This is a genomic window from Ectothiorhodospira marina (assembly GCF_900109495.1).
Taxonomy (GTDB): Bacteria; Pseudomonadota; Gammaproteobacteria; order Ectothiorhodospirales; family Ectothiorhodospiraceae; genus Ectothiorhodospira; species Ectothiorhodospira marina.
Genome location: NZ_FOAA01000009.1, coordinates 1 through 55,145, shown reverse-complemented (window position 1 = coordinate 55,145; position 55,145 = coordinate 1). Strand labels below are relative to the sequence as shown.

Annotated in this window: 57 protein-coding genes, 1 tRNA gene and 1 pseudogene (1 of these 59 running past the window's edge); 32 read left to right on the top strand and 27 right to left on the bottom strand. The window is 62.7% G+C overall.

The features are described 5' to 3' along the window. The 8 genes from BMY52_RS09025 to BMY52_RS08990 form a co-directional block, all read left to right on the top strand. On the top strand, nt 1-804 hold the 3' portion of the coding sequence (locus tag BMY52_RS09025; protein ID WP_090253618.1) for a dihydrolipoyllysine-residue acetyltransferase. Its footprint begins 558 nt before the window's first position; 804 of the gene's 1,362 nt are visible here — the last part of the coding sequence; the start codon falls outside the window, past its left edge; the stop codon is at nt 802-804. 15 nt (nt 805-819) lie between these two features. Beyond that, nucleotides 820-2,613 carry a dihydrolipoyl dehydrogenase gene (gene lpdA, locus BMY52_RS09020; protein ID WP_090253616.1) on the top strand — a complete coding sequence of 598 codons (1,794 nt, stop codon included), beginning with the start codon at nt 820-822 and terminating at the stop codon, nt 2,611-2,613. Between the two features lie 62 nt (nt 2,614-2,675). Beyond that, nucleotides 2,676-3,524, top strand: coding sequence for an OmpA family protein (locus BMY52_RS09015; protein WP_090253614.1), 849 nt, complete (start codon nt 2,676-2,678; stop codon nt 3,522-3,524). A gap of 199 nt (nt 3,525-3,723) precedes the next feature. Then, a complete protein-coding gene (locus BMY52_RS09010) occupies nt 3,724-4,938 on the top strand; it encodes an argininosuccinate synthase (protein WP_090253612.1) in 1,215 nt (404 codons plus the stop codon). A gap of 82 nt (nt 4,939-5,020) precedes the next feature. Continuing rightward, nucleotides 5,021-5,800, top strand: coding sequence for an MlaA family lipoprotein (locus BMY52_RS09005; protein WP_090253611.1), 780 nt, complete (start codon nt 5,021-5,023; stop codon nt 5,798-5,800). A 12-nt stretch (nt 5,801-5,812) separates the two neighbouring features. Further along, entirely contained in the window at nt 5,813-6,334 is a 522-nt protein-coding gene (locus BMY52_RS09000) for a hypothetical protein (RefSeq protein ID WP_090253609.1), read from the top strand. Continuing rightward, entirely contained in the window at nt 6,331-7,695 is a 1,365-nt protein-coding gene (gene mpl, locus BMY52_RS08995) for a UDP-N-acetylmuramate:L-alanyl-gamma-D-glutamyl-meso-diaminopimelate ligase (RefSeq protein ID WP_090253606.1), read from the top strand. The genes BMY52_RS09000 and mpl overlap by 4 nt, the downstream gene beginning before the upstream one ends. 67 nt (nt 7,696-7,762) lie before the next feature. Next, nucleotides 7,763-8,137 carry a hypothetical protein gene (locus BMY52_RS08990; protein WP_090253604.1) on the top strand — a complete coding sequence of 125 codons (375 nt, stop codon included), beginning with the start codon at nt 7,763-7,765 and terminating at the stop codon, nt 8,135-8,137. Here BMY52_RS08990 and cyaY read toward each other — a convergent pair. Beyond that, entirely contained in the window at nt 8,127-8,450 is a 324-nt protein-coding gene (gene cyaY, locus BMY52_RS08985) for an iron donor protein CyaY (RefSeq protein ID WP_090253602.1), read from the bottom strand. The two genes, BMY52_RS08990 and cyaY, sit on opposite strands and share 11 nt — an antisense overlap. A 91-nt stretch (nt 8,451-8,541) precedes the next feature. Between cyaY and BMY52_RS08980 the strand changes: the two genes are divergently transcribed. Next, nucleotides 8,542-9,024, top strand: a complete 483-nt coding sequence (locus BMY52_RS08980) for a YajQ family cyclic di-GMP-binding protein (protein WP_090253599.1) — start codon at nt 8,542-8,544, stop codon at nt 9,022-9,024. A gap of 2 nt (nt 9,025-9,026) precedes the next feature. Here BMY52_RS08980 and BMY52_RS08975 read toward each other — a convergent pair whose 3' ends face one another. After that, nucleotides 9,027-9,347, bottom strand: a complete 321-nt coding sequence (locus tag BMY52_RS08975) for a hypothetical protein (RefSeq protein ID WP_090253598.1) — start codon at nt 9,345-9,347, stop codon at nt 9,027-9,029. Nucleotides 9,348-9,382: 35 nt separating this feature from the next. Here BMY52_RS08975 and petA point away from each other — a divergent pair, with 35 nt between their 5' ends. Then, on the top strand, nt 9,383-9,973 hold the full coding sequence (petA, locus tag BMY52_RS08970; protein ID WP_245740740.1) for a ubiquinol-cytochrome c reductase iron-sulfur subunit: 591 nt from the start codon (nt 9,383-9,385) through the stop codon (nt 9,971-9,973). Nucleotides 9,974-10,397: 424 nt separating this feature from the next. Here the strand turns inward: petA and BMY52_RS08965 are convergent, their stop codons facing one another. From BMY52_RS08965 to BMY52_RS08950, 4 genes are all read right to left on the bottom strand, one after another. Further along, nucleotides 10,398-11,168, bottom strand: coding sequence for a class I SAM-dependent methyltransferase (locus BMY52_RS08965; protein ID WP_425429231.1), 771 nt, complete (start codon nt 11,166-11,168; stop codon nt 10,398-10,400). Between the two features lie 10 nt (nt 11,169-11,178). Then, complete coding sequence (locus BMY52_RS08960; RefSeq protein ID WP_090253596.1) at nt 11,179-11,400, bottom strand: SlyX family protein; 222 nt, start codon at nt 11,398-11,400, stop codon at nt 11,179-11,181. Nucleotides 11,401-11,411: 11 nt separating this feature from the next. Then, nucleotides 11,412-12,377, bottom strand: a complete 966-nt coding sequence (locus BMY52_RS08955; RefSeq protein ID WP_090253594.1) for a 2-hydroxyacid dehydrogenase — start codon at nt 12,375-12,377, stop codon at nt 11,412-11,414. A 90-nt stretch (nt 12,378-12,467) separates the two neighbouring features. After that, on the bottom strand, nt 12,468-13,142 hold the full coding sequence (locus BMY52_RS08950) for a Bax inhibitor-1/YccA family protein (RefSeq protein WP_090253592.1): 675 nt from the start codon (nt 13,140-13,142) through the stop codon (nt 12,468-12,470). Between the two features lie 170 nt (nt 13,143-13,312). Here BMY52_RS08950 and BMY52_RS08945 point away from each other — a divergent pair. The 5 genes from BMY52_RS08945 to BMY52_RS08925 all read left to right on the top strand — a co-directional run bounded on the left by BMY52_RS08945 (nt 13,313) and on the right by BMY52_RS08925 (nt 19,141). Beyond that, nucleotides 13,313-13,400: transfer RNA gene (locus tag BMY52_RS08945), tRNA-Ser, on the top strand. Between the two features lie 114 nt (nt 13,401-13,514). Continuing rightward, nucleotides 13,515-15,170 carry a flagellar assembly protein A gene (locus tag BMY52_RS08940; protein WP_090253589.1) on the top strand — a complete coding sequence of 552 codons (1,656 nt, stop codon included), beginning with the start codon at nt 13,515-13,517 and terminating at the stop codon, nt 15,168-15,170. Between the two features lie 63 nt (nt 15,171-15,233). Then, nucleotides 15,234-15,803, top strand: coding sequence for an NnrU family protein (locus tag BMY52_RS08935; protein WP_245740753.1), 570 nt, complete (start codon nt 15,234-15,236; stop codon nt 15,801-15,803). Nucleotides 15,804-15,921: 118 nt separating this feature from the next. Then, nucleotides 15,922-17,502, top strand: a complete 1,581-nt coding sequence (locus BMY52_RS08930; RefSeq protein ID WP_090253585.1) for a methyl-accepting chemotaxis protein — start codon at nt 15,922-15,924, stop codon at nt 17,500-17,502. 58 nt (nt 17,503-17,560) lie between these two features. Further along, nucleotides 17,561-19,141, top strand: a complete 1,581-nt coding sequence (locus BMY52_RS08925) for a methyl-accepting chemotaxis protein (RefSeq protein WP_090253583.1) — start codon at nt 17,561-17,563, stop codon at nt 19,139-19,141. Nucleotides 19,142-19,207: 66 nt separating this feature from the next. Here BMY52_RS08925 and BMY52_RS08920 read toward each other — a convergent pair whose 3' ends face one another. From BMY52_RS08920 to BMY52_RS08905, 4 genes are all read right to left on the bottom strand, one after another. Beyond that, entirely contained in the window at nt 19,208-20,503 is a 1,296-nt protein-coding gene (locus tag BMY52_RS08920) for a RuBisCO large subunit C-terminal-like domain-containing protein (RefSeq protein ID WP_090253581.1), read from the bottom strand. Nucleotides 20,504-20,508: 5 nt separating this feature from the next. After that, entirely contained in the window at nt 20,509-20,937 is a 429-nt protein-coding gene (locus tag BMY52_RS08915) for a secondary thiamine-phosphate synthase enzyme YjbQ (protein WP_090253580.1), read from the bottom strand. Between the two features lie 297 nt (nt 20,938-21,234). After that, entirely contained in the window at nt 21,235-21,693 is a 459-nt protein-coding gene (locus tag BMY52_RS08910; protein ID WP_090253578.1) for a hypothetical protein, read from the bottom strand. A gap of 27 nt (nt 21,694-21,720) precedes the next feature. Beyond that, complete coding sequence (locus tag BMY52_RS08905; protein WP_090253576.1) at nt 21,721-23,082, bottom strand: NAD(P)/FAD-dependent oxidoreductase; 1,362 nt, start codon at nt 23,080-23,082, stop codon at nt 21,721-21,723. Nucleotides 23,083-23,312: 230 nt separating this feature from the next. Between BMY52_RS08905 and minC the strand changes: the two genes are divergently transcribed. From minC to minE, 3 genes are read left to right on the top strand one after another with little or no spacing between them, the layout of a single operon-like run. Further along, on the top strand, nt 23,313-24,062 hold the full coding sequence (gene minC / locus BMY52_RS08900) for a septum site-determining protein MinC (protein ID WP_090253574.1): 750 nt from the start codon (nt 23,313-23,315) through the stop codon (nt 24,060-24,062). A 30-nt stretch (nt 24,063-24,092) separates the two neighbouring features. After that, on the top strand, nt 24,093-24,902 hold the full coding sequence (gene minD / locus BMY52_RS08895; protein ID WP_090253572.1) for a septum site-determining protein MinD: 810 nt from the start codon (nt 24,093-24,095) through the stop codon (nt 24,900-24,902). 5 nt (nt 24,903-24,907) lie between these two features. Next, nucleotides 24,908-25,165: a cell division topological specificity factor MinE gene (minE, locus tag BMY52_RS08890; RefSeq protein WP_090253570.1), complete on the top strand. Its 258-nt coding sequence runs from the start codon at nt 24,908-24,910 to the stop codon at nt 25,163-25,165. Between the two features lie 9 nt (nt 25,166-25,174). On the opposite strand, the gene aat is transcribed toward minE, so the two are convergent. The 3 genes from aat to trxB form a co-directional block, all read right to left on the bottom strand. Continuing rightward, on the bottom strand, nt 25,175-25,900 hold the full coding sequence (aat, locus tag BMY52_RS08885) for a leucyl/phenylalanyl-tRNA--protein transferase (protein ID WP_090253568.1): 726 nt from the start codon (nt 25,898-25,900) through the stop codon (nt 25,175-25,177). Between the two features lie 218 nt (nt 25,901-26,118). Further along, nucleotides 26,119-27,282: a GNAT family N-acetyltransferase gene (locus tag BMY52_RS08880; protein WP_177169914.1), complete on the bottom strand. Its 1,164-nt coding sequence runs from the start codon at nt 27,280-27,282 to the stop codon at nt 26,119-26,121. Nucleotides 27,283-27,521: 239 nt separating this feature from the next. Beyond that, a complete protein-coding gene (gene trxB, locus BMY52_RS08875) occupies nt 27,522-28,472 on the bottom strand; it encodes a thioredoxin-disulfide reductase (protein WP_090253566.1) in 951 nt (316 codons plus the stop codon). A 146-nt stretch (nt 28,473-28,618) separates the two neighbouring features. Between trxB and BMY52_RS08870 the strand changes: the two genes are divergently transcribed. The 3 genes from BMY52_RS08870 to BMY52_RS08860 all read left to right on the top strand — a co-directional run bounded on the left by BMY52_RS08870 (nt 28,619) and on the right by BMY52_RS08860 (nt 33,293). Next, nucleotides 28,619-31,054, top strand: a complete 2,436-nt coding sequence (locus BMY52_RS08870) for a DNA translocase FtsK (protein WP_425429230.1) — start codon at nt 28,619-28,621, stop codon at nt 31,052-31,054. Nucleotides 31,055-31,060: 6 nt separating this feature from the next. Continuing rightward, the gene (gene lolA, locus BMY52_RS08865) at nt 31,061-31,678 is read left to right on the top strand and encodes an outer membrane lipoprotein periplasmic chaperone LolA (RefSeq protein ID WP_090253563.1); all 618 of its coding nucleotides are present in this window, start codon (nt 31,061-31,063) and stop codon (nt 31,676-31,678) included. Nucleotides 31,679-31,970: 292 nt separating this feature from the next. After that, complete coding sequence (locus tag BMY52_RS08860; RefSeq protein WP_090253561.1) at nt 31,971-33,293, top strand: replication-associated recombination protein A; 1,323 nt, start codon at nt 31,971-31,973, stop codon at nt 33,291-33,293. A 16-nt stretch (nt 33,294-33,309) separates the two neighbouring features. On the opposite strand, the gene BMY52_RS08855 is transcribed toward BMY52_RS08860, so the two are convergent. The 6 genes from BMY52_RS08855 to BMY52_RS08830 all read right to left on the bottom strand — a co-directional run bounded on the left by BMY52_RS08855 (nt 33,310) and on the right by BMY52_RS08830 (nt 39,562). Further along, on the bottom strand, nt 33,310-35,628 hold the full coding sequence (locus BMY52_RS08855) for a nitric oxide reductase activation protein NorD (protein ID WP_090253558.1): 2,319 nt from the start codon (nt 35,626-35,628) through the stop codon (nt 33,310-33,312). A gap of 187 nt (nt 35,629-35,815) precedes the next feature. Continuing rightward, nucleotides 35,816-36,619: a CbbQ/NirQ/NorQ/GpvN family protein gene (locus BMY52_RS08850; protein WP_090253556.1), complete on the bottom strand. Its 804-nt coding sequence runs from the start codon at nt 36,617-36,619 to the stop codon at nt 35,816-35,818. A gap of 206 nt (nt 36,620-36,825) precedes the next feature. Beyond that, a complete protein-coding gene (locus BMY52_RS08845; protein WP_090253553.1) occupies nt 36,826-37,155 on the bottom strand; it encodes a ribulose bisphosphate carboxylase small subunit in 330 nt (109 codons plus the stop codon). Nucleotides 37,156-37,228: 73 nt separating this feature from the next. Further along, nucleotides 37,229-38,650 (bottom strand): form I ribulose bisphosphate carboxylase large subunit, encoded by a 1,422-nt coding sequence (locus BMY52_RS08840; protein ID WP_090253551.1) that lies wholly within the window; start codon nt 38,648-38,650, stop codon nt 37,229-37,231. A gap of 243 nt (nt 38,651-38,893) precedes the next feature. After that, nucleotides 38,894-39,250, bottom strand: coding sequence for a 2Fe-2S iron-sulfur cluster-binding protein (locus BMY52_RS08835; protein ID WP_090253549.1), 357 nt, complete (start codon nt 39,248-39,250; stop codon nt 38,894-38,896). Between the two features lie 27 nt (nt 39,251-39,277). Beyond that, nucleotides 39,278-39,562 carry a 2Fe-2S iron-sulfur cluster-binding protein gene (locus BMY52_RS08830; RefSeq protein WP_090253547.1) on the bottom strand — a complete coding sequence of 95 codons (285 nt, stop codon included), beginning with the start codon at nt 39,560-39,562 and terminating at the stop codon, nt 39,278-39,280. Between the two features lie 179 nt (nt 39,563-39,741). On the opposite strand from BMY52_RS08830, the gene BMY52_RS15410 reads away from it, so the two are divergent. The 3 genes from BMY52_RS15410 (at nt 39,742) to ahpF (ending at nt 43,498) form a co-directional block, all read left to right on the top strand. Next, nucleotides 39,742-41,136 carry a nuclease-related domain-containing protein gene (locus BMY52_RS15410; protein WP_090253545.1) on the top strand — a complete coding sequence of 465 codons (1,395 nt, stop codon included), beginning with the start codon at nt 39,742-39,744 and terminating at the stop codon, nt 41,134-41,136. 147 nt (nt 41,137-41,283) lie between these two features. Next, on the top strand, nt 41,284-41,847 hold the full coding sequence (gene ahpC / locus BMY52_RS08820) for an alkyl hydroperoxide reductase subunit C (protein WP_090253543.1): 564 nt from the start codon (nt 41,284-41,286) through the stop codon (nt 41,845-41,847). Nucleotides 41,848-41,941: 94 nt separating this feature from the next. Further along, nucleotides 41,942-43,498, top strand: coding sequence for an alkyl hydroperoxide reductase subunit F (gene ahpF, locus BMY52_RS08815; RefSeq protein ID WP_090253541.1), 1,557 nt, complete (start codon nt 41,942-41,944; stop codon nt 43,496-43,498). 86 nt (nt 43,499-43,584) lie between these two features. On the opposite strand, the gene BMY52_RS08810 is transcribed toward ahpF, so the two are convergent. From BMY52_RS08810 to BMY52_RS08800, 3 genes are all read right to left on the bottom strand, one after another. Next, nucleotides 43,585-44,574 (bottom strand): SLAC1 anion channel family protein, encoded by a 990-nt coding sequence (locus tag BMY52_RS08810; protein ID WP_090253539.1) that lies wholly within the window; start codon nt 44,572-44,574, stop codon nt 43,585-43,587. 128 nt (nt 44,575-44,702) lie between these two features. Further along, entirely contained in the window at nt 44,703-45,287 is a 585-nt protein-coding gene (locus BMY52_RS08805; RefSeq protein ID WP_177169913.1) for a methyltransferase domain-containing protein, read from the bottom strand. Nucleotides 45,288-45,354: 67 nt separating this feature from the next. Beyond that, entirely contained in the window at nt 45,355-45,717 is a 363-nt protein-coding gene (locus tag BMY52_RS08800) for a hypothetical protein (RefSeq protein ID WP_143050455.1), read from the bottom strand. A gap of 161 nt (nt 45,718-45,878) precedes the next feature. On the opposite strand from BMY52_RS08800, the gene BMY52_RS08795 reads away from it, so the two are divergent. The 3 genes from BMY52_RS08795 to BMY52_RS08785 are packed head-to-tail and all read left to right on the top strand — an operon-like array spanning nt 45,879 to nt 48,377. Next, the gene (locus tag BMY52_RS08795; RefSeq protein WP_143050454.1) at nt 45,879-46,841 is read left to right on the top strand and encodes a substrate-binding domain-containing protein; all 963 of its coding nucleotides are present in this window, start codon (nt 45,879-45,881) and stop codon (nt 46,839-46,841) included. Then, nucleotides 46,838-47,602: an ABC transporter permease gene (locus BMY52_RS08790; protein ID WP_090253531.1), complete on the top strand. Its 765-nt coding sequence runs from the start codon at nt 46,838-46,840 to the stop codon at nt 47,600-47,602. Before BMY52_RS08795 ends, BMY52_RS08790 begins: the two co-directional genes overlap by 4 nt. Then, the gene (locus BMY52_RS08785; protein ID WP_090253529.1) at nt 47,595-48,377 is read left to right on the top strand and encodes an ABC transporter ATP-binding protein; all 783 of its coding nucleotides are present in this window, start codon (nt 47,595-47,597) and stop codon (nt 48,375-48,377) included. Before BMY52_RS08790 ends, BMY52_RS08785 begins: the two co-directional genes overlap by 8 nt. 6 nt (nt 48,378-48,383) lie before the next feature. On the opposite strand, the pseudogene BMY52_RS15665 reads toward BMY52_RS08785, so the two are convergent. From BMY52_RS15665 to BMY52_RS08770, 4 genes and pseudogenes are all read right to left on the bottom strand, one after another. Next, a pseudogene (locus BMY52_RS15665) lies at nt 48,384-49,003 on the bottom strand (EAL domain-containing protein). Next, complete coding sequence (locus BMY52_RS08775; RefSeq protein WP_245740738.1) at nt 48,885-49,385, bottom strand: chemotaxis protein CheB; 501 nt, start codon at nt 49,383-49,385, stop codon at nt 48,885-48,887. Before BMY52_RS08775 ends, BMY52_RS15665 begins: the two are co-directional and overlap by 119 nt. Nucleotides 49,386-49,515: 130 nt before the next feature. Next, complete coding sequence (locus tag BMY52_RS15405) at nt 49,516-49,689, bottom strand: hypothetical protein (RefSeq protein WP_177169912.1); 174 nt, start codon at nt 49,687-49,689, stop codon at nt 49,516-49,518. 151 nt (nt 49,690-49,840) lie between these two features. Next, the gene (locus BMY52_RS08770) at nt 49,841-51,106 is read right to left on the bottom strand and encodes a phospholipase D-like domain-containing protein (RefSeq protein WP_090253527.1); all 1,266 of its coding nucleotides are present in this window, start codon (nt 51,104-51,106) and stop codon (nt 49,841-49,843) included. A 351-nt stretch (nt 51,107-51,457) separates the two neighbouring features. Here BMY52_RS08770 and BMY52_RS15655 point away from each other — a divergent pair, with 351 nt between their 5' ends. The 3 genes from BMY52_RS15655 to BMY52_RS08760 all read left to right on the top strand — a co-directional run bounded on the left by BMY52_RS15655 (nt 51,458) and on the right by BMY52_RS08760 (nt 53,515). Then, nucleotides 51,458-52,102 (top strand): catalase, encoded by a 645-nt coding sequence (locus BMY52_RS15655; RefSeq protein WP_245740736.1) that lies wholly within the window; start codon nt 51,458-51,460, stop codon nt 52,100-52,102. Then, entirely contained in the window at nt 52,077-53,147 is a 1,071-nt protein-coding gene (locus BMY52_RS08765; RefSeq protein WP_245740734.1) for a catalase, read from the top strand. The genes BMY52_RS15655 and BMY52_RS08765 overlap by 26 nt, the downstream gene beginning before the upstream one ends. 197 nt (nt 53,148-53,344) lie before the next feature. Further along, on the top strand, nt 53,345-53,515 hold the full coding sequence (locus BMY52_RS08760; protein ID WP_177169911.1) for a hypothetical protein: 171 nt from the start codon (nt 53,345-53,347) through the stop codon (nt 53,513-53,515). A gap of 16 nt (nt 53,516-53,531) precedes the next feature. On the opposite strand, the gene BMY52_RS08755 is transcribed toward BMY52_RS08760, so the two are convergent. Beyond that, complete coding sequence (locus BMY52_RS08755; protein ID WP_090253522.1) at nt 53,532-54,113, bottom strand: DJ-1/PfpI family protein; 582 nt, start codon at nt 54,111-54,113, stop codon at nt 53,532-53,534. 233 nt (nt 54,114-54,346) lie between these two features. On the opposite strand from BMY52_RS08755, the gene BMY52_RS08750 reads away from it, so the two are divergent. After that, nucleotides 54,347-54,589, top strand: coding sequence for a type II toxin-antitoxin system ParD family antitoxin (locus tag BMY52_RS08750; protein WP_370642851.1), 243 nt, complete (start codon nt 54,347-54,349; stop codon nt 54,587-54,589). After that, nucleotides 54,586-54,930 (top strand): type II toxin-antitoxin system RelE/ParE family toxin, encoded by a 345-nt coding sequence (locus tag BMY52_RS08745; RefSeq protein WP_090253519.1) that lies wholly within the window; start codon nt 54,586-54,588, stop codon nt 54,928-54,930. The genes BMY52_RS08750 and BMY52_RS08745 overlap by 4 nt, the downstream gene beginning before the upstream one ends. The last annotated feature ends 215 nt before the right edge of the window (nt 54,931-55,145 follow it).

Sequence of the window (55,145 nt, the reverse complement as noted above, 5' to 3'; positions counted from 1 at the left end):
CGCATCCTCAAGGAGGATGTGCAGGGCTTCGTCAAGCGCTCCCTGGCCCAGGGAGCCTCTGGCGGACTGGGCGTGGCACCGGCGCCCGAGGTGGACTTCTCCCGCTTTGGCCAGGTGGAAACCCAGGCCCTCACCAAGATCAACCGCCTCACGGGGGAGTTCCTGCATCGCAACTGGGTGACCATCCCCCATGTCACCCAGTTTGACGAGGCGGATATCACCGAACTGGATGGCTTTCGCCGCTCCCTGGTGGATGAATACAAGGACAAGGGGGTGAAGATCACCTTCCTGGTCTTCCTGATGAAGGCGGTGGTCTCGGCCCTGAAGGAGTTCCCCCGGGTGAATGCCTCCCTGGATGCCACCGGCGAGAACCTGATCATCAAGAAGTACTACCACCTGGGCATCGCCGTGGACACCCCCGATGGCCTGGTGGTGCCGGTGGTCCGCGATGTGGATCGCAAGAGCCTGGTGGAGCTGGCCCGGGAACTGGCCGAGATCTCCGAGAAGGCCCGCAAGCGCCGCCTGAAGAGCCAGGACATGGAGGGCGGCTGCCTCACCATCACCAGCCTGGGCGGCATAGGTGGCACCCATTTCACCCCCATCGTCAATGCACCGGAGGTGGCCATCCTGGGCGTCTCCAAGGCCCGGATGCAGCCGGTGTGGGATGGCGAGGCGTTCAACCCCCGGCTGGTATTGCCCTTGTCGTTGTCCTACGATCATCGCGTCATCGACGGGGCCCTGGGGGCCCGGTTCACCAGTTACCTGAGCGGCCTGCTGTCCGACATGCGGCGGATGCTGCTGTAGACGAGGAAGAGATCCATGGCAAAGGTGGTTACGATCCCGGTTCCCGATATCGGCGAGTTCAATGAGGTGGAGATCATCGAGGTCCTGGTTCAGCCAGGTGACCGTGTGGATGTGGAGGACTCCCTGATCACCCTGGAATCCGACAAGGCCTCCATGGACATCCCATCGCCCCACGCAGGCACCGTGAAGAAGGTCCTGCTCAAGGCCGGCGAAAAGGTGTCCAAGGGGAGCGATATCCTGGAACTGGAGATGGCAGGCGAGGGGGCCGAGGGCGACTCGTCGCAGTCCTCCCCGAAGGATAAGGAAAAGGACAAGGGCGAGGCCCCCAAGAAAGACTCCGGGCAGGATGAGGCCAAGGCCGGCAAGTCGGCGCCCAAGCCCGCCAGCCACAATGGCGATGTGGATCAGCGCTGCCAGTTGCTGGTGCTGGGCTCCGGTCCCGGCGGCTACACCGCCGCCTTCCGTGCCGCCGACCTGGGCATGGAGGTGATCATGGTGGAGCGTTACCCGGTGATCGGCGGTGTCTGCCTGAACGTGGGCTGCATCCCCTCCAAGGCCCTGCTGCACGCCGCCCAGGTGGTGGAGGAGGCAGAGGACTTCGAGCGCCATGGCATCAGCTTTGGCAAGCCGGAGATCGATCTGAAGAAACTGGCTGGCTACAAGGATGGCGTGGTGAACAAGCTCACCATGGGCCTCAAGCACCTGGCCAAGCAGCGCAAGGTCACCGTGGTGCAGGGGGTGGGGCGTTTCACCTCCCCCAACACCCTGGCGGTTTCCAGCGACGACGGTGAACAGGTGATCGGGTTCGAGCAGGCCATCGTGGCTGTTGGCTCCCGTCCCGTACATCTGCCCAGCTTCCCCTGGGATGACGAGCGGGTGATGGACTCCACCGGGGCCCTGGAGCTGCGCGATATCCCCGGGCGCCTGCTGGTGGTGGGCGGCGGTATCATCGGCCTGGAGATGGCCTGTGTGTACGATGCGCTAGGGTCCAAGGTCACCGTGTGCGAACTGTCCAGCGACCTGATGCCAGGGGCTGACCGGGATCTGGTCAAGCCCCTGGAGAAACGCATCAAGGGGCGTTACGAGAACATCTTCACCGGCACCAAGGTCACCGCGGCCGAGGCCACTGATGACGGCATCCGCGTCTCCTTCGAAGGGGGCAAGGCCCCGGATCAGGACACCTTCGACCGGGTGCTGGTGGCCGTGGGACGCCTGCCCAATGGCGGGGGGATCGAGGCCGAGGCCGCGGGGCTTGAAGTGGATGAACACGGCTTCATCAAGGTGGACAAGCAGATGCGCACGAATGTGTCGCATATCTTTGCCATTGGTGATGTGGTGGGCGGCCCCATGCTGGCCCACAAGGCCACCCATGAGGGCAAGGTGGCCGCCGAGGTGGCATCGGGTGAAAAGTCCCATTTCGATGCCCGCGCCATCCCCAGTGTGGCCTACACGCACCCGGAGGTGGCCTGGATGGGGCTCACCGAGACCGAGGCCAAGAAACAGGGTATCGAATACACCAAGGGTGTCTTCCCCTGGGCGGCCAGCGGGCGTGCCATCAGCGTGGGCGGCGACAGCGGGTTGACGAAACTGTTGCTGGATGAGCACGACCGCGTGATCGGCGCCGGCATTGTCGGCCCCAACGCCGGCGAGCTGATTGCCGAGGCCACCCTGGCCCTGGAGATGGGTGCCGATGTGGAGGACCTGGGCCTGACGGTGCATCCGCATCCCACGTTGTCGGAGACGGTGGGTTTCGCCGCCGAGGTGGCTCATGGTTCGATCACGGATATCCTGCCGCCGAAGAAAAAGTAGTTCCTCTCTTCGCCCTCGCCGGATGATTCAATCTTTCCCGCGCCTGGCCGATAATCCTTCCCATGAACCTCCGCGTCCTCGCCCTGCTGCTGATTCTCGCCCCCACCAGTCTGGGGGCGGTGGAATATGCCTCCCGACTGGCCGAGGCCCGTTGGACCGTCTCCACCGGGGATACCCTGTGCGAACTCGCCCAGGAGATACCTCGCTACGGCACGGTCCGCTTCCAGGCCCGCCCCGGTCAGCCGCTGCAGTTCACTGTGGAGATCCGCACGCCGTTGCCGGGGCCGGACGTGGGCCATATCTCCCTGAGGCCGCCCCAGTGGCGCCACGACCTGAGCCCCCAGGCGCTGGAAGCGGTCTCCCTGGCTGCTTCCGACATCCTGCTGATGTTGCAACGGGATCGGGCACTGGAACTGTACTATGCACTGGAAGCCGGTCACGAGGTCATCCTCACCCATCCGGATGCAGGGCGGGGTGCCGACAACGTGCGGGTGGTCATCTCTCCGGTGCGGTTTCGGGAGGTGCTGGCGGATTTTCGGGCGTGCCAGGGCGATCGGATTTATCTGGATTTCGTGAGCCTGCGGGAATGGCGAGTCCACTTCGACTTTGATGAGAGCAAGATCCGTGAGGAGGATCAGTCCACGTTGGATCAAGTGGTGCGCCACCTGACGACCCAGCCCGATACCCGGGTGGTGGTGGGTGGGCACGCGGACGAGCAGGGCAGTCCCCAATACAACGAAGCCCTGTCTTTGCGTCGCGCCCAGGCCGTGCAGCGCCTGCTGCGACAGGAGGGTGTCGCTGCCGATCGCATCGAGACCCGAGCCTTTGGCGAGACCTGGCCGCTGGAGCCGGCTTCAAGCGAAGCCGCCTGGGCGTTGAACCGGCGCGTCGATATCTGGTTGACCCGGTAGCGTCGCACCACCCTCACCCCATTTCCTCTCCCGCCAGCGGGAGAGGGGCTCTGCGTTTTCCAACCCTCAGCCCTGCCCTGCAGGTGGATTCTCCCGCCAGGGGAGAAGGGCTTTGATGCAAGCCCGTGGCCACGGCATGCCCTCACTTAGTATACTCACCCGCTTGATCCATCGTTGTCTGTTGCAGGGGTTGCCATACATGGCCAGTGAAGTGAAAAAGGTCGTACTCGCCTATTCCGGCGGGCTGGATACGTCGGTCATCCTCAAGTGGCTGGAGGATACCTATGGCTGTGAGGTGGTGACGTTTACCGCCGATATCGGTCAGGGCGAGGAAGTGGAGCCCGCCCGCGCCAAGGCCCAGGCCCTGGGGGTGAAGGAGATCTATATCGAGGACCTGCGCGAGGAATTCGTGCGGGACTTCGTCTTCCCCATGTTCCGCGCCAACGCCGTGTATGAAGGCGAGTACCTGCTGGGCACTTCCATTGCCCGACCCCTGATTGCCAAGCGCCTGGTGGAAATCGCCAACGAGACCGGCGCCGATGCGGTCTCCCATGGCGCCACCGGCAAGGGCAATGACCAGGTGCGTTTTGAACTGGGGGCCTATGCCCTGAAGCCGGGCATCCACGTGATCGCCCCCTGGCGGGAATGGGATCTCACCTCCCGGGAAAAGCTCCTGGCCTATGCCGAGAAGCACAACATTCCCGTGGAGATGAAGCGTGGCAAGAAGTCCCCGTACTCCATGGATGCCAACCTGCTGCACATCTCCTACGAGGGCAATCAGCTGGAAGATCCCTGGTTCGAGGCCGAAGAGGACATGTGGCGCTGGTCGGTCTCCCCCGAGGCCGCCCCGGACAAGGCCGAGTATGTGGAGATCACTTTCGAACAGGGCGACCCGGTGGCCATCAATGGCGAGGCCATGAGCCCGGCCACCCTGCTGGATCACCTGAACCGCCTGGGCGGCGCCCACGGCGTGGGTCGCCTGGACCTGGTGGAAAACCGCTACGTGGGCATGAAGTCCCGGGGTTGCTACGAAACCCCCGGCGGGTCCATCCTGCTCAAGGCCCATCGCGCCATCGAATCCCTCACCCTGGACCGCGAGGCGGCCCACCTGAAGGACGAGATCATGCCCCGGTATGCCAGCCTCATCTATAACGGCTACTGGTGGAGCCCCGAACGGCGCATGATGCAGTCCCTGATTGATGCCTCGCAGACGCATGTGAACGGAATCGTCCGCATCAAACTCTACAAGGGCAATGTCATCATCGCCGGGCGCCAATCCGCAACCGACAGTCTGTTCGACACCCATATCGCCACATTCGAGGACGATGCCGGGGCCTACGACCAGAAGGATGCCGAGGGCTTCATCAAGCTCAATGCCCTGCGCATGCGCATCGCCGCCCAGCGGGGGCGTTGAACGACCAGGGCGACAGACGACTTCCCATAAGGATCCCCCAGTGCTCACACCGAACATTCAAGCATGTCCTCCCCGACGATGGATGGCCGGGCAAGTTCACCGTGCTGTTCGGCGTGGACGTTCGGGGGGGGGGCTGTCGGCTCTGTTTGCCTGCGCCTTGTTGATGACCGGGTGTGCCACGGTGCCACCGGAATCCAAGGATCCGCGTGATCCCTGGGAGGGCTACAACCGGGCCATGTTCCAGTTCAACGATGCCGTGGATCGGGCCGTGCTCAAGCCTGTGGCAAAAGGCTACGACAAGGTCACCCCCCAGCCTGTACGCAATAGTATCGGCAACTTTTTCTCCAACCTGGGTGATGTCCATAATCTGGCCAACAATACGCTGCAGTTCAAGTTCCACGATGCGGCCTCTGACCTGACGCGAATGATCATGAACACCAGCTTCGGTTTGTTCGGTTTGTTCGATGTGGCCACGCCCATGGGGCTGGAGAAGAGCAACGAGGACTTCGGTCAGACCCTGGGGACCTGGGGCATGCCCTCTGGGCCATATTTCGTTGTGCCCTTCCGCGGTCCCAGTACCGTGCGCGATGCGCCGGCGGAGTTGGTGGATGGCCGCATCCATCCGCTTTACTACCACGACGACGTGTCTCAGCGGAACAGCCTGGTGGCCCTGCGTCTGGTGGACATCCGCGCCGGGCTGCTGCCCACCGAGCGGGCCCTGGAGGGCATGGCCACGGATCGCTACATGGCCATCCGCAACGCCTATCTGGATCGTCGCGAGTACCTGGTGACCGACGGTGCCCCTTCGGATGCCCAGCGGGACATGCTCAGGGAGCTGGAGGACTGGGATGACGATTTCTGAGAAGGGAACGGCATGTACGCGCTCATCAAACCATTTCTGCAACTGACCTTTCTGCAAAAGGGGCCGGAGGATCTGCCAGCTTCGGCCCTCCTGCTATGGTTGTGTGCCATTGCCTATCTGCTGGTGGGCCTGATTGTGGCCGTGCCTTTTTATCCCTTCCAGATCGCCATCCTGCAGGCGGGTATGGAGGTGGGGCTGCTGGCTGGATTCACGGCCCTGCTGCTACAGGTGCGACGTGTTCCGGAGCGGTTCGTGCAGACCTTGACCGCCCTGTTGGGGGTGGGCATTGTGCTCGGGCTGGCGATGCTACCCCTGGTGTACAGCCTGCGGGGTGCCGAGGCCCCGGACGAGATTCCAGTCGCCGTCACGGTGGGATATCTGGTACTGCTGGGGTGGTTGCTGACCGCCTATGGTCATGTGCTGCGCAGTGCCCTGAGCCTCAAGACCTCGGCTGGCGGGGTGGCCCTGGCCGTGGCCTACCTGATGCTGGCTGCCGTGGCCGGCGAGATCCTCTACGCGGCGGTCATGCAGTGAGCCACATCCATATCCTGGGGATCTGCGGCACCTTCATGGGCGGGGTGGCCTTGCTTGCCCGGGCCGCCGGATATCGGGTGAGCGGTTCGGATGAACACGTCTATCCCCCCATGAGCACCCTGTTGGCGGCCCAGGGCATCGAGATCGCCCAAGGCCATGATCCGGCCCACCTGGATCCGGCACCCGATGTCGTGGTGATCGGTAATGTCATGACCCGGGGTAACCCCGCAGTGGAATACGTGCTCAATCAGGGGCTGCCTTATACCTCTGGCCCCCAGTGGCTGGCCGAGCACGTGCTGCGGGAGCGGTGGGTGCTGGCCGTGGCGGGCACCCATGGCAAGACCACCACCGCCAGCCTGCTGGCTTGGATACTGGAAGACGCGGGACTGGATCCGGGGTTTCTCATCGGCGGAGTCCCGGATAACTTTGGCGTCTCGGCCCGACTGGGGTCGTCCCCCTTTTTTGTGGTGGAGGCCGATGAATACGATACGGCGTTTTTTGACAAGCGTTCCAAGTTTGTCCACTACCGTCCGCGCACCTTGATCCTCAATAACCTGGAGTTCGATCACGCGGATATCTTTCCGGACCTGGCCGCCATTGCGCGGCAGTTCCATCATCTGGTGCGCACGGTGCCGGGGGAGGGGCAAATCATCAGCCAGGCAGGCGATGCGGCCCTGGAGGCAGTCCTCGACCAGGGGTGCTGGACACCCGTGGAGCGCTTTGGAGTGGGGGTGCCGGCTCCATGGCAGGGTGAACTGATCTCCCCGGATGGCACGTGCTTTGGCATGCTTGAGGCAGGAAGGCGCGTGGCCGAAGGGCAGTGGACCCTGCCGGGCCGGCACAACCTGAGCAACGCCCTGGCAGCGTTGCTGGCGGCTCGACATGCCGGTGTGCCGCTGGCGGCCGGCGTGGAGGCCCTGGGGCGGTTTGCGGGGGTGAAACGCCGTCTCCAGGTGCGCGGCGAGGTGTGCGGTGTGACCGTCTACGATGACTTTGCCCACCATCCCACAGCCATTGCCGCCACCCTGGAGGCCTTGCGGGCCAAAGTGGGCCCAGCGCGTATCCTGGCGGTATTGGAGCCCCGCTCCAATACCATGCGTATGGGTGTGCATCGGGATACCCTGGCCGGTTCGCTGGGCGTGGCCGATGGGATCTGGCTGCATCAACCGGCCTCTCTGGGCTGGGATCTGATGCCGGTGGTGGCGGCGCTGGGTGACCGTGCCCATGCCCTGGCGGATCTGGATGATCTGGCGTGTTCCGTGGCAACGCAAGCCCGCCCCGGAGACCATGTGCTGATCATGAGCAATGGTGGATTCGGAGGATTACACGAGCGTTTGCTGGAGCGGCTGGCGGGCGGGTGATGCACCGGTTCAAACCCCGAGCCGGGTGCTCTACAATCCACGGCTTTGCCCTTGCGGAACCCAGTCCATGATCTCAAAAGAGGAATTCACCGCCCACCGGGAGCAGTTCGAGGCCTTTGTGGCCACGGTGCACCGCTTTGCGGCCCTGCTGTTTGGCATCACCTTCTTGGGCTATGGGGCAGCGGTATGGGTATGGTTCGAAGGGGCCACCTGGACCGCGCTGATCATCGCCACCCTGTCATATCTTTTCTTTCGCCAGTTCCGGCGTCTGTCGGTGAATCTGGCACGGGTCAAGCTCACCCCAAGACCCGAGGCCCGGGAGATGCTGCTGCTGGTGGATAATGCCCTGGATGAACACAAACCGCACCAGGTTCTGGCCCACCTGGAAGGTCAGGTGGGGGCTGCGCGCAAGCAGGACCAGGACGCCTCCTCTACAGACTGATGTCGGTACCCAGTTTCTGCCTCAGCACGCGCTGGAGCGTGGCGATCAGTTCGTTGCCTTCCTTGTCGTCCAGCCATTGTCCGGACCCGGTGTCGTAGCCGAAATGAGCCGGCCCTTCCGGTGAGGCTAGCCAGATCTGCCGGAGCGGCTCCTGGCGGTTCAGGATCAGCTTGCTGCGATCGTCGAACTCGATGGTCAGCACGCCGTCGACGATGTCCATGTCCAGGTCGGCCAGTTCGTCCACGGCGCTCATGCGTTCCATGAGCTCCTCCAGGGTCTGCTCTGCCTGGACGCTGAAGGACACTTGATTCATGGGCTGGGATCCTCTTTCGGGGTGGGTTGGCCAGCGCTCACGTTATCATGTTTAACTCGTTCAACATCAGGTATCCCAAACGGAGAGATCAATGCCTTCCTTTGATGTGGTGTCCGAAGTGGACATGCAGGAGTTGCGCAATGCCGTGGACCAGACCCGGCGTGAAGTGGAGAACCGCTACGATTTCAAGGGCTCGGCAGCCGATGTGGAGCAGAGCGAAGCGGAATTGACGCTGTTTGGGGATTCCGAATTCCAGGTGGATCAGGTCATGGATATCCTCACCCAGAAGATGGCCAAGCGGGGCATCGACGTGAGCTGCCTGGATTCGGGCAAGCTGGAGGAGGGCGGCGGGAAGGCCCGCCGCATCATCACCATCCGTCAGGGCATCGATCAGGACATGGGCAAGAAGATCATCCGCATGGTCAAGGACAGCAAGCTCAAGGTGCAGGCTTCCATCCAGGGTGACAAGGTGCGCATCACCGGTAAGAAGCGCGACGACCTTCAGGATGCGATCGCCCTGCTGCGCAAGGCGGAGCTGGACCTGCCGCTACAGTACGACAACTTCCGGGATTGAGCTCACTCCATCTCGGCATCCGAGTCGCGGCCCGGCACCCAGCCCATGGATCGGGCCTTCTCGATGGCCTGGTCATGGATGCGGGTGTGGCGTTCGCGGATCTCCGGGGGCAGGTTGCTCACCCGCAGGCCGTATTGATCCCAGGCGGCGTTGACCTTGTCATGGAGCACCTGGATCTGTGCGGTGGCCCAGCCTTCGCAGGTTTCGGTTTCCGGAATGAGTTCGAAGACCCAGGCATCCTTGATGATGCCGCCAATGGGAGTCATGCCGCCATGAAGATCGTTGTGGATGCCCACGTAGGTCTGTTGTGTTCTGGATTGCATTGTCGTTCCTCGATTGTGGTTCATAATAGTCGCCCATGATGCCTGAATCCTTCAACGTACCGCCGGATCAACGGCGCGTTTATTATCGTGTGGCCTTGAAGCTGTTGGCGCTGCTGGGCGTGACCATGCTGGCCTATGTGATGCTGAGCGGTATCTTTCGGGATTCCGACGAAGGTGAGGGCGAGAGCGACACCCGCGCCGTGGATATTGCCGATCTGGCACCGGGTGAGGTGAAGGCCGTCACCTGGGAGGGTCGACCCGTCTGGATTGTGGGGCGCACCCCTGACATGCTGGAAGCCGATGCGGAGTTCTCAGACCAGCTCTACGACGCCGATTCCCGTTTGAGTCGCCAGCCCCGGGTTTATCGCAACCCCCACCGGTCTGCCTCTCCCGAGGTCCTGGTGGTGGTGGCCCTGGGCACCGATCTGGCTTGCGAACTCACCTGGGTGTCGCCCGAGGTTGCTGCGGAGGAGGGCTGGGGTGGCGGTTTTGTCGACCGTTGCCGCGGTTCCCGCTACGACCTGTCCGGTCGCGTCTACCGGGATCAGCAGGCCCGCCGCAATCTGGAGGTGCCCAGCTACCGCCTGATGGCCGACGACCAACTGATCCTGGGGCAAACCCCGTAACGGGGACAGACACCTTTTCCCGGCATCGGCAAGCAGTGCTTTGTAGCATGTCCTTCGCGGCCAAGGGCCGCTCCCACGGGGGTGCTACTGAGCTGAATGTTCTGTGGTGACTGTTTGGTGGTGGGTTCTTTTGTGGGAGCGGGCCTTGCCCGCGAAAGCGGTGGGCACAGTCCCCAAGGCGCTGCTGCCGCAGCGCTTCGCTGGCAGGCCAGCTCCCACAGGGGATGCATGCGATAAAGGGGTCTGTCCCCATTTAGGCAGAATGTTCTGTGGTGACTATTTGGTGGTGGGTTCTTTTGTGGGAGCGGGCCTTGTCCGCGAAAGCGGTGGGCACAGTCCCCAAAGCGCTGCTGCCGCAGCGCTTCGCTGGCAGGCCAGCTCCCACGGTGCATGCAATATTAAGGGGTCTATCCCCATTCAAGGCTCAGCTTTGGCCCGTTTTCGTGAGATATACATCGAATCGGGTGCTGCTGCCAGGCACCTGGAAGTCCGGCGTCTGCCCCCCCAGGGGTTCGGCCCGGGCCGGGCGCTTGACCACCACCCGCTCCCGCGCCGCCGCCAGGGCCGCCCCCAGCACCCCGGCGGCATCCTCATCGTCGCCCACCACGGCCCTGAAGGCCCGCATGTCCTTCTTCACCAGGGCCGACTTGTCCCGATGCGGATACATGGGGTCCAGTGTCACCACGCCGCCGATATGTTCCTGCAGCCAGGGGCGGGCGTCGCCCTTGACCAGGGTCATGCGCTCCACGGTCTCGGCCAGGGCCGGTTCCTGCGCGGCTCGGGCCAGCCCATCGGCCAGCAGGGCGGCGATCACCGGATGACGTTCCAGCAGGGTGACCCGGCACCCCAGCAGGGCGAGGATCAGGGCATCCCGCCCCAGCCCTGCCGTGGCGTCCACCACATGAGGTCGATGCCCACCCTTGATGCCCACGGCCCGGGCCAGGGGCTCCTTGCGGGCGCTCACATGGGCGCCCCGATACCCGAGGCGGCCACTGGCCAGATCCACAAAGACAGGCCCGGGTGCCTTGGGCCCGCACTGGCGTAACTCCAGGCGCTCGGGGGTGACGGCCAGTTGCCATGTTCCGGGTTGGCTTTCGGTTTCGGTTCCGACCAGCGTCAGGCCCAGTGATCTGGCCAGGGCCTCGGCGCGGGGGTGATCGGCGGGATCATCGCAAATGATGGTGGGGGCGTTGATGGAGGCAGCCTCAATAATGCGGTGGCGGCGGCTCCGGTCCCTCCGGACCGCCGGGCTGATTCGCCAGCACCTCCGCCAGACGCAACCGTAGGTCCTCCATCTGTCGCTGCATCTGCAGCAGATCCTGTTGCTGTCGCGTGACCACATCGTTGAGATCCTGCAACTGGGCATCCTGATGGGCCAGCCGGATTTCCAGATCAATCACGCGGTCGTTCATGGGGGTGGTGGACATGTGCAAAGACCCTACGGATTCACCAGGTGGGTGGGCTGGCCGGACTTGAAGGCCTGGATGTTGCCCGCCAGGGCATTCACCATGCGCTGGCGGGCCTCGACGGCGGCCCAGGCAATATGAGGGGTGATGATCAGATTGGGGATGCCGGCTGCCAGCAGGGGATGATCCGCTTCGGGCGGCTCCTTCTCCAGTACATCCACCCCGGCCCCGCCGATATCCCCTCGCCGCAACGCCTCGGCCAGGGCGGCGTTATCCACGATGGCCCCCCGGGCGGTGTTGATCAGCACCGCATCGGCCTTCATCTCCCGCAGCCGGTGTTCATCAATCAACTGCTGGGTCTGCGGCGTGAGAGGGCAATGCAGGCTGAGTACATCGCTGGTGCGGATCACCTCGTCCAGGGGCAGGCGCCCGGGTTCCGGCCCTCGACCGGTCAGGCTCTGCGCGACTGCCACCTCCATGCCAAAGGCATTCGCCGCCTGCGCCGTGGCCCGGCCCAGTACCCCGTAACCGATGATCCCCAGGCGCCGTCCGGCCAGTTCACGGATGGGATGATCCAGCAGGCAGAACTGCCGGCTGTCATTCCAGGCACCCGAGCGGACATCCTGCTGGTATTGCGACAGCCGCACGGTGAGTGACAGCAACATGGCGAACACATGCTGCACCACGGAGGCCGTGGCATAGTCCCGTACATTGCATACGGTGATCCCCAACCGGGAGGCCGCCTCCAGGTCCACGTTGTTGGTCCCCGTGGCAGCCAGGCACACCAGTTTCAGGTCCGGAGCCGCTGCCAGGGCATCGGCATCCAGCACCACCTTGTTGGTGATGACCACCTGGGCACCCTGGATGCGCTTCACCGTCTCCGGTGGGCGGGTGTAGTCATGAAAGGTCCAGTGGGTGAGGGAGTTGCGAAGGGGGGAGAGATCCAGATCCCCCCGGTCGAGGGTTTCCAGATCGAGAAATACGCCCTGATCAATCATCAATCCGTTTCCTTGCCTCAAGAAAGCAAAGACCCCTCTCCCGTGAGGGTAGAGGGGCCAGGTTCGATGCCGGTCAGCCAGCCCGGAGAATCAATTATCGCCGCTGAGCATGGCAAACAGGTTCATCATGTGCAGAAACAGCACATAGATATTGGCGAACAGGGAGACCGTCATCACCACGTAGTTGGCTTCACCGTCATGCACCATGCGGCTGGTGTCCCACAGGATGGCGGCGGACACCAGCAGCACCACGGCCGAGGAGATGGCCAGGGACAGGGCCGGAATGGCCAGGAACAGGTTGGCAATGATGGCTGCCAGCACCACCAGGAAGCCTACGAACACGAAACCGCCCAGGAAGCTGAAGTCCTTGCGGGTGACCAGGGCGTAGGCCGACAGCCCCACGAAGACCAGTGCCGTGGACGCCAGTGCGCCCCCGACGATGGCTGGGCCGTTGGGCAGGCTCAGGTACAGGGAGACGATGGGGCCCAGGATGAAGCCCATGATGCCGGTGAAGGCAAAGGTGAGCGGGATGCTCCAGACGCTGTTACGCAGGGCATGGATGCCAAAGGGCATGCCGATGAAGACGGCCAGCATGATGATCCAGTGCACTGGCGGCGCATTCACCGCCATGGCGACAAAGGCCATGATGGCACTGAATGCCAGGGTCATGGACAGCAGCATGTAGGTGTTGCGAATCACCTTGTTGGTGGCCAGGGTCTGACTCTGAGCCTGTTGACTGATGGTGCTCGTGCGCTCCGTTTGCATGGGAGATCCTCCGGGAGAAACGGGTTGAAAACAATCAATGCATGATACCGGTAAGGTACTTGATTCCATGCGGTGGATCAAAGCTTACCATCGGCATTTCTTGTGGCTTCATGACCAAGCCGGTTAAACTACCCGTCTTCTATGACCTCTCAGCGCTGATCAGCGTTCACGGAAGGGTGGCAGAGCGGTTGAATGCACCGGTCTTGAAAACCGGCGATGGGCGACCATCCGTGGGTTCGAATCCCACCCCTTCCGCCATATCTATTTGATTTTTAATCATAAAATACCTTTTGCGGGCACCCTGGGTGTCCGGCGCCCTAGCGCTTCCCGTCGCTTGCTACACTGTCCCTCCATTTCCGCCCCGGAGGCACCATGAGCAGCGATACCCCCCCGGAAGACACCATCCCCGATCTGGACCTGCGCCTCGATGACACGGGCACGCGGGTATATTGCACGCCGCGACCTGGTCAGGTGTATCCGGGTCTGGTGGCTGCGTCCGTGGTGGCGGCCTTGCGCGAGGCAGGCTATGGTGATTGGGCGGTGTTGGAGGCCGGCGTTCAGGGATTGACCGAGGCCCTGTGCCGACCGGCTCCTGCGGGCCATCAGGAACCCTTTCTGCTTGCGGAGGCGTTGGATGGCCGGTTTGTACTGAACGTGGACCCCCAGGGCCTTGAGGCCTCACTGCACGTGGAAGGTCCCCGCGGCGGACGTCCGACGACCCTGGAACAGGTGCTCCAGGCCCTCGCTGATAAGGGGGTCACCCAGGGTGTCGACCAAGAGGCCATCAGCGCCTTGCTCAAACAACCGGAATGGGCCCCGGAGGTTGCTGTGATCGGTCGGGCCACTGCCCCCGTCAATGGCACCGATTCCGTGTTTGAATCCCTGGTACCCGAGGCCCGTGAGCGAATCCCCAGAATCGATGACCGTGGGCGCGCTGACTATCGGGACCTGGGGGAGTTGGTACAGGTTTCCCCAGGCGCCCCACTCATGCGTCGGCATCACGCCACACCGGGCACTCCCGGTCAGAATCTGTTTGGCGCCCCCATCCCGGCTCGGGACGGTCGGGAGCGGTCGTTCGCGACCCGGCTGCATAATGTGGCACGCGACCCGGAAGATCCCGATCTATTACGGGCCACCGTGGCCGGTATGCCGGTGGTGGTGCCCAATGGGGTGATTGTCGAGGAGCTGCTGGATGTCAAGCAGGTGGACCTGTCCTCCGGGCACTTGAACTTCGAGGGCAGCGTGCGCATCCGCGGCGATGTGTCTGATGGCATGCGGGTGGTGTCCACGGGCGACATTGAGGTGGGCGGCATGGTGGAAGGGGCCACACTGGAGGCCGGCGGTGACGTGTTGATCCGTCACGGGGTAGTGGGGCAGTTGCAACATGGTCAGGGTCACCAGCCCACGGCGGTCATCAAGGCGGGCGGCAAGGTCACGGCCCGGTTCATGGAAAACGCTCGGGTCGAGGCTGCCACCGTGGTGGTTCAGGAACAGTTGGTGCATTGTCAGGTGACTGCGCGCCAGTCCGTGATCGTGGGTGCCGCCGGTGCGCGCAAGGGACAGATCGTGGGTGGGCAGATTCGGTCCCGGGAACTGATCGAATGCCGGCTGCTGGGGTCGCCCACCTCGCCCCATACCATCGTCGTGGTTGGGGTCGACCCAGAAGGACAGGACCGTCTGGAACAATTGGATACGCGCCTGGCGGAGAAGCAGAAATTATGCGATGAGTTGTCCCGCACCCTGTACTTTGCCAGCGAGCACCCGGGCCGGGTGGACGACAATTTTGTGCAACGGGCACGCAATACCCTGCTCCAGGCCCGCGAGGACATGGCCGAGCTTGAATCGGAACGCGAGGGCCTGGTCCAGCAGGTGGAGCGATCCCAGGATGCCAGCATCCACGTGCGCGAAAGGGTCCACGCTGGTGTGGAGGTCCATGTCGCCGATCGGGCACGGCGTATCAATCAAGAGGTGGTGGGTGGCGCCTTTTTCCTGCGGGAGGGGGAATTGGTATTCGACCATGCCCCATGAAAAGGGCATTATTAGCAGTTTCTTAATCCACTCAACTCAGAAGGAAGCGTTACCGTGTTCGTGATGATCCTTGGTCTTGTGCTCTTCCTGGGCATGCACTCCACCCGCATCTTCGCTGACGACTGGCGTCGCGCCCGGATCGACCAGTTTGGCGAAAAGGCCTGGGCGGGATTTGCATCCGTTCTTTCCCTGGTCGGCTTTATCCTGATCGTCTGGGGTTATGGCATGGCTCGGGTGGACCCCACCTGGCTCTGGGTGCCGCCGCTGTGGACCTTCCACGTGACCGCCCTGTTCAATCTGGTGGCCTTCATTATCCTGGCGGCCGCCTTTGTCCCCAATAACCACATCAAGGCCCGCCTCGGCCATCCCATGGTCATCGCCGTGAAGGTATGGGCCCTGGGGCATCTGTTCGCCAACGGCACACTGGCCGACGTCATTCTTTTCGGTTCGCTGCTGGTCTGGGCCGTGCTGTCCTTCCGTGCCGCCCGCAAGAGAGATTCCGCTCAGGGAATGGCGCCTGCTGCCGCTACATTGAAGGCGGATGCCATCACCGTGGTGGTGGGCCTGGTCGGTTATCTTGCCTTCTCGCTGTTCCTGCATGAATGGCTGATCGGCAAGCCCGTCATGGTCTGATCACTGCCGGTGCCCCGCTCAGGGGGGCGGGGCACCGCGGGTGAGCGAGGGTCGGCAGACAAGGATGATTCATCGACAGGAATGCGCGTTGCAGCATAACTCAGGGGTTGAATGATCCATGAAGAAGAATCTGCCGGTCACGGGCCGGGAACAGGCCGTATTGGATCACGCCAATATTCTGTCCACGACGGACCTCAAGGGGGCCATTTCCTACGTCAACGACGACTTCATCCGCATCAGCGGGTTCGTTGAGGAGGAGTTGCTCAAGCGTAATCACAATATTGTCCGCCACCCTGACATGCCCCCGGCGGCGTTCAAGGATCTTTGGGATAGTGTCAAGAGCGGTCGTGCCTGGATGGGGCTCGTCAAGAACCGTTGCAAGAATGGCGACCATTACTGGGTGAGCGCCTATGTCATGCCTATCCGCAAGGATGGGCAGGTGGCGGAATACCAATCCGTGCGCACCCGCCCCCCACGGGAGTGGGTGGATCGGGCCACCAGCATGTATGCCGGACTCATGAACGATCGTTTGCCCCTGGTCATGCGTCTGCCCATGCCGCCGGTTGCCGTGCGTCTGGTGGGCGGCATGGTGATGGCTGCAGCGTTGTCCCTGGCACTCGGCGGGCTGTGGGGTACGCCGATCATCAGCAGCCTGGTGCCGGTATTGCTGGCCCTGATACTGGGCAGCGGCCTGAGTGCCTGGTTGGTACGCCCTCTCGGACAGCTACGTACCCAGGCCCGCGGGATTACCCGTAATCCGGTGGGGCAGTATGTTTACACCGGCCGCGCGGACGAATTCGGGGAGATCGAGTTCGCCATGCGCATGTTGCGCTCCGAGACCGGTGCTGCCGTGGGTCGGGTATCCGATGCCGCCAGCCAGTTGGCTGAGCACGCCGATTCCATGGTGGGCTCGGTGCGACGGACGCGGGATGAGATTCTCCGTCAGCAGGCGGAAACCGATCAGGTGGCCACAGCGGTCAATGAAATGACCGCCAGCGTTCAGGAAGTGGCCCGCAACGCACAAAACGCCGCCGAGGCAGCCACCACCGCCGATACCAGCGCTGGTCAGGGGCGTCAGGTGGTGGCTTCCACCGAACAGGTCATCGGCCAGCTGGCTGATGAGGTGGAGCGCGCGGCTCAAGTCATCAGCCAGCTGGAGGAAAGCGCTGGATCCATCGGGGCGGTGCTGGAGGTCATCCGCGGTATTGCCGAGCAGACCAATATGCTGGCCCTGAATGCTGCCATCGAGGCGGCCCGGGCCGGTGAGCACGGCCGCGGTTTTTCCGTGGTGGCCGACGAGGTGCGCAGCCTGGCTTCCCGCACTCATGAATCGACCCAGGAGATCCAGACCACCATCGAGAAGCTTCAGCGGGGCGCCCATTCCTCGGTGGAGGTGATGCAGAACAGTCGTAAACAGGCGGTCAAGAGTGTCGAGCAGGCGGGCAAGGCAGCCCGCTCCCTGGAAGAGATTGCTCGCAGCGTTGCCGCCATCACCGACATGAGTGCACAGATCGCCACGGCGGTGGATCAGCAGGGCTCGGTCAGCGAGGAGATCAATCAGAGCATCACCCGCATCCGTGGCTATGCCGATGCCAATGCCCAGTCTGGTCAGCAGATCGAGTCGGCGGCCAGCCAGGTGGCGGAACTCTCCGCGGAACTCAAGCTGCTGGCCCGACAATTCTGGGAGCGCCGTAACTGATGACTGACGTGAAGCACTCCTTTTCATACCCGGTCCTTGCCCGTACCGGAGGCAAACCATGAAGAAGAATCTACCGGTTACCGGGCGGGAGAAGACCTTTTCCGCCAACGTCAACATCCTGTCCACCACTGACGCCAAGGGCACGATCACCGATGTGAATGATGATTTCGTGGACATCAGCGGTTTTTCGGCTGATGAATTGCTGCGTCAGAATCACAATATCGTCCGTCACCCGGATATGCCCCCCGCGGCCTTCCAGAATCTTTGGGACACCATCAAGGGTGGGCAGTCCTGGATGGGGCTGGTAAAAAATCGCTGCAAGAACGGCGATCATTACTGGGTGAGTGCCTATGTCACACCGATTCGTCACAATGGTCGCATCACCGAATACCAATCCGTGCGCACCCGTCCTCCCCGGGAGTGTGTGGAGCGCGCCGACAGGCTGTATGCCGAGGTGATGGCCGGTCAGACGCCCTGGGTCTTGCGCTGGCCCATGCCCGGATTGCGTATGCGCCTGCTCGGGGCTGTGGGGTTGGCGGGTATGCTGGGCTGGCTTGGTGGGATCTTGATGGGCGCGCCAGCGATTCAGACACTGGTCCCGGTACTGCTGTTTGTGGCACTGGCCGCTGGGTGGGCTGGGTGGGTGACCCGCCCCCTGGCCCGACTGCAGGCGCAGGCTCGTTCGGTCGTGCGTAACCCGCTGTGTCAGTATGTCTATACCGGCCGTGTGGATGAGGTGGGAGAGATCCAGTTTGCCATGCGCATGCTGGCCACCGAGACCGGAGCCGCTGTGGGTCGTGTGGCCGAGGCCGCTCGCCGGCTGTCGCGGCAGATCAAGGATATGGTGGGTGTCATCGAACAAACGCGACAGGAGATCCTGCGTGAGCAGGCCGAGACCGATCAGGTGGCCACCGCCGTGAACGAGATGGCCGCCAGCGTGCAGGAAGTGGCGCGCAATGCCCAGCATACTGCCCGTTCGGCCGAGGAGGCAGATACCAGTGCCGACAGTGGGCGACGTGTGGTGGTGTCCACCGGCGAGGCCATCGGTCACCTCTCGGACGAGGTGGAACGGGCGACCCAGGCGATTCATGAACTGGAACATCGCACCGAGGAGATCAGTACAGTGGTGGAGGTGATCCAGGGGATTGCCGAGCAGACCAATCTACTGGCCCTGAATGCCGCCATTGAGGCAGCTCGCGCTGGCGAGGAGGGGCGTGGGTTTGCCGTGGTGGCTGACGAGGTACGCAGCCTGGCAGCCCGCACGCAGAACGCCACCCAGGAGATCCAGAGCATGATCGAAAGGCTTCAGGCCGGTGCCCAGTCTTCTGTTCAGGTGATGGGTCAGAGCCAGGAACAGGCCGGGCGCAGTGTCCGTCAGGCCGATGAGGCGGCCCAGTCCCTGGAGGAGATCGCCCGCAGTGTCAGTTCCATTACCGAGATGAGCGTGCAGATCGCCACGGCGGTGGACGAGCAGAGCGCCGTCAGCGAGGAAATCAATCGCAGCATCACCAACATCCGTCATTCCGCGGATGGCAATGCCGAAGCCATCGTCAATATCGAGCAGGCCGCCGAGGAGCTCACCCAACTATCCGAGCACCTGGAGGTGCTGGCCGGCCAGTTCTGGGATCGTATTCACTGAAAAAAGGGGACAGATTTATTTTCTGGCCCTCCGGGCCGGAAAATAAATCTGTCCCCTTTTTTCTCTTTACTCACCAAAGGCCTTGAGGGCGGCCGCCAGTTCCGGGTGGTTCCGGGCGTGGGCGTGCACGTCGATACCGGCGGCGATGGCGTCCCAGGCCTGGCGGATGCTGGTGGCGCCGGCGCGGGGCCCCATGGGATGGCCGAAAACGCCCCGGCCGGGGACAAAGCCGAAATCCACGCTGCCCACCTTGTCATACACCCGCTTGAGTGTCGCTGCCGAATCACTGCCGCCGGGGACCGGCAGGCAGGGCTTGATGGGGCCCATGGGTTCCAGACAGGCGCGGATGTTGTCGCGCACCTCCTCGTCGGTGGTCATCATGCGAGGGCCAAAGCCGGGCATGATCACCGAATCAAAGCCGGCCAGACGCTGCAGGCGGGTCATCACCCGGCTGTGCACGCCGTAGTGGGGCAGGCGGCTGAAGGCGGCAATGAAGGGGAAATGGGCGATCAGCGGTACCTGGGTATGCTTGCGCAACATGCGCACGCCAGACAGGCCCACGGGGAGGGCATTGACCAGCAGGGCATTGGCACCCCGGGCCACCGCTGCATCGTGGAGTTCCAGCAGCCGGTCCACCTCGTCGGTGATGTTGGCCAGGTAGATCTTGGGTGTGCCAGTGGCCTCTTCAGCCGCCCGGCGGGCGTGGCCCAGGTGCTCGCAGCGCTCGGTGAGGGGCGACCAGTCCGGATCCGCCAGCATCTCGTCGTCCTTGGCGATGTCCAGCCCCCCCAGCCACGCCTCGTGGCCGATCTTTGAAAAGGCATCCGGTGGCAGGCCGATGTTCGGCTTGATGACACCAAAGAACAGGGGGCGGTCATGGGCATTGAGCTGGTCGCGCAGCCCCTGCACCCCAAACCTGGGGCCCTGAAAGTGGGTCAGGTAGCTGTTGGGAAAGTGGATGTCCTGCAGCTTGATCAGCGGGATACCGGGGGTAAAGAAAGGCCCTTCCCCCAGCACGGCCGAGATCAGGTTGGGGATGCGCGGCCCGAAGTTTTCATGAGGATGAGCGATCTTCACGCGGCAGGCGAAGATCCTGCCCTGGGCCGCATGCTGCACGGGATAGCTCAGGGCCTCGCGCTCCTCGATGATCTCCAGTTCCAGCACCTTGGCCCCAAAACGCGGCCGCAGATCCTCGTCCACGTCCACCCGTTTCCACTGGGCCGTGGATTGCTCGCTGCACAGATGCGCGGCGGCGGTGCGCGGGTCACCCACGCATTCCAGGGTGTATTCCAGAATGAGGTGTTTTTCCAGATCGATCTGGTCGGCTTCGGCAAAAAAGCCGTCGATGTCGGAGGCCTGCATGGGCGTTACTCGGTCCCCATGAAATGGACGGACAGACGGCGCTCCGCTCGGGGGCCGTCCAGTTCGATGAAGAAGATGGATTGCCAACTGCCCAGGCGCAGTTCGCCATTGACGATGGGAATGGTCTCCGATGCGTTCATGAACAGCCCCATGAGATGGGCGTGGGCGTTGTCCCGGCCATCCACCGGGTTTTCGTTATGCAGGTAGTCCCCGTCGCGGGGTACCAAGCGTTTGAGATGGGTGAGCATGTCCTGCTGGAGCATGGGCTCTTGCTCATTGAGGTTCACATAGGCGGTGGTGTGTCGCGAGATCAGGGTAACGATGCCATCGCGAATGCCGCTGTCGGCGAACAGGTCACGGACCGGCTGGGTGACATCCACGATCTGGATGGGGGCCTCGGTGGCCAGGGGCAGTTCGTGATGGCGGATCTTCATGAGGGGCCCGGCAATGGGAAGGGTGGGAGAAACCTAGCCGGGGGGGGAGAGGCTGTCAAGTTGTCAAACACAGCCACAAGCGCTTCCCGGCCGGGTGGCCTTTACCTTGTGGGAGCGGCCTTTGGCCGCGAAAGGGGTTGGCACTGAGCCTGGGGGGCGCCCTTCGCGGGCAGGCCCGCTCCCACGAAGGGCCGTGTGGCCTTGACCTTGTGGGAGCGGCCCTCGGCCGCGAAAGGCGTTGGCACTGAGCCTGGGGCCGTCATTCGCGGGCAGGCCCGCTCCCACAACGGTCGGGGCTTAGCCTTGGGATTGCTGAGGCTCTGCCGTGCCTTGGGGCTCTGTGGGCGAGTCCTTCTGGGCGGGGGGAGGTGTCTGACGCGTGGCTTGCTGTTCAGGCTTCACCTTGGCACCGATACCCACCAGATGCAGCATCACCGGGAAGGACAGGATGGCGAATAATACCCCGAAACCGACACTTGCACCGATCAGTGCCAGGTAATCCACTGCCCCCGACAGCATCTCCCAACTGGAGCGGGTAATCCCCGGCAGCGTGATCAAGGCCATCACGAAGGTGAACACCCCAAAGCCGAGGGAGGACTTGAAGGGCAGGGAAAACTTGCGGCGACGACCCACCGTGCGTTTGAAGAACAGACCCAGCAGGACAAGATCCAGGATCACCAGCGGGACCAGCACCCATAACCACCCGCGAAAAAATTCCAGAACCACAGCCAGAATACCGACGAATGAAAAGGCCATTGCTTGCTCCTAAATTTGCAACGTGAATCAGATACGGCCGCGCAGCATGGCACGGTAGGCAGCCAGCAGGAGACGATCCTTCATGACCCACGGCACCCAGTGTTCCTCGTAGGGGCTGATGAAGGGGAAGGAGGGTTTCATGTTCAGGTCGTAATCAAACTCCACCAGGATGGCCTTGCCCAGTTCCGTGATCAATGGGCAGGAGGTATAGCCGTCGTAGCGGGCTGAGTTCTCCCGGCCCTGGATGGCCTGAATCATGTTCTCCACGGCCACGGGGACCTGGGACTTCACGCTGGCCGCCGTTTTGCCTATGGGCACACCGTTGATGTCGCCGGCGCCAAAGACATTGGGATAACGGTTGTGTTGGAGGGTGTGGCGATCCACCTCCAGCCAGCCCTGGAACGGGGCTTCCTGAGCCGCCAGTTCACTCTCGCGCAGCGAGTCTGGTGCGCTCATGGGCGGCACCACGTGGATGAAGTCGTAATCCAGGGTTTCGTCACCCAGCGGGGTTGCGAAGGTGGCGGTCTTGGCGTCCGGGTCGATGGCTCTGAGCGGGTGGTCCCAATGGATCTCTATGCCGCGTTCCGGGAAGTGCTTGCTCAGGAAGTCGTCGGCATCGGGTTGGGAAAAAAGGCCGGCCCCCGGTGGCAGGTAGTGCATCTCGGCTCGATCCCGGGTGCCACGTTCCTTCATGCGGCTCTCGGTGAGCATGGTCACCTTCAGCGGCGCACCGGCGCACTTGATGGCGCCCGGCGGGCGAGTGAACAGGCCCACGCCACCGTTGTCCACGAAATGATCAATCACACCCCAGGTGCGTTGCGCGTGGTCCGGGCGGTCATACACGCAGCCCACACCGCGTTGGCCGATCAGGTCCGTGGACATGCCTTCGATGTCGGTGTAGTTGATTTGAAGTCCGGTGGCCACCATCAAATAGTCGTATTCCACGGTGCGCCCATCGTCGGTGATCACCCGGTTGTTGTCCGGATCGTATTCAGCCACCATGTCTTGAATCCAGCTCACGCCGGAGGGGATATAACGGCTGTTCTTGTCCGTGGTCTTGGCAACACCCCATACGCCGGTGCCCACCAGGGTGAAGCCAGGCTGGTAATAGTGTTCTTCGCGACGGTCGATCAGTGTGATCTGGGCGCCGTCCAGTTCGCGACTCAGGCGGGTGGCACATGACAGGCCCGCGGCACCGGCACCCACAATGACGATGCGGGCGTTGGTGGGCACGGCGCGTGCCGCGCCGGGGTAGAGCAGGCCGCTGGAGGCGGCGCCGGCCAGCAGGGCCCCGCCTCCCGAGAGGCGCAGGAAATCGCGCCGGGAAAGGCCCTCATTGCCCAGCGCCCGCTGGACGGCTGATTGGATGTGCTTGTCTTTTTGACTCATTGATACTTCGCTCCATACCTCTAAGTGGTCAGCCGGGGGAGGGTCGAACGGACGACCTGCATGGTGGCGATGGCACTCACCACGGCGGCTGTGGGACTCGCTTTATAGTATAAGCATATTATCATGTTGTCGGCGCGTACAATCCAGCAAACCGTTACAATGCGCGCCTCGATAGATTCAATACATCCTCAAAGGCTGGCAACGCTGGCCGATCTGCCGGACAAATCCCCATGAGTGCCAACCCCAGCCCTATCCAGCCGATCGAGTTCAAGGGCCGAATGATCCTGGTCTCCATCCTGAAGCTGCAGCCGGCCGAACCGGCGGTGCTACAGGAGGCCCTGGAGGCCCGCATGCAGGAGGCCCCGGACCTCATGCGTGACATGCCCGTGGTGGTCGATATGGATGCCATGGCCGGTACATCGGCTCAGGACCTGCTCTCGGTACTGGAAACGGTGCGCCAGCATGGCCTGAAGCTGATCGGATTACTGCATAGCGAGGCTTCGGCACCGCTGGCCGACCGTACCGGTCTGCCGCTGATCGTGCTTGGTCCTCGCGCTGGTAGCGAGGTGCCGCTGCGGCCGGCACCGCCTCCGGCGGCCGAAAGCACCCCGGAGACGCCTGCGGAGCCCGCCCCCGCGGCGCCGGCGCCCCATACGCCCTCCCTGGTGGTCAACCAACCGGTGCGCTCCGGACAGCAGGTGTATGCCCGCGGGGGCGACCTGATCATCACTGGGGCCGTATCGGCGGGGGCGGAGGTACTGGCCGATGGGCATATTCATGTGTATGGCCCGCTCCGGGGCAAGGCCCTGGCTGGTGTGCGCGGGCTGGAGTCGGCACGCATCTTTTGTCGGCGTCTGGATGCAGAATTGGTATCCATTGCCGGACACTACCGCATTGCAGAGGATATCCTGGACTCGGAGCGGGGGGATAACCGCCTGATCACCCTGTCCGGTGAGACCATCAAGATCTCGGAAATCTAGTGCTGAACCTTTTAAGGAGATGCAGGCTTTATGTCACGCATTGTAGTGATTACCTCGGGTAAGGGAGGGGTCGGCAAGACCACCACATCCGCCGCCATCGCCACCGGCCTCGCCCAGGAGGGGCACAAGACCGCCGTCGTGGACTTTGACGTGGGTCTGCGCAACCTGGATCTGATCATGGGTTGTGAGCGCCGCGTGGTGTACGACTTCGTCAACGTCATCAACGGCGATGCCAACCTGCGCCAGGCCCTGATCAAGGACAAGCGCACCGAGAACCTTTATATCCTCCCGGCCTCCCAGACCCGGGATAAGGACGCCCTCACACAGGAAGGGGTGCAGGCGGTCCTGGATGAGTTGTCCAAGGAGTTCGACTACATCATCTGTGATAGCCCCGCCGGCATCGAGCGCGGCGCACTGATGGCGGCCTATTTTGCCGATGAGGCCATTGTGGTGACCAACCCCGAGGTATCCAGTGTGCGTGACTCGGACCGGATGCTGGGCATACTGTCCAGCAAGACCCGGCGCGCCGAGCAGGGGGAGGATCCCCTGCCGGCTCACCTGCTGATCACCCGTTACTCGGCGGATCGTGTGGAGAAGGGCGAGATGCTCAGCGTGGAGGATGTGCAGGAGATCTTGTCCATCGGCATGCTGGGCGTGATTCCCGAGTCCCAGGCGGTGCTCAATGCCTCCAATGCCGGGATGCCGGTGGTGCTGGATAAGGAATCGGACGCGGGACAAGCTTACCGGGATGCCGTGGCCCGGTTCCTGGGCGAGGAACGCCCACACCGCTTCATTACCACGCAGAAAAAGGGCATCTTCGGACGCCTGTTCAGAGGTTGATCGTCATGAAGGGTATCATCGATTATTTCCGGAGCCCGCGACAGACCAGCGCCAAGGTGGCCAAGGAGCGCCTGCAGGTCATCGTGGCCCGGGAGCGCAGCAGTCGTTCGGGGCCGGATTATCTCCCCGCCCTGCACAAGGAGCTGCTGGAGGTGATCCGCAAATACGTCCAGGTGGGTGACGATGCGGTGCAGATGAACCTGGAGAGCGAAGGGGACTGCGAGGTTCTGGAGGTGAATATCACCTTGGGTGACAAGCAGTAGGGGCGGGCCTCAGAGTCCCGGTTCCACTTCCCAGGGTCCGGGGCGTCCCGGCACGGAGCACAACTGATCCAGCCGGGCGCTGAACCGTGCCCGGGAGATGGATTCGGCGCCCATGCGGCTCATGTGCTCGGAAGGTGTCTGGCAGTCCAGCAGCGGATAGCCCCAGTGCTGCAGATGCCGGCACAACACCACCAGGGCCACCTTGGAGGCATCGGTGGCACGGCTGAACATGGATTCGCCGAAGAACACCCGGCCCACGGTCACCCCATACAGGCCGCCCACCAGTTCCCCTTCCCGCCATACTTCCACCGAGTGGGCATAGCCGGTGCGATGCATCTGCGTGAAGGCCTGCTGCATGCCGTAGGTGATCCAGGTGCCGTCCACGCCACGCCGGGGGCCGGCGCACCCTTTGATCACTTCGTTGAATGCCTGGTCGAAGGTGACGGTGAACTCGCCGCGACGCAGGGTCTTTCCGAGGCTGCGGCTGACGCGCACATTCTCGGGGTAGATCACGGTGCGGGGATCCGGTGACCACCAGAGGATGGGCTGTCCGGCCTCGTACCAGGGGAAGATGCCGTGTCGGTAGGCATTGAGCAGCCGCGGCAGACTGAGGTCCCCGCCTGCCGCCAGCAGCCCGTTGGGTTCACGCAGGGCGCGATCCACCGGTGGAAAGGGTTCGTCTGTTTGGCCCGGGCGCAGCCAGGTGAGGGATTGCACTTGGTTGTTGCCAGACATGGCGTCTCCATTCTCTTGAGTCTGCAACGTCAGTTCCTCAGTATCGCCGCAGGCGTTCCTGTAGGGAAGAGCTCCTCAACCTGCAAGAAGCAAGGTTCGGCGACAGACACCCCCTTCTCCCCCTCGGGGGAGAAGGGCTGGGGATGAGGGGGGGAGGCGGGCACTATGCCGCTCCTAGCCCCTCACCCCAACCCCTCTCCCCGCAGGGGAGAGGGGCATCAGATCTGCCGGAACGGCGACAGGCTCATCAATTTCTCGCACTGCTCCCGCATCGCCGCCTCCTCGCGACGACAGAACTCCATCACCGGGCCTCGCAGGCCGGGGTTGTCCACCCAGTGGGCAGACCAGGTACGGGTGGGGAGAAACCCCCGGCTGATCTTGTGTTCCCCCTGGGCGCCGGGTTCGAACTGATCCAGGCCATGACGAATGCAATAGTCGATGCCCTGGTAATAGCAGGCCTCGAAATGCAGGCCATCATGATCCTGCTCGCACCCCCAGTAACGGCCGTAGAGGGTGTCCTTGCCCCGATAGCACAGGGCCGCCGCCACCGGCTGGCCGTCTTCCTCCGCCAGCACCATGACCACCTGGCGACCCAGCGTCCGGGCAGTCTCCCGAAAGAAGTCCAGGGTGAGGGTGGGGATGCCGAACTTGCGCTCGAAGGTGGCTAGATAAAAACGGTGGAACACCGCCCAAAGCGCATCATCCACCTCGTCCCCATGCAGGATGCGCACATCCAGCCCCTGTTCCTGCACACGGCGACGTTCCCGTTTCACGTTCTTGCGTTTCTTGGAACTGAAGCCATCGAGAAAGTCATCGAAATCCCGGTAACCATCGTTGCGCCAGTGGTACTGACAGCCCATGCGCAGGCATAGGCCCATCTCCTTGAAGGCCCGGGTGTCCTCGCTGTCGGTGAACAGGAAATGGGTTGTGGAGAGTCCCTGGCGACCGGTGAATTCAATGGCCTGCTGGATCAGGGCCTGGCGCAGTGCCCCGGCATCGCGCTGTGGGTGGACCAGCAGCCGCGGGCCGGTGGCCGGGGTATAGGGAATGGCAGAGACCAGCTTGGGATAATAATCCAGCCCCGAGCGCTGCCAGGCCTGCTCCCAGGCCCAGTCAAAGACGAACTCGCCGTAGTTGTTGGTCTTGGCATAGAGGGGCAGGGCGGCCACCAGGGTGCCATCCGGCTCCCGCAGGATCATGTGGCGGGGATACCAGCCGAACTTCGAGCCCAGACAGTCGTGCCGCTCCAGGGCAGACAGAAAGGCATGGCTGAGGAAGGGGTGGTCATGGCCGCCCAGATGATCCCATTCCTCCGGCTGGATAGTAGGGTCAAGGGCATCGATGATGCGAAGTTCCAGCGCAGCGTGGGGGGCGTCAGCCATGGTGGAGCCTTGATGTGGGCACCCTGATTAGGACCGAGCGGGGCGGCCGGTGTTCCTTGGTGCGGTTTGCCATGGGCGCCCTCATCCCCAACCATTCTCCCCGCCGGGGAGAAGGGAGCAACGGGCCGCACCCCGCAAGCAGTTGGGGAGAGGGGAGAAAAGCCCCCGCCCTTCCGGCGGATGCGGGACCACGAGCCCCTCTCCCACTTGTGGGAGAGGGGTTGGGGTGAGGGCGTCTTTTAAACCTCGTCCAGAAACCGCTCCGCATCCAGCGCCGCCATGCAGCCGGACCCCGCCGAGGTGACCGCTTGCCGGTAGACGTGATCCATCACATCCCCCGCTGCAAACACCCCAGGGATACTGGTGGCCGTGGCGTTGCCGTTCAGGCCGCTCTGCACGCGGATGTAGCCGTTGTTCATCTTCAGTTGGCCCTCGAACAGATCCGTATTGGGCTTGTGGCCGATGGCGATGAACACACCCTGCAGATCCACATCCTGCGTCTGCCCGGAATTCACGTGACGGATGCGCATCCCGGTGACGCCGGTCTGATCCCCCAGCACTTCGTCCAGCACATGGTCCCAGGCGATGGTGACCTTGCCCTCGCGTTCCTTCTCGAAGAGCTTGTCCTGCAGGATCTTCTCTGCTCGCAGCTTGTCGCGACGGTGCACCAGGGTGACATGGTCGGCGATGTTGGCCAGATACAGGGCCTCTTCCACGGCGGTATTGCCGCCACCGATCACCGAAACCCTCTGACCCCGGTAGAAAAACCCGTCACAGGTGGCGCAGGCGGATACCCCGCGGCCCTTGAAGACCTCCTCCGAGGGCAGGCCCAGGTACATGGCCGAGGCCCCGGTGGCGATGATCAGGGCATCGCAGGTGTAGCTGCCGGCATCGCCGGTGAGCCGGAAGGGCCGCTGACCCAGTTCTGCGGTATGAATATGATCGAAGATCACCTCCGTCTCGAAGCGCTCCGCATGGCGCTTCATGCGAGCCATCAACTCCGGTCCTTGCACCCCATCCGCCTCTCCAGGCCAGTTGTCCACATCGGTGGTGGTGGTCAGCTGGCCTCCCTGCTCCAGGCCGGTGACCAGCACCGGGTTCAGGTTGGCGCGGGCCGCGTAAACCGCGGCGGTGTAGCCGGCCGGGCCAGAGCCCAGGATCAGCAGGCGGCAGTGTTTGGTATCACTCATCGTTTCGTTGTTCTGTCTCTTTGATCATGCGGCCAATCTACTCAATGCATCGTCAAGCGTAAAGAAGTCCTGACGTGGTGACCGATGTGCGCCCGCCGGGGCTCCTACGGTACACTAGGCGGCTAGCCTTCAACCCAGACTCCAAATTGGCTCAGGCACGGCAAAAGAAAAAGGCGGACAAGACCGTAAGCGGCAAGCAGCCGGCGCCCCGACGCCCCATGAGCGCCCATGTGCGCCGGGGGCTGAGGGAGGGGGCGCTGCTGGTGCTCACCGCGGCGGCCGCGTACCTGTTCATCGCCCTGGCGAGCTATCACCCCGCTGATCCCGGGTGGTCCCAGACCGGCACCGGCATGCAGGTGAGCAACCTGGGGGGGCGCGTGGGTGCCTGGTTCGCGGATGTTTTCTTCTATCTGTTTGGTTACCTGGCCTATCTGGCGCCGGTGATGGTGGGTTACAGCGGCTGGCTGGTGTTCCGGGGCCGCAAGGACACCGGCGAGCTGGATCTGCACACCCTGGGGGTGCGCTGGTTCGGGTTCGTGATCACCCTGGCCGCTGGCTGTGGTCTGGCCACCCTGCATTTTCTGCCTGGCACGCTGCCGCTCAATGCGGGCGGCATTTTGGGGGAGGTGATTGGCGAGGGCCTGGTGCCCATGCTGGATCTGGTGGGCGTGACCCTGTTCCTGCTGGCCCTGTTCCTCACCGGCGTGACCCTGTTCACGGGGTTGTCCTGGCTGTCACTGATGGACACCCTGGGCCACGGTACCCTGTGGCTACTGGCCCGCGCGCGGGAGAAATTCGCCGGTGCTCTGGAGCGCCGCGCCCTTCGGCGTGCCGAGAAGGCCCGCGAGGCCGAGGTGAAAAAGGAGGAAAAGCGCCAACAGGCCAAGGCACGCAAGGAGGAGAAGCAGCGCCAGCAGGCAGAGAAACAAACGGTCGAGAAGCCCTCCAGCAAGGTCCGCAAGAACGACAAGCCAAGGATCGAGCCGGTGCTGGAGCCCATGGTGCCGGAGCCCGAGCCTGCCATTCCCAAGCCCAAAAAACCCAAGATGCAGCTGTCGCTGTTCGGCAACGACACCGTCGACCCCAATGCCGCGCCACCGCTGAAACTGCTGGATGAGCCCAAGGCCCAGGAGGGGGGCTTCAGCGAGGAATACCTGCAGACACTGTCCCGGCTGGTGGAGGAAAAACTCCAGGACTTTGGTGTGCAAGTGGAGGTTGTCGAGGTCCACCCCGGCCCGGTGATCACCCGCTTCGAACTGCAGCCCGCCGCTGGCGTCAAGGTGAGCCGCATCTCCGGCCTGTCCAAGGACCTGGCCCGGGCCCTGTCGGTGATCAGCGTGCGCATCGTCGAGGTGATCCCCGGCAAGTCCACCGTGGGCCTGGAGATCCCCAACCAGAAGCGGGAACTGGTCAGCCTCTCGGAGATCATCCGCGCACCGGTCTTCGATGGTGCCGGATCGGCGCTCACCCTGGCCCTGGGCAAGGATATCGGCGGCTCCCCCGTGGTGGCCGACCTGGCCAAGATGCCGCACCTGCTGGTGGCGGGTACCACCGGTTCGGGCAAGTCCGTGGCCATCAACGCCATGCTGCTCTCCTTGCTGTTCAAGGCCCGCCCGGAGGAGGTGCGCCTGATCCTCATCGACCCGAAGATGCTGGAGCTGTCCATCTACGAGGGCATCCCGCACCTGCTGGCCCCGGTGGTCACCGACATGAAGGAGGCCTCCAACGCCCTGCGCTGGGGCGTGGCGGAGATGGAGCGTCGCTACAAGCTCATGTCCCACATGGGGGTGCGCAACATCGCCGGCTACAACCGCAAGCTCAAGGACGCAGTGGCCAAGGGGGAACCGATCCGCGACCCCTTCTATAACCCCCAAACGGCCCTGGACCCGGACGAACCGGCCCCGGAACTGCAGCCGCTGCCGTTCATCGTGATCGTCGTGGACGAGTTTGCCGACATGATGATGGTGGTGGGCAAGAAGGTGGAGGAGTTGATCGCACGCCTGGCCCAGAAGGCCCGGGCCGCCGGCATTCACCTGATCCTGGCCACCCAGCGCCCCTCGGTGGATGTGATCACCGGCCTGATCAAGGCCAATATCCCCACACGGGTGGCCTTCCAGGTGTCCTCCCGCGTGGATTCGCGCACCATCCTGGACCAGATGGGGGCGGAACAGCTCCTGGGGCACGGGGACATGCTCTACCTGCCACCAGGCAGTGGCCATCCCGTGCGTCTGCATGGGGCCTTCGTGGCGGACCACGAGGTGCACGAGGTGGTCAACTTCCTCAAGGCCCAGGGGGAACCGGAATACGTGGATGCGGTGCTGGAGGAACCCGAATCGGGATCGGCGGTCGTACCAGGATTGGAGCCGGTGGACAGTGGCGAGGAGTCCGACCCCTTGTACGATCAGGCCGTGGCCATCGTGCTGGAGTCGCGCAAGGCGTCCATCTCCTACGTGCAGCGGCGCCTGAAGATTGGCTACAACCGCGCCGCCCGCATGATCGAGGATATGGAAAACGCCGGCGTGGTCAGTCCCCTGCAGTCCAACGGTAATCGGGAAGTGCTGGCGCCCGCGCCACAGGAGTAGTGCAACATGCGCAGATTATGGATCCTCATGGCCCTGCTGGGGCTGGTGATCGCCCCCGTTCAGGCAGACACTGCCCGGGATCGGCTCGACCACTTCTTCCAGGAGATGGAGAGCTTCCAGGCCGATTTCGAGCAGGTGGTGCTCACCGAGCAGGACGAGGTCATGCAGGCCACCGAGGGGCGGGTGTACCTCAAGCGCCCCAATCAGTTCCGCTGGAACTATGAAAAGCCCTATACCCAGCAGATCATCGCCGATGGCCAGTTCCTCTGGACCTACGATGAAGACCTGGCCCAGGCCACGGTGCAGGAGATGGACGCCGCGCTGGGCCGTACTCCGGTGATGTTGCTCTCCCAGCCCCGTCCCCTGGAAGAGGATTTTCATGTGGAAGAGCAGGGCGAGATTGAGGGCATGAGCTGGCTGGCTTTGACCCCACGGGAAGCGGGTTCGGATTTCGAACGGTTGCTGATCGGCATGGACGAGGGGCAGGTGCGCATGATGGTGCTGTATGACCAGTTCGGCCAGCAGACCCGCATCCGCTTTGGCGACATGGACATCAACCCCGACATCCCCGCCGCCCGGTTTCGTTTCGAGCCCCCGCCGGGTGTGGACGTGATGCACAACTAACTCTCATGCATCAAGGCGGTGAGCCACCCCTGATGATGAAAGATACGATCCAAGCCCCTCTCCCCTGCGGGGAGAGGGGTTGGGGTGAGGGGCGAGAGTTGGCACGTTGCCTGCCGCACCCCCCTCATCCCCAGCCCTTCTCCCCCTCGGGGGAGAAGGGAGGCCTTCCTTGCGGGCCACCTGGCTCCAATTGACCCTTCTCCCCCGAGAGGGAGAAGGGAGTATATGTCGCTGAACCTTGCTTGTTTCACGTTTAAAGGCGCCCAGGGCGCCTGACTCATCCTCTGACGCCATGGCCGTATCCGATTCCATCAACCCCGCCCGCCCGCTGGCTGACCGGATGCGGCCGACGCATCTGGATGAATATGCCGGCCAGCAGCACCTGCTTGCTCCCGGCAAGCCCCTGCGCCACGCCATTGAAGAGGATCACCTGCACTCCATGGTCTTCTGGGGGCCCCCGGGCACCGGCAAGACCACCCTGGCCAGGCTGATCGCCCACTACTGCGGGGCCCGCTTCATCACCCTGTCTGCCGTGCTTTGTGGCGTGAAGGACATCCGCGCCGCCGTGGAGCAGGCGCGGGAGACCCAGCAGGACGAGCACCGGCCCACCCTGTTGTTCGTGGACGAGGTGCATCGCTTCAACAAGTCCCAGCAGGACGCCTTTTTGCCCCACGTGGAGGACGGGACCCTGGCCTTCATCGGGGCCACCACGGAAAACCCCTCCTTTGAGCTCAATAATGCGCTGCTCTCCCGGGTGCGCACCTATGTGCTCAAGAACCTGGAGGCAGCCGATCTTCGCGCCATCATCGACCGGGCCCTGGCGGATCCCCAGCGGGGTCTGGGAGAGCGTGGTCTGCAGATGGTGCCGGATCTGCGGGACCTGCTGGCGCAGGTGGCTGATGGTGATGCCCGTCGTGCCCTGAATCTATTGGAGATTGCCGCCGATCTGGCAAGGGACGAGGGGCAGGGGCCCGTGATCGACCAGGCCATCCTGGAGGAGGTCACCAGCCAGGGCCTGCGCCGTTTCGACAAGGGCGGTGAGCTGTTCTACGACCAGATCTCCGCCCTGCACAAATCCGTGCGGGGCAGCGATCCGGATGCGGCCCTGTACTGGTTCTGCCGCATGATCGACGGGGGCTGCGACCCGAGCTATCTGGCCCGGCGCATCGTGCGCATGGCCAGTGAGGATATTGGCAATGCCGATCCGCGGGCGCTCACCCTGGCCCTGCAGGCCTGGGACACGTTTGATCGCCTGGGCAGCCCGGAGGGGGAACTCACCCTGGCCCAGGCGGTGATCTATCTGGCCTGTGCGGCCAAGAGCAATGCCGTGTATGTGGCCTACAACACGGCCATGGAGGATGCCCGCCAGCGCGGCACCCAGGAGGTGCCCCTGCACCTGCGCAATGCTCCCACGCGGCTGATGAAGCAACTGGACTACGGCAAGGGGTATCGCTACGCCCACGATGAGGTGGATGGGTTCGCGGCCGGGGCCTGTTATTTTCCCGAGGGGATGGGGGAGCCGCGCTATTACGAGCCGGTGGAACGCGGCCTGGAGATCCGCATCCGGGAGAAGCTGCTGGATCTGCGGCGGCGGAACCGGGAGAGTCGGTCGTGAGGGGACAGCGCCCCCTCTAGCGCGTCAACCCCGCATACAAGGTCGGCAAGGTCTCCGGCAGCCGCGCCACATGATCCACCACCATATACCGCTTGGCCCCGAAGATCCGCTCCACATAGTCATCCGCATGGGGATCCAGGCTCATGCAGAAGGCGTCCACGCCGTGCTTGGCCACCTCTTCCACCGCATGACGCGCATCCTGACGCAGGTACTGCGGGTCCCGCACATCCGTATCCGAAGGCTCCCCATCGGTGATGATCAGCATGAGCTTCTTGCGCGTGGGCTGACGCCGCAGCACCTCCCCCGCGTGGCGGATGGCCGTGCCCATGCGGGTGGATAACTGCCCCTTCATCCCCGCCAGGCGACCCTTCACCCGGTCGTCGTAGGCATCCTCGAAGTCCTTGAAGCGGAAATACTCCACGTCATGCCGGCCATCGGAGTCAAAGCCGTGGATGGCGAAGGGATCACCGATGCGATCCATGGCGCCGGCCAGCAGGGCGGTGGCCTCCCGGGCCAGCTCCAGGATGCTGCTGTCGGTGCCCCGCACCTGATCATTGGTGGACTCGGACAGGTCGATCAGCACCAGGACCGACAGATCCCGCACCTTGCGCTCGTGGCGGATGTGTACCCGCGGGTCGGGCTGGCGCCCCATACGCAGGTCCACCATGGACTCCACCAGGGCGTTGAGGTCCAGATCGTCCCCCTCGGGCTGGCGGCGGTGGCGCTGCATGCCCTGGGGCTGCAGGGCCTCGATGAGATATTTCAGGCGACTGATCAGCGGCTTGTGCTTGTCGGCCACCGCGTCGATCACCGCCGGGTCACCCATCACCGGGCGGCGTTCCAGCAGCGTGCACCAGTGGGGGCGCTCCAGCTGCATCTGGTAGTCCCACTCCTGGTAATGATAGGGGAGGGAGACGGGCGGCTTGCCCTCCTGTTCATTGAGACTCACATCCTCCGAGTCCCGGAAGAACTCGGTGTCCAGGATCATGATCTGCTGGGCATCGTCACCGGCGCCGGGGACATCCAGTTCGTTGATCATCTGCATCAGTGAGACATGGATGCGTTCCTGTCTGGGTTGATCCAGTCGGATGGTGTCGAAGTCCTCGTCGGAGCCCAGGTTCCAGATATAGCGGTTGTCATCCCGATAGAGAACGGGGATGTGGTCATGTACCGAGTGAAAGTCATCGGCATGGGGGAACTCAGGCGCCAGTTCGAAGGCCAGCTCCCAGGCCAGGCCATGGCGCTCCAGATCGTCACCCAGGGTAGCAAAGGCCTGGCGGGCATGGGCAATGAAGGGATGGTTGTCCTGGTAGTTGGGGTCCAGCAGGGCGCGGGCCGTGCGGCCCAGCATGGGGGTGACCGCATCGCCGTCCTCGGGGCGGCTCACATGCAGGGGGGCCCAGATCTGGCGCAGTCCCGGGAAGGCCTTCAGGGCCAGGGCCTCGACCCGGGCATCCTCGATCAGGCCCACCAGCATCCCTGCGATGCCGCCGGGATTGTCGGCGGGCATGCGGGCGCGGCTGTACACCACATGGGCGGCCGCATGGGCTGCCGTGGCACGGTAGATCTGCAGACCACTGAGGCCATGCTCATCATCATAGGCATCGGGGACGTGGACGGTATAGCCTTCGATATAGGGTCGTACCCCTTCCTTGGACTCGAAATCACCACTGGTGGGGCGCAGGAAGAAATCCCGGGCCCACAGGGCCCGCAGATACATGTTGATGCGCCGATGCACGTCCACGAACAGGGTGCCGCGGCGCTCCTTCTGGAAGACGGACTGGGATTCGGGGGTCTCCAGGGCGAAGTAGGCCACCTGGGCCTTGAAGTCGCGCCCATGGACCTTGGCACCCCACAGGGCCCAGCGGCGCAGTCCACCCAGGGTGAGATGGGTCAGGAGCACGTCCAGGTGCTCGAGCATGGGGCGGATGCCGCGAGGGGCCTGGGCCACCAGGTTGTCCAGCAGACCCAGATAGCGCAGGAACAGATCAGGATCGCTCAGGCGACGGGCGGCGATGGGGCTGGTGGAGATCACCAGGCTGACCACGGCGCCGCTGGTCTTGGAGGACAGCCTCGCGGCGGCTTCGAGCAGGTAACGTACGGCTTCCTCCCCCAGTTCCCGAGCGACACTGGGGGCCTCCTGGATGAAGTCGATCACCGGCTCGCTACCCCGACCCAGGTTCTTCAGGGCCACGGCCCCTTCCAGGTAGTAATTCTTCAGGCCCGAGGGGCTGAAGGTACGCACCGCATCCTGCCAGGCCGCACCCATGACCTCTTCGGCATGACCTCCCAGGTCATCCAGCAGATCCCGATAATCTTCCAGATCGATGCTCATGGCAGTCCCCTCTGATGGACCTGATGATCATTCATTGTAGGAGCGGGCCTCGCCCGCGAAGGCGGCGGGCACCTACTCCAGGCGCTGCTGCCGCAGCGCATCGCTGGCAGGCCAGCTCCCACAGGGGATACCAGGCTCCACAGGGAAGCTGAGTTCTAAAGGGAGCTGATACTGCTTCCACGGACACTCAGAAAAATGTAGTCACCGCCGCATCCAGTGCATCGCGCATGTCCGGGTCGTCGGTGAGGGGACGCACCAGGGCCATGCGACAGGCGGCCAGGGGATCCACTTCCCGGGCGATCAGGGAGCCGGCATGGACCAGCATGCGAGTGGAGATCCCTTCATCCAGACCGTGACCCTTCAGGTTGCGGGCCCGCTCGGCCACGCCCACCAGTTTGCCGGCCACATCGTTGGAGACGCCCGTCTCGTGAGAAACGATTTCCTTCTCTACATCGGCCTCCGGATAACCGAAATCCAGGGCGCCGAAACGTTGTTTGGTGGATTGCTTCAAATCCTTCATCAGACTCTGGTAACCCGGGTTGTACGAGATCACCAGCTGGAAATCCTTGTGGGCCTCGACCAGTTCCCCCTTCTTCTCCAGGGGCAGGACGCGCCGGTTGTCGGTCAACGGGTGGATCACCACCACGGTGTCCTGCCGGGCCTCAACCACCTCGTCCAGGTAGCAGATGGCGCCATGGCGCGCGGCCAGGGTGAGGGGGCCGTCCTGCCAACGGGTGCCGTTGGCATCCAGCAGGTAGCGTCCCACCAGGTCCGAGGCGGTCATGTCCTCGTTACAGGCCACGGTGATCAGGGGCTTGCCCAGCTTCCAGGCCATGTACTCCACAAACCGGGTCTTGCCGCAGCCGGTGGGGCCCTTGAGCATCATCGGCATGCGCACGGCGTAGGCGGCCTCGTAGAGGTCCACTTCGTCACCCACGGCGCGGTAGTAGGGTTCTTGGGTGACCTTGTAATCGCGAACTTGTTCGTGCATGGGTGTCTCCTGGTAAGCCCCTCTCCCGCAAGCGAGACAGGGGCGGGGTGAGGACAGTCGATGGCCGCGGTACCCGCCGCTTCCCCTCATCCCCGGCCCTTCTCCCCGAGGGGGAGAAGGGAGTCCTGTGTCATGGGGCCTTACCGAGCCCCTCTCCCGCTGGCGGGAGAGGGGTTGGGGTGAGGGCAGGGTTGGGTGTCCGGGGCTCAGCCCTTGTGCACCAGCATGGAAGTCCCCTGGCACTGGGCGTAGTTGTCGTAGCCGATCAACCGTACCAGGTGACCCGGATTCTCCTGCTTGCAGGCCTCCACTTCCGCCAGGATGGTGTCCACCGACTGCTCACCGAACATGGGCAGCTTCCACATGTACCAGTAGGAACCGAAGGCATTCTCGGGCTCGCTGTGCTCAACGGCCGGGTTCCAGCCCTGGTCCACCAGATACTGGATCTGCTGGCGGATCTGCTCGTCGGTCATCTGCGGCAGGTAGGAGAAGGTCTCGTATTTCAGCGACTGCTTGAAGCTCTGGATATCAGACATGGTGTCATCCTCTTTCGATCAGGTGGCGGGGCGGCGCTTGGCCGCCCGCGCAAGGGTCAATGAACAGGTTCGATCAGCGGTGCTGTACGTCCAGCTTGTCCACCGTATCGAACTCGAACTTGATCTCCTTCCAGGTTTCCATGGCCACCTTGAGTTCGGGGCTGTGCTGGGCGGCGGCGGTGAGGATCTCCTTGCCTTCCTTCTCGATCTCGCGGCCTTCGTTGCGGGCCTGCACACAGGCCTCCAGAGCCACACGGTTGGCAGTGGCGCCAGCGGCATTGCCCCAGGGATGGCCCAGGGTGCCACCACCAAACTGCAGCACGGAGTCATCACCAAAGATGGAGACCAGGGCCGGCATGTGCCACACATGGATGCCGCCGGAGGCCACGGCGAAGACGCCGGGCATGGAGCCCCAGTCCTGATCGAAGAAGATGCCGCGGGAGCGGTCTTCCTTCACATAGTCGTCACGCAGCAGATCGATCCAGCCCAGGGTAGCAGCCCGGTCACCTTCCAGCTTGCCCACCACGGTGCCGGTGTGCAGATGGTCACCACCGGACAGACGCAGGATCTTGGCCAGCACCCGGAAGTGGATGCCGTGGCGCGGGTGACGGTCCATGACCGCGTGCATGGCGCGGTGGATGTGCAGCAGCATGCCGTTCTCGCGGCACCAGTTGGCCAGCCCGGTGTTGGCGCAGAAGCCGCCGGTGATGTAGTCGTGCATGATGATGGGGGCGCCCAGTTCCTTGGCGTATTCGGCGCGCTTGTACATCTCTTCGGGTGTGGGGGCGGTCACGTTCAGATAGTGGCCCTTGCGCTCGCCGGTTTCCTGCTCCGCCTTGTCGATGGCTTCCATGACGAAGTCGAAACGCTGGCGCCAGCGCATGAACGGCTGGGAGTTCACGTTTTCATCATCCTTGGTGAAGTCCAGGCCGCCACGCAGGCACTCATACACGGCACGACCGTAGTTCTTGGCAGACAGGCCCAGCTTGGGCTTGATGGTGCAACCCAGCAGGGGGCGTCCGTACTTGTTCATGACATCGCGTTCCACCTGGATGCCGTGCGGAGGCCCCCCGCAGGTCTTCACGTAGGCGATGGGGAAGCGCACGTCTTCCAGACGCAAGGTACGCACGGCCTTGAAGCCGAACACGTTGCCCACCAGGGAGGTGAACACGTTGACCACCGAGCCTTCCTCAAACAGGTCGATGGGGTAGGCGATGAAGGCATAGAAGCACTCATCGTCACCGGGGACGTCCTCGATCTTGTAGGCGCGGCCCTTGTAGTAGTCCAGGTCGGTGAGCAGGTCGGTCCACACCGTGGTCCAGGTGCCGGTGGAGGACTCGGCGGCCACGGCGGCAGCAGCCTCTTCGCGGTCCACGCCCGGCTGCGGGGTGACCTTGAACACCGCCAGGATGTCGGTGTCGCGGGGGGTATACTCCGGGGTCCAGTACGTCTGGCGGTAGTCTTTTACACCAGCACTGTAGGTCTTTACGGCCATCGTCGACTCCTTTGGATTTTTAAGTTCTGTCGCCACCCGTGCCGGCGGCGCCGATGTGGGGTGTGAGACAAAGTCTGCTTCGACGTGAGAAAGACTACAATAAGTGCGGGTATAATTAATAATCAATTGTTGTGATTGTTTGGATAAGCGTTAGTTTATGTATTGGGAGCGCGAAGGGGCGAGCTCATGGCTCGCCCCTTCGCATGCACAGGCACTTCTGGCTTGAGTTGCCAGGCTTCGGGATTAATTCACTCCATACTCCACCAGCAGATCCTCATCCCGCACGATCATCTGGCAGGCCAGGCGCCAGGCGGGGGGGAAATCATCCACCGACATCTGTTCGATCTCGTCGGCGGTGAGCTTGCCCAGTTCCTGAAGGACGGTTTGCTCCTTCACGGTGAGGGGGCCGCCCTTGGGCTTGGTCTTGCCCAGATGGGTGACGCGCACCAGGCAGGTGCCGCATTCGCCGTCCTGGCAGTCGAACTGGATGGGCAGCCTGTTCTCGCGGGCGATCTTGAGAATGGTTTCAGTGTGGCTTCCGGCTACGGCGTAAACGGTCTTATCCTTGTAGTCAGGATGCGAAAAGGTGATGTTGGGCATGACGGGGCTCTCCGGAATAGGGCAGGATCAGGCGGGACGGACGGTGACGTCGCCGAGGATCTGGGCCTGGCAGGCCAGGCGCTGATGGCGGCCCGCGCTATTCTCCTTGAGGGCCTTATGCTCAACCACCGATGGCTCGGTCAGATTGTTCCAGCCTTCCTCCACCTGCATCATGCAGGTACCGCAGTCGCCCTCTCGGCAACCATAGATGATGCCCGTGCCCACCTTTTCGGAGATGTCGATCACGCGGGCGCCCACCGGGGCGTTCACGGTGAGATTGATGTCTTTGAAGGTCAGTTTGGCTCTTGCCACGGCTTGCTCTCCTCGAGTCTTGGTTGGTTTATGTGTCGTGCGGGCCCTTGCTGCAAGAGGCGTGCCGAAAATGTTATGGATAAGTGATTGATTGGGTTTGGGAAATATTTTAATGTCCTGTGTTAAATCCGACCCTTTGTGGGGTTTCGGACACTGCGACGTGGGTTAAGGAGTCTTGCATGTTGATGAAGCAACCGGATGATCGATCCCCTCATCTGTTCGAACTGGAGCAGTTGAAGGAGGCCTACCCGGAACATGCGGGGGAGATCGACCCGCTGATCCTGCGACTCTGTCTGATGGACTCCCAGCGCATGTTTGCCGAAACGGTGAACCTGCACCTGGCGGAGCCCCTGGAGGATGTGGTGGTCCTGCACGACCTGCGTCTGCCGCTGGGGGACGAGGTCGTGGAGATCGATCATCTGCTCATCAACCGCAGCCTGCAGATCACCCTGGTGGACTCGGGATTCATGGGGGCCGAGTCGGTGCGGGTGAACCGACTGGGCGAGGTGTTCATTCGGTCCCCGGAAAGTCATGAGTGGGTGGGGGTGCGCGCCGCCTTTCAGGAGCTCTTCCACAAGGCCACCCAGTTGGAGCGGATCCTGGACCGTGAGCGTTGGCCCAAGCGCCTGGGCATGCGCCTGGCGCACCCGGTGGAGGTGTGCGTGGTGCTGGCCGACGAGGACGAGGTGATCATCGAGGACCCCACCCGCTGGGAAGACCGGGTGATGAAGATCACCGACTTCATCCGTCACTATGAGAAGACGAAGCTGAAGTTCACCCTGACGTATGGCCCTCTCAATGTGATCCAGACGGGGCTGAACCGGGTGAACAAGGCCACCATGGAAAAGGCGGCCAAACTGATTGCGGATCTGCATGAGTTCGAGCCGGCCAACTACTCCGAACGCCTGGGGCTGGAGCTGGACCTGTCGGAATCCGGGATGGAGCAAAGTCGCATCCTCAAGCGCCACGGCCTGCCCGATGCCCTGGATGAGTTCATGCCGCTGGATGATTTGCCGCGCAGCCTGGATGAGATGGCCGCAGGGGATGAGCCCGAGCCTGCCCCCGAGCCGCTGCCCGGGCAGGACATGCCACCGGCCGAGGAGGCGCCAACACCCCCGAAGAAGACCAAGCGACGCGGCAGCCGGTCCGGGGCAGGAAAGGCCGCCGAGGCAAAAGGCGCCAAGGCGACCGAAGCCAAAAGCACCCAGGTCGCCAAGCCCAGGAAAAAGCCTGCCAAGACAAAGGCTGCCAGCCCCGTGACGAAGGCGTCGCCTGAGGAATCCAGGAAGGCTCCTGCTGAAAAGGCTCCTGATGCCAAGGTCGACGAGGGGGCCCCTGCTGCCAAGGCCCCTGCTGCTGATGAGTATCTGCCATCTTCCCGTATTGCAGCGTCCTTGAAGATGAAGACGCCGCAGTTTCTGGAGATGATGGAAGAGCAGGGTTATCTGGCCCGATCCGCCGAAGGGGGGCTGGAGCTCACCGACAAGGGCCGGGAACTGGGGGGGCAGGCCAAGGGCAAGGGTGGGAATCGCTCGTTCTCCTGGCCGAAGGGGGTTCAAAACCAGCTAAAGTGAGGATTGGGGGCTTGTTCCTCTCACCCCAATAGTAAAAAGCTATCAAAAAGATCAAAACATCCGATTGCACCCCGCTGCACTGCAGTATTAGAATGCGTCTAAATCGAGATCGCAGTGCAACCCCTACCAACCCAGGAGTGTCAATCCATGTCCCTGATCAACACCGAAGTCAAGCCGTTCAACGCCACCGCCTACCACAATGGCGAGTTCGTTCAGGTGAACGAGGAAAGTCTCAAGGGTCAGTGGTCGGTCTTCTTCTTCTACCCCGCCGACTTCACCTTCGTGTGCCCCACCGAGCTGGGTGACCTGGCCGACAACTATGAAGAATTCAAGAAGATGGGCGTCGAGATCTACGGTGTGTCCACCGACACACACTTCACCCACAAGGCCTGGCATGACAGCTCCGAGACCATCAACAAGCTGCAGTTCCCCATGCTGGCTGATCCCACCCTGGCGATCTCCCGCAATTTTGAGGTGCTGATCGAAGACGCCGGTCTGGCCGAGCGTGGCACCTTCGTGATCGATCCTGAAGGTCGCATCCAGATCATGGAGATCAATGCCGGCAACATCGGCCGCAATGCCGAAGAACTGCTGCGCAAGATCAAGGCCGCCCAGTACGTGGCTGCGCACCCCAACGAAGTGTGCCCGGCCAAGTGGAAGGAAGGTGAGCAGACCCTGGCCCCGTCCCTGGATCTGGTGGGCAAGATCTAAATAACGCCCCCACTGCAGATTGCAGGATCCGGCGCCCGGGTGATCACTCGCCCGGGCGCTTTTGTTTGGACACCATTACTGAGGTATCACCGGCATGCTGGACGCAAATCTCAAGACACAACTGAAAGCCTACCTGGAAAAGGTGAGCCAGCCCCTGGAGATTGTTGCCACCCTGAATGATGGCGACAAATCACGGGAACTGAAGGGGTTGCTGGAGGACGTTACCAGTCTCACCGACAAGATCACCCTGCGCACCGATGGCCAGGATGGCCGCGCGCCCTCCTTTGCCATCAATCGACCGGGTGAAGACACCGGCATCGTCTTCGCCGGCATCCCCATGGGCCATGAGTTCACCTCCCTGGTGCTGGCCCTGCTGCAGGTGGGTGGTCACCCACCCAAGGCCAGCGAAGAGGTGGTGGGGCAGATCCGCGCATTGGAAGGTGAACTGCGCTTTGAGACCTATTACTCCCTGTCCTGCCAGAACTGCCCGGACGTGGTGCAGTCCCTGAACGTGATGGCCCTGCTCAACCCGAACATTCATCACGTGGCCATCGACGGTGCCCTGTTCCAGGAGGAAGTGGAGGCGCGCGAGATCATGTCCGTGCCCAGCGTCTACCTCAATGGCCAGCCCTTTGACCAGGGCCGCATGACCCTGGAGCAGATCCTGGCCAAGGTGGATACCAACGCATCCGCCCGCGATGCCGAGAAGCTCAATGCCATGTCCGCCTTCGACGTGCTGGTGGTGGGCGGTGGCCCCGCCGGGGCCTCATCGGCCATCTATGCGGCACGCAAGGGCATCCGCACCGGTGTGGTGGCGGAGCGTTTCGGGGGGCAGGTGCTGGATACGATGTCCATCGAGAACTTCATCTCCGTGCCGCACACCGAGGGTCCCAAGCTGGCCGCGGCCCTGGAAGAGCATGTGAAGGAATACGATGTGGACATCATGAACCTGCAGCGGGCGGTGAAGCTGGTGCCTGCCAAGGGCGAGAATGGCCTGCACGAGGTGGAGTTCGAGTCCGGTGCCCGCCTGAAGAGCAAGACCGTGGTACTGGCCACCGGTGCCCGCTGGCGTGAGATGAACGTGCCCGGCGAGCAGGAATATCGCAACAAGGGTGTGGCCTACTGCCCCCACTGTGATGGCCCACTGTACAAGGGTAAGCGCGTGGCCGTGATCGGCGGCGGCAACTCCGGTGTGGAGGCGGCCATCGACCTGGCCGGCGTGGTGGCCCATGTGACCCTGGTGGAGTTCATGACAGAACTGCGGGCCGATGCAGTGCTGCAAAAGAAGCTGCGCAGTCTGCCCAATGTGGACATCATCACCCACGCCCAGAGCACCGAGGTGAACGGGGATGGCAACAAGGTGAATGGCCTGACCTACAAAGACCGGGATACCGATGAGATCAAGCGCCTCGATCTGGAAGGCATCTTCGTGCAGATCGGCCTGGTGCCGAACACCGAGTGGCTGCGTGAGTCCGGCCTGGAACTCAGCGGTCGGGGAGAGATTGTCACCGACGCCCACGGTATGACATCGATCCCGGGGGTGTTTGCGGCGGGTGACGTGACCACGGTGCCCTACAAGCAGATCGTGATCGCGGTGGGCGAGGGCGCCCGGGCGGCACTGGGGGCGTTTGATTATCTGATTCGACACTGATGTGAAGGAGGGGAGAGGCCTCTCCCCTCACCCCAACCCCTCTCCCCAAGGGGGAGAGGGGCTATGTCTTTCAACACGACTCGGGGTTAATCAGGCACAAAGAGTTTCCCGGTCAGCAGCGCCGCTGTGGTGCGTACCAGCACCGCCAGGATCACAAAGGTGGTGAGGGTGAGGACCGCCCCGGCGACCAGGGTGAGGCCAATGCCCTTCATCACATCCAGATATTCGAGGGTGGCAATGGACATGGCTGCCAGGGGGAAGGTATAGGCCCACCAGGAAACGAAGAAGGGCACTTTCAGGAACTGCGACGCCAGGCTGACGTTGAGCACCGTGATGAACAGCCCCACATAGACCAGCATTCTTGCCAGCATGTCCACCTCATGCCCCATCAGACCCATATAACCGATCATGCCCACAGCGGGTGGGGCGATGAGGATGAACAGGGTGGGCAGGAATTTGGCGGGCAGCGGATTGTGGAAGACGATGCGATAGAAAACGATCGTGAACAGGATCACCCAAAAGATCATGCCGATGGAGAAGAAGAACCAGGAGGTCTCCACGAACCCCAGGGGTACGCCGCCCACCGGTACCAGCAGGTTGCCCACCACGGGGATGAACCAAGCCGGGTTGATCATGTTGATCTCATGGGAGTGATGGATCCAGCGGCCCATCACGTAGACCGTCCCTATGAAATGCAGCGTGGTGCCCACCGCCCAGAGCACCAACGACAACGCTGGCCAGTGCTCCAGCGCCGCGATGCCCAGCAGCAGCAAAGAGATGCTGAAGGTGGGGAAGAAGTTCACGCGGATGGGGTGCCTGAACTCCGCCTGTACTTCATCAAAGTGTCGCATGGCTTTGGTGATGTAGAGCAGGGTGATACCGACGAAGAGGGTTGCGCCGAGGACCAGCAGCGTCTCACCAATCACCGCCGGCAGCCCGAGGACATGATGAGCCTTGCGCCAGGCCAGCCCCAGGCCCGTGATACCCATGACCATGGCGAACAGGGGGATGGGCACGTGCATCAGCCAGTGGCTGGGGCCGGGGGTTTTAGGGGTTTGGCTCGAACTGGATTCCATGGTGCGGGACTCCTATTGGGATGAGGGCCCTGTCGCAATGATCCCGGGCCCGGTTCTGGCCCCGCACTATAAATAAGAAAATGCTGATAGACAAATGATGCCCCGCAAAATGGCCAGTGGGGGTGGATTCAAATACGCCCCCTTTCCAGGGTGAACCGTGCCATCTGAGTGGATCCCCCACGGGCCGGATCCAGGGGCCCCAGATCCAAAAAACGCACCCGATACCCATGCCGAGAGGCCACGCCCCAGCCCCATTTGCGAAAGCGCGCCCGTGTCCATTCAAAAAAATGTCCAGGATGACGCATCTCGCCGGGAGCGAGCCCGTAGAGCGCGTTGTACTCCTGATTGGGCGTGGTCACCAGCACCTTGCCTGGTCGCATGGATCGAAACACCGCGTCTTCCAGTCGGGACAAGTGGCGGGGGGCGATATGCTCGATGGTCTCAATGAGGGTGGCAATGTCAAAGCCCTGCAATGAGGTATCCGGTTCGGTAAAGGAGCCCTGACGCACCTCCACGTGAGGCCCGATCTGGGCGGTACGGCCCTCCAGGGCCTGGCGGGCCGTGTCCACGCATGCCGCATCGATGTCCAGGCCCATGAGCAACTCAAGCGGATCCTGTCCAGCCAGTCTCAGCAGCAGTTCGCCCTCGCCACACCCCAGGTCCAGCACCCGACGGGCGCCACTGCTCAGGATGTGCCGGACAATGGTCTCCATGCGTTCATCCTGCATCAATCCGCTGGTGCAGGCCTCTTCGGGTTCACGATAGATGGGGCTGTCTCCTCTAGAGCTCTCCCTGACCTGAATGATGCAGGCCCAGCCAGTTGGCCAGTGTGGGACGGACGATGATGACCAGAAAGGTCACAACGAACGCGATAATGGGGCCAGAGGCGGCCCACCAGAGGATGAAGGTCAGCGCCAGCAATGCGACCTCCACCTTTGGCATGCGATGCACCAGGCGCTCCAGTCGGCCTTCGCGAAATCGCCGCAGGCTCCACAGGGGAGACTGGTGGCGTTCCTCGTCGCTCAGGGGCGTGTCGCCGCGTGTGTGCTGTTCAAAGTCTGAGCGCAGCTTGGCACCGATCAGGCCGATCCCGATACAGAGAAGGGATGCAGCACCGGCGGTGAGGATCATCCAAGTGTTCAAGGGGTCTATATCCTGTCATGGGAAAATGGCTGTCAGTCGCTACCATCCTAGCGCTTGCCAGCATGGGACAGAAGGGGGCCTTTTGCCGGACACGGTTTGACGTTGCTTTGAAAAGCGTTATCATTCTCATCCGAATATAAGCAAATGATGGAGTGCTGATCATGCGTGCCCTACGATGGATGGGAATGGCGCTGTTGCTGTTGCTGTTGGGTGGATTCACGCCGGCCCTGGCGAAGGATCCCATCCGGTTGGCCATGCCACCCGATCCCAACGCCTTGCCGGTCTTTGTCCTGGCCGAGTACAGGGAGCGCTTCCTGCCGGAGCACACACTGGAACTGGTGGCCAACCCGGCGGGAGACCCTTCGGCCATGCGCGCCATGATGGTGGGGCGTCGCATGGATTTCGCCTTCTTCAATCTCGTGGGGGGCGTGCGCTTCCTGCAGGGCGGACTGCAGGATCTGCAACTGGTGGGTCCCTGGGTATGGCAGGGCATTTATCTGCTGGTGCCTGAGCAAACGGATGACCTGGCGGGGCTGGATGGGCAGCGTGTGCTGGTGGCCCCGGGGCTGTCCACACCACCGCATATCGTCACTGAACAGGCACTGGTGCGGCAGGGGGTCGAGGCCCGTTTCGGCAGCAGTGGCGGCGGCATGGCCCTGATGGCGCAGATGCGCACCCACGACCGAGCCCCGGCGGCGGTGGCCGCTCCGGAGCCGCTGGTAAGCCTGATGCTGCATCTGCAGGAGGAACAAGACTGGGAGCAGCGCTGGCGTGTGGGGCTGGACCCGGCCAAGGCCCTGGGAGGGGAGATCCCCCTGGGGGCCTTGTGGCAGGTCCATGACGATGTGCCCCCCGAGGATCGGCAGGCCCTGGTGCAAGCCCTGGAGCAGGTCACGCAGTGGCTGGAAGATCCGGCGCATCACGCCGAGGCGGCCCGCATTGCTGCCCGGGGGTTCAGGGAGTTTTTCAATATGCCCGTGGAAGCGGTGGCCCTGCAGGACATGCTGGCCGGGAAGCGAGTGCGGTGGGACCTCCGGTCTCCCCTTGAGCAACGCGAGTCCATGGAAGGCTATCTGGATTCAGTCTTCGGGATCCGGGCGCCAGAGGCATTGTTCAACCGATGAGCCTTTCTTTTTCCTGGAGGCGTCTGGCGCCTCCGGCAGCGGGACTGGCGGGGCTGCTGCTCCTCTGGAGCCTGGCTAGCCTGCAATTGCCCGCTGCCATCCTGCCCACTCCCTGGGCCGTGACCGATCGCCTCGTTACCCTACTGGGTGACGGGGCGCTGTGGGTTGACAGTGCGGTCACTCTGCGCAATGTGCTGCTGGCCTTCTTCCTCTCCCTGCTGGGCGGGGTGTTGCTTGGGCTCGGTGTCGGGCGCTGGCCCGCCCTGGGGCGGGCCCTGCATCCGGTGGTGGTGGTGGTGGAGGCCGCGCCCCACATCGCCTGGCTGGTGCTGGCGGTGCTTTGGCTGGGGATCGGGTCTGGCCCCCCTGTGCTGGTGGGGGTGAGCATGGCCTTGCCGCTGGTCTACATGGCCACCGCTCATGGCATCTCCCAGGTGGACCAGGGGCTGCTGGACATGGCCCATGTCTACCGTCTCTCCCGCTGGACGCGGGTGTGGTACATTTTTCTCCCCCACCTGGCCCTCACCCTCACAGGAGCCGCTTCCAGCGCTCTGTCGGTGGCCTGGCGCAGTGTCATCATGGCCGAGGCCTTTTCCAGCGATGCCGGCCTGGGGCAGTCCCTCTGGGGCGGCTATCTCTACGGAGCCATCGACGACGTCTACGCCACCATCCTCTGGATCGTGTTGCTGGGGCTGGCCCTGGAATACCTGCTCATCGACCCGGTGCGGCACCGCATCGAGAGGCGCTTACGTCATGAGTGACCTGCAGACCGAATTCCGCTGTTCCTGCGAGGACGGACCCTCCGACGCCCCGGTCCTGCTAACGCTGGAGGGGGTGACCCGGATCTTTCCCGGTGGTCAGGGGGTTCAGGGGGTGGATCTTGTGGTGCGTCGCGGCGAGGTGGTGGGGATCTGTGGTGCCAGCGGCTGCGGCAAGTCCACGCTGCTGCGTCTGGTGGCCGGGCGCGAACACCCGGATGAGGGGGTGATCCGGCGGGATGATCGCCGTCTGGGGATGGTATTTCAGGACCCGAACCTGCTGCCCTGGCTGACGGCGCGGCGTAACGTGGAACTGGTGCTGCGGCGTCGCGATAGGGTGCGGGCCCTGGAGGCACTTCATGCCGTGGGCCTGGAGGGAGCGGAGGAGCAGTATCCGGCCCGACTCTCCGGTGGGATGCGTCAGCGGGTGGGCATTGCCCGGGCCCTGGCCATGCAACCGGACTTGCTGCTCATGGACGAACCCTTCTCCAGCCTGGATTATTTTACCCGTACCGATCTGCTGGAGTTGGTGCGTACCCGAGTGCGGGCCCTGGACTTGGGAGTGATCTTCGTCAGCCACGACGTGCGCGAGGTGGCCCATCTCTGTGACCGGGTGTTGGTGATGGGTCGAACCCCGGGCCGTCCTCTGGCGGAACTGCGCAATCCCGCCTCCGGTAAACAGGGACGGCGTCCACCGGGGCTGGTGGCCCGCTTCGAGGAGCGGGTGCTGGAGGCCATCCGCGGCGGGCATCCCTCGGCCCTCTGTTCCACTGTTTGATGGAGGTCAGGAATCGTCCAGATCCAGGGGGTTTGAATGCAACAACAATTTCTCCACCTCCTCGGCCGGCAACGGACGGCTGAACAGATAGCCCTGTCCCTTCACGCAGCCATGATCCAGCAAGAAATCCCGCTGTACCGTGTTCTCGATGCCCTCGGCGATGACCCTCATGCCCAGGGTCTCGCCCAGGCCGATGATCGCCCGAATGATGGCGGCATCCTCGGGATGATGGGCAGGGTCTTCCTCCATATCGGAGACGAAGGAGCGATCAATCTTGATGGCGTACACCGGCAGGCGCTTGAGGTGTTCAAGGAAGAGTAGGCGGTACCAAAGTCGTCAATGGACACGCGCACCCCATGGGCATTGAGGTCGGTGAGGGTGCCTATGGTCTGTTCGATGGAACTCATGGCCGCGCTCTCGGTAATCTCGATTTCCAGAGCACGGGCGTCCAGACCCGTATCCGCCAACACGCCCAGGATGCGTTCGACAACGCCGGGCTCCCGAAACTCACGTGCTGACAGGTTGACCGCCACGGGCACGGTTGGCACACCCCGGGCCTTCCAGTCGCGAATCGGATAACAGTGCCCCCATCTGGGCGATCGGTAAACAATGATCCGCTTCAACATTCGCTATGACCGATCGCGGCATGTCCGGAGAAGAGGCATTCGCGGGATCTTGGGCAATGCAGACGCCTCCGCATCGTTTAATGGCCATCATGCCGCTGGTGCCATCATCCAGGTAGCCTGTGAGAATGATGCCTATGACCCGGTTGCCATAGGCCACTGCTGCGGAACGGAACAAGGGATCAATGGCCGGGCGGGAACGGTTTTCCCGGGCGCCTTTGGTGATGAGTATCTTTCCTTTCACGATCAGCATGTGTTGATCGGAGGGCGCCAGATAAATATGACCACGTTCGAAGGGCTGTTGATCGTGCGCATGTACACACGTCAGGCCGCCGCTTGCATTCAAGACCTTCACAAGCCCTTCTCCGGTGGTATCTGCGCTCATGTGGCTGACGATAAAGATGGGGAGCCGGAAAATCCTCCTGAAATTGCGCGACCAGTGCCTTCAGTGCCGCCATGCCACCAGCGGAGGGCCCAATCATAATCAGCATCGGATCTGCCGTTTTATTCATCGTTTATTTCGTGTCCCTCTTGGAGTCGCTGTTGATCTCTCCCAGTACGGCCCCTTTCTTGTCGCCATGCTTCTCGTCCTTTCCCTTGTGCCCCTTGCCTTCGTCGCGGATCACCTTGCTGGTAACCTTCTTTTCCCTGGATTCGTTTACTCGGGAGTTGCCCTCATTTCTGTTCATGAACTGATCTCCAGGCCATTGTTTTATCGGGATCCTGCCTCTTGACATGAAGTCATGTAGACGCAGGATGTGGTTCTCACGGTAATGGCGGCTCGAGTTCGGGTCTGTGCGTTGTCCAACATATGCCGAGTCACTTTGCCGGGGTCTTATATCAAAGCTGTGATCTGATGGGCAGGAGTATCCTTTCGGATACCTTTTCGCGCCATGAACGGCGCTGCCAGTAGGCCAGGGAATACGGCTCAGCCCTCAGTAGGTCGTCCTCGAATACCGCCGTCGTCTGGGTGGCGAAGGCGGTGCTGTATATATTAAGACTCGCTTCGTCATTGAGCCGAATCGAACGCATGTCGAAATTGGTTGAACCCACGGAGACAAACTCGGCATCGATGATCAGCAGCTTGGTATGCAGCATGGTCGGCTGATAGACATGGATCTCGGCACCTGCGTGCAGAAGCTCGCCCCAATCCGCCTTGGAGGCGATCTTGACCGTGAACGCATCAATGTGCGGGCCAGGCAACAGGATGCGAACGCGCACGTTGCGACCACGTGCCGCAATCAGGGCCCGGATCAATAGCCTGTCGGGCACGAAATAGGATGCTGCCAGGTCGATCGTCACTTCAGACGCCGCGATGGCAAGCAGGTACATCAGATGCATGCTCTCGCTCCCGCCGGACGGCGAGGCAACGAACACGTGTGCGTCCATGTCGCCGTGCCCCTGGAGGGCCGGGAAGTAGCTCGGGCCGTTCAGTACCTGCCCCGTGGTCTTGATCCAATTGTCGTTGAAGGCCGCTTGCAACTGAGCCACCACGGGCCCTTCAATGCGGTAGTGAGTGTCTCGCCAGTGATCGGGATCGCCACCGTCACCCGTCCATTGGTCCGCGATGCCCACCCCCCCGGTGAACCCGATGCACCCATCGACCACCAACAGCTTGCGATGGGTGCGGTTGTTCATGCGGCCGATGTGGTACCAGTGCAGCGGTCGATATCGTTGCACCCGCACACCGGCAGCCTGCATGGAATCCAGCAGCGACGGCTCCATCTTGTTGCTGCCGACCCAATCGATGATGACGCTCACAGGCACGCCCGCGCGGGCGCGTTCGGAAAAGGCTTGCGAGAACGCCTCCCCCATTTCACCTGACCAGTAGATGTGCGTCTCAAAGGTGATCGATGTCTGCGCCGAACGAATGGCCAGCAACATCGCCGGAAAGATCTCTTGACCGTTTTGCAGCGCGGTCACTCGATTGCCTTGCACGATCGACGGGCCCATCAGGACGGACATCTCCCGTCGAAACTGGGGATCGGAGACCGCGTGGCGATGGGCGACTTTGCGTTCCACTGCCTTCTCGGGTGTCTTGAAGTTCTGCAAGAACACCAACACCAGGCTGGTGGCCAGCGCTGTGATTGTGATAATCCAGAGCATAGGTATTCGTCTCCCAGTCAATGACATCCCAGCCCGGCAAAGGAACAAGGGCGCTGACAATGGATGGAGGCGGCGGTCGATCTGTGCGCAGCCCGAACCGGGGATCGTGCACGACCAGGGGCAACCCGTCGTCTGGTTGTGGGGCAGTGTGGGGGGCTACTACAGGCGCGTCGGTGCGCTACCTCACGGAGCGCCAGACGGAACCGGATGGTGGAGGTGGGCTTAAGGGGCCATGCCTACGTTTGTTATCGCACAGACGAGTCTCGACGGCAGCATGAAGATCCATCACGAATTGGTGGTTCCAGCGGCACATCCCTGGTCCACATCCCCCCACTCTGCCGGAGACGCATCATGGCTACGCACAAAAGACCGGCCCGGCCGTCACAGAAACCCAAGGGCGATCGATCCGCCACAGCAGGGCAGGGTGGCGACAGTGTGCTTGAATCCAACGACATCGCAGCCGAACAGGCCCGCGCGAGTGACGAGTTCGTCGCCCAGATGCCCTATAACAGCATCAAGGAGCTCGAGTACGGTTACGACAATGCCGTGGCGCCACCTGCCGGCGTGACTGTGGAGCCGGACTCCGGCGCCTTGACCGCCAGCACGGCCACCGAGGAAGTCGAGACTGAGAAGACGGGTGGTGCAGCCCGGCTCGGGACGAACGCGACCATCGCCTCCCTGGACCGGGTCAGGGTCGATGCCAGCGACCGGCCGTTGACGACCAACCAAGGTGTTGGCATTGCCGATAACCAGAACACATTAAAGGCCGGATTGCGTGGACCCTCGTTGCTTGAAGATTTCATTCTTCGGGAAAAGATCACGCATTTCGATCACGAGCGCATCCCGGAGCGCATCGTCCATGCGCGCGGCTCTGGCGCGCACGGGTACTTTGAGGCCTACGGTGCGCTGACCCAGTACAATGAAATTTCCCGATCTGGTTCACGCGCTCAAACCGGAGCCGCATCATGGGATGCCTCAAGCGGCTTCGGCGCATGATACGTTCTGGGACTTCGTCTCGCTGATGCCGGAATCCATGCACATGCTCATGTGGGTGATGTCGGATCGTGCCATACCGCGCAGTTATCGGATGATGCAAGGCTTTGGCGTGCATACGTTTCGCCTGCTCAACGAACAGGGTCAATCGGTATTCTGCAAGTTCCATTGGACGCCGCTACAGGGAACCCATTCCCTCCTATGGGATGAGGCGGTGAAAATATCGGGTGCGGACCCGGATTTTCATCGGCGTGATTTGTGGGAGGCCATCGAGTCGGGCGACTTCCCGGAATGGGAACTGGGACTGCAGATATTCACCGAGGAACAGGCCGAGATCGTCCCGGAGGAGTTGGTGCCGATCCTGCCTGTCGGACGCATGGTGCTCAACCGCAACCCCGACAACTTCTTTGCGGAGACTGAGCAGGTCGCCTTCTGCACGGCGCACATCATCCCGGGCATCGATTTCTCCAATGATCCCTTGCTTGCCGGTCGAATCCATTCCTATGCGGATACACAGATCACGCGACTCGGCGGCCCCAATTTCCACGAGATCCCGATCAATACACCGCTTGCCCCCGTGCAGAACAACCAACGCGATGGCATGCACCGCCAGGCCCTGCACCGTGGGCGCGTGGCCTACGAGCCCAATTCATTGGCGGGGGGCTGCCCCTTTCAGGCCGGAACTGCCGGATTCATGTCCTTCCCCGAGCCCATTGCCGATGACAAGGTTCGCGGCAAGCCGGAGAAGTTCGCCGAGCACTATGCACAGGCCACCTTGTTCTTCGAGAGTCAGACGGCGGTGGAGAAGGTGCATATTGCAGCCGCATTCCGCTTTGAGCTGAGCAAGGTTGAGGTCCTCGCTATCCTTGAACGGATGTTGTCCTCCCTGGTGAACCTCTCACCGGCCCTGGCTACCCAGGTCGTGGATGGTTTGGGCATGGAGGTGCCCGATGCCATGCCGAAGGCCATCGCCGATCCAAAGGCGCCGGAGGTGACCGTGTCTCCGGCATTGTCGCTGATGGCGTTACCGGGGGCGGCAGCAGTCTGAAAAGCTGGCGCTTCGAACAGCCCATCGTTGACGCGCGATGGGCACCAGAACGACGATGATTTGTGGGGCTGCCAGGCTCCGGCGTGAGGGTCTGCTGGTGGCGTTTCTGGGTGTGATCGGTCTTGCCGCGGCCGCCACCCTCGTGTTCGCCCGAGTGCCGCTGTACACCCAGGATCGAACCTTCGGAGATTCGTGCCATGGAACGTGATTGGAACGGGGCCAACCTCCTGATTCGCGAGATCAGCCGGGTCTTCCCGGCGATCAAAGAGTTTCGGCTTGAGCTCGCGGGTTACGAAGTGGACGTGCCGCAGGTTGCCGTGCCCGCTTTACCCGCAGGATCCGGCCGACGACAAGGCCCCGAAGGCTGATGCCACACTCATGCTGTCACGGTTCGATACGCGTCCCAAGGACTTCCAGGAAGCGGGCCAGCCAAGCGGGATGCGCGGGCCAGGCGGGTGCCGTGACCAGATTGCCGTCCACGTGTGCGTCATCCACCGCGATATCCATATAGTGGCCGCCAGCCTTCGTGACTTCAGGCCCACAGGCCGGGTATGCGGAGCAGCTTCTGCCCTCCAGTACACCCGCGGCGCTCAAGATCTGTGACCCATGGCAAATGGATGCAATCGGTTTGCCGGCAGCAGCAAAGTGGCGAACGATCTCGAGCACTCGCTCGTTCAGGCGCAGATACTCCGGCGCCCGCCCACCCGGTATCACCAGGGCGTCGTAGTCGTCGGGCTGCAGGCCATCGAAATCGGCGTTCAGGGTGAAATTGTGGCCCGGCTTTTCGCTGTAGGTCTGTGCGCCCTCGAAGTCATGGATGGCAGTACGCACCTGTTCTCCCGCTTTTTTATCCGGGCAAACAGCATGCACCGCATGCCCGACCATCAACAGGGCCTGGAACGGGACCATTATCTCGTAGTCCTCTCCGTAGTCACCCACCAACAGCAGAATCTTCTTTGCGCTCATCAGTGCCTCCTCCGTCGCAGGTCTCCAGGCAACCGCACACTGTTACACGGTCATAGCCCGGCACAGATGGAGTCTAGTAGCTCTGCACGAAGAGGAAAGGAGATTTTGAGCATGCATACCGGCCCGTTTGTGGAAGCGGTGTATCCTCGGCCAGCCACTATATCGGTCACCGCCCCGAAGAAGCGGATCTTGCCAAATTTTGCCAAAAGACCTACGCTTGTTTCATGAGCACGATGAACATCTCTCTCCCGGACAGTCTGAAGTCCTTCGTGGACGAACAGGTCAGCCAGCGCGGCTATGGCACCAGCAGCGAGTACGTGCGTGAGTTGATTCGCAAGGATCAAGAGCGCTTGCATCTGCGGAAGCTGCTGTTGGCAGGAGCAGCCTCGGTCCCGGCAGCAACAGCCGATGCCCGCTACTTTGAAGGCCTGCGTGACCGGGTGCGCAAGAGCGCCAAGGCCGGCGCTCAAGAGTGAAAGCCAAGGCAGTCATCCCGCGTGAGCAGGCCAGCCGGGATGTTGACGAGGCTCTTGCCTACTACCTGAGTGAGGCCAGCGAAGCTGTGGCGCTCGGCTTTATCAATGCACTGGAGAAGGCCTACGGCCACATCGGTCGCCATCCGGCAACGGGCTCAACGCGCTACGCACACGAACTCAATTTGCCCGGCCTGTGCGCTTGGCCGCTGACACGCTACCCGCATGTCGTGTTCTACGTTGAGCATCCGCACCACATCGACGTCTGGCGTGTGCTGCATGGCCAGAGGGACATCCCGGTGTGGATGCAAGAGCCCGACAATGTTGGCATATTATGCCAATAGACGCACTCAACTTCGGACTCGCTCACCAGCCGTTCCATCATACCTACCCAAACCTTTTCAGAAGCATCTAAACCGGTTCAGTGCTGATTTCCTGCTTCACAGAGGCCGGTTTCACTCCGGTCTTGCGACCTGAGCCAGCGCCTTCCTCTCCACAGGCTGACACCGTGGAACTCACGGCGTAATGGGCAAGATTTCTTGCCGCATTCACATCCCGG

Coding starts and splice junctions, on each gene's coding strand:
- BMY52_RS08755 (WP_090253522.1), bottom strand. CDS start 54,113: ATGAGCGCAAAGAAGATTCTGCTGTTGGTGGGTGACTACGGAGAGGAC.
- lpdA (WP_090253616.1), top strand. CDS start 820: ATGGCAAAGGTGGTTACGATCCCGGTTCCCGATATCGGCGAGTTCAAT.
- BMY52_RS08840 (WP_090253551.1), bottom strand. CDS start 38,650: ATGGCCGTAAAGACCTACAGTGCTGGTGTAAAAGACTACCGCCAGACG.
- BMY52_RS08760 (WP_177169911.1), top strand. CDS start 53,345: ATGGAACGTGATTGGAACGGGGCCAACCTCCTGATTCGCGAGATCAGC.
- trxB (WP_090253566.1), bottom strand. CDS start 28,472: ATGAGTGATACCAAACACTGCCGCCTGCTGATCCTGGGCTCTGGCCCG.
- BMY52_RS09005 (WP_090253611.1), top strand. CDS start 5,021: ATGGCCGGGCAAGTTCACCGTGCTGTTCGGCGTGGACGTTCGGGGGGG.
- minC (WP_090253574.1), top strand. CDS start 23,313: ATGAGTGCCAACCCCAGCCCTATCCAGCCGATCGAGTTCAAGGGCCGA.
- BMY52_RS08980 (WP_090253599.1), top strand. CDS start 8,542: ATGCCTTCCTTTGATGTGGTGTCCGAAGTGGACATGCAGGAGTTGCGC.
- BMY52_RS08990 (WP_090253604.1), top strand. CDS start 7,763: ATGATCTCAAAAGAGGAATTCACCGCCCACCGGGAGCAGTTCGAGGCC.
- BMY52_RS08975 (WP_090253598.1), bottom strand. CDS start 9,347: ATGCAATCCAGAACACAACAGACCTACGTGGGCATCCACAACGATCTT.
- BMY52_RS08930 (WP_090253585.1), top strand. CDS start 15,922: ATGAAGAAGAATCTGCCGGTCACGGGCCGGGAACAGGCCGTATTGGAT.
- minD (WP_090253572.1), top strand. CDS start 24,093: ATGTCACGCATTGTAGTGATTACCTCGGGTAAGGGAGGGGTCGGCAAG.
- BMY52_RS15405 (WP_177169912.1), bottom strand. CDS start 49,689: ATGAACAGAAATGAGGGCAACTCCCGAGTAAACGAATCCAGGGAAAAG.
- lolA (WP_090253563.1), top strand. CDS start 31,061: ATGCGCAGATTATGGATCCTCATGGCCCTGCTGGGGCTGGTGATCGCC.
- petA (WP_245740740.1), top strand. CDS start 9,383: ATGATGCCTGAATCCTTCAACGTACCGCCGGATCAACGGCGCGTTTAT.
- BMY52_RS08925 (WP_090253583.1), top strand. CDS start 17,561: ATGAAGAAGAATCTACCGGTTACCGGGCGGGAGAAGACCTTTTCCGCC.
- BMY52_RS08910 (WP_090253578.1), bottom strand. CDS start 21,693: ATGGCCTTTTCATTCGTCGGTATTCTGGCTGTGGTTCTGGAATTTTTT.
- BMY52_RS09000 (WP_090253609.1), top strand. CDS start 5,813: ATGTACGCGCTCATCAAACCATTTCTGCAACTGACCTTTCTGCAAAAG.
- BMY52_RS08770 (WP_090253527.1), bottom strand. CDS start 51,106: ATGCTCTGGATTATCACAATCACAGCGCTGGCCACCAGCCTGGTGTTG.
- ahpC (WP_090253543.1), top strand. CDS start 41,284: ATGTCCCTGATCAACACCGAAGTCAAGCCGTTCAACGCCACCGCCTAC.
- BMY52_RS08795 (WP_143050454.1), top strand. CDS start 45,879: ATGCGTGCCCTACGATGGATGGGAATGGCGCTGTTGCTGTTGCTGTTG.
- BMY52_RS09015 (WP_090253614.1), top strand. CDS start 2,676: ATGAACCTCCGCGTCCTCGCCCTGCTGCTGATTCTCGCCCCCACCAGT.
- BMY52_RS08790 (WP_090253531.1), top strand. CDS start 46,838: ATGAGCCTTTCTTTTTCCTGGAGGCGTCTGGCGCCTCCGGCAGCGGGA.
- BMY52_RS08935 (WP_245740753.1), top strand. CDS start 15,234: ATGATCCTTGGTCTTGTGCTCTTCCTGGGCATGCACTCCACCCGCATC.
- BMY52_RS08880 (WP_177169914.1), bottom strand. CDS start 27,282: ATGGCTGACGCCCCCCACGCTGCGCTGGAACTTCGCATCATCGATGCC.
- BMY52_RS08810 (WP_090253539.1), bottom strand. CDS start 44,574: ATGGAATCCAGTTCGAGCCAAACCCCTAAAACCCCCGGCCCCAGCCAC.
- BMY52_RS08835 (WP_090253549.1), bottom strand. CDS start 39,250: ATGCCCAACATCACCTTTTCGCATCCTGACTACAAGGATAAGACCGTT.
- BMY52_RS08785 (WP_090253529.1), top strand. CDS start 47,595: ATGAGTGACCTGCAGACCGAATTCCGCTGTTCCTGCGAGGACGGACCC.
- BMY52_RS08850 (WP_090253556.1), bottom strand. CDS start 36,619: ATGCACGAACAAGTTCGCGATTACAAGGTCACCCAAGAACCCTACTAC.
- BMY52_RS15410 (WP_090253545.1), top strand. CDS start 39,742: ATGTTGATGAAGCAACCGGATGATCGATCCCCTCATCTGTTCGAACTG.
- cyaY (WP_090253602.1), bottom strand. CDS start 8,450: ATGAATCAAGTGTCCTTCAGCGTCCAGGCAGAGCAGACCCTGGAGGAG.
- ahpF (WP_090253541.1), top strand. CDS start 41,942: ATGCTGGACGCAAATCTCAAGACACAACTGAAAGCCTACCTGGAAAAG.
- BMY52_RS08765 (WP_245740734.1), top strand. CDS start 52,077: ATGCCTCAAGCGGCTTCGGCGCATGATACGTTCTGGGACTTCGTCTCG.
- BMY52_RS08940 (WP_090253589.1), top strand. CDS start 13,515: ATGAGCAGCGATACCCCCCCGGAAGACACCATCCCCGATCTGGACCTG.
- BMY52_RS08845 (WP_090253553.1), bottom strand. CDS start 37,155: ATGTCTGATATCCAGAGCTTCAAGCAGTCGCTGAAATACGAGACCTTC.
- BMY52_RS08860 (WP_090253561.1), top strand. CDS start 31,971: ATGGCCGTATCCGATTCCATCAACCCCGCCCGCCCGCTGGCTGACCGG.
- aat (WP_090253568.1), bottom strand. CDS start 25,900: ATGTCTGGCAACAACCAAGTGCAATCCCTCACCTGGCTGCGCCCGGGC.
- BMY52_RS08855 (WP_090253558.1), bottom strand. CDS start 35,628: ATGAGCATCGATCTGGAAGATTATCGGGATCTGCTGGATGACCTGGGA.
- minE (WP_090253570.1), top strand. CDS start 24,908: ATGAAGGGTATCATCGATTATTTCCGGAGCCCGCGACAGACCAGCGCC.
- BMY52_RS08920 (WP_090253581.1), bottom strand. CDS start 20,503: ATGCAGGCCTCCGACATCGACGGCTTTTTTGCCGAAGCCGACCAGATC.
- BMY52_RS09010 (WP_090253612.1), top strand. CDS start 3,724: ATGGCCAGTGAAGTGAAAAAGGTCGTACTCGCCTATTCCGGCGGGCTG.
- BMY52_RS08960 (WP_090253596.1), bottom strand. CDS start 11,400: ATGTCCACCACCCCCATGAACGACCGCGTGATTGATCTGGAAATCCGG.
- BMY52_RS08950 (WP_090253592.1), bottom strand. CDS start 13,142: ATGCAAACGGAGCGCACGAGCACCATCAGTCAACAGGCTCAGAGTCAG.
- BMY52_RS08905 (WP_090253576.1), bottom strand. CDS start 23,082: ATGAGTCAAAAAGACAAGCACATCCAATCAGCCGTCCAGCGGGCGCTG.
- BMY52_RS15655 (WP_245740736.1), top strand. CDS start 51,458: ATGGCTACGCACAAAAGACCGGCCCGGCCGTCACAGAAACCCAAGGGC.
- BMY52_RS08805 (WP_177169913.1), bottom strand. CDS start 45,287: ATGGAGACCATTGTCCGGCACATCCTGAGCAGTGGCGCCCGTCGGGTG.
- BMY52_RS08955 (WP_090253594.1), bottom strand. CDS start 12,377: ATGATTGATCAGGGCGTATTTCTCGATCTGGAAACCCTCGACCGGGGG.
- BMY52_RS08775 (WP_245740738.1), bottom strand. CDS start 49,385: ATGAGCGCAGATACCACCGGAGAAGGGCTTGTGAAGGTCTTGAATGCA.
- BMY52_RS08915 (WP_090253580.1), bottom strand. CDS start 20,937: ATGAAGATCCGCCATCACGAACTGCCCCTGGCCACCGAGGCCCCCATC.
- BMY52_RS08750 (WP_370642851.1), top strand. CDS start 54,347: ATGAACATCTCTCTCCCGGACAGTCTGAAGTCCTTCGTGGACGAACAG.